59 protein-coding genes and 2 tRNA genes (2 of these 61 running past the window's edge) are annotated in these 57,671 nt (G+C 42.3%); 43 read left to right on the plus strand and 18 right to left on the minus strand.

Features of this window, described 5'->3' with window-relative positions:
• The 5 genes in view from M3P07_RS16790 to M3P07_RS16810 are tightly spaced (at most 3 nt apart) and all read left to right on the plus strand, a layout consistent with a single transcriptional unit that may run on beyond the window.
• Positions 1–761, plus strand: the 3' portion of a protein-coding gene (locus M3P07_RS16790) for an ABC transporter substrate-binding protein (protein ID WP_249971087.1). The gene continues 232 nt to the left of window position 1, outside the view; only the last 761 of its 993 coding nucleotides appear in the window; the start codon falls outside the window, past its left edge; the stop codon is at positions 759–761.
• A 3-nt stretch (positions 762–764) separates the two neighbouring features.
• Positions 765–1,520 (plus strand): ABC transporter permease, encoded by a 756-nt coding sequence (locus M3P07_RS16795; RefSeq protein WP_249971088.1) that lies wholly within the window; start codon positions 765–767, stop codon positions 1,518–1,520.
• A complete protein-coding gene (locus tag M3P07_RS16800; RefSeq protein ID WP_249971089.1) occupies positions 1,520–2,248 on the plus strand; it encodes an ABC transporter ATP-binding protein in 729 nt (242 codons plus the stop codon). Before M3P07_RS16795 ends, M3P07_RS16800 begins: the two co-directional genes overlap by 1 nt.
• On the plus strand, positions 2,245–2,976 hold the full coding sequence (locus tag M3P07_RS16805) for a hypothetical protein (RefSeq protein ID WP_249971090.1): 732 nt from the start codon (positions 2,245–2,247) through the stop codon (positions 2,974–2,976). Before M3P07_RS16800 ends, M3P07_RS16805 begins: the two co-directional genes overlap by 4 nt.
• A complete protein-coding gene (locus tag M3P07_RS16810) occupies positions 2,976–3,725 on the plus strand; it encodes a DUF3865 domain-containing protein (protein ID WP_249971091.1) in 750 nt (249 codons plus the stop codon). The genes M3P07_RS16805 and M3P07_RS16810 overlap by 1 nt, the downstream gene beginning before the upstream one ends.
• A 94-nt stretch (positions 3,726–3,819) precedes the next feature.
• Here the strand turns inward: M3P07_RS16810 and M3P07_RS16815 are convergent, their stop codons facing one another.
• Positions 3,820–4,092 (minus strand): hypothetical protein, encoded by a 273-nt coding sequence (locus tag M3P07_RS16815; protein ID WP_249971092.1) that lies wholly within the window; start codon positions 4,090–4,092, stop codon positions 3,820–3,822.
• A 125-nt stretch (positions 4,093–4,217) separates the two neighbouring features.
• Here M3P07_RS16815 and M3P07_RS16820 point away from each other — a divergent pair, with 125 nt between their 5' ends.
• The 12 genes from M3P07_RS16820 to M3P07_RS16875 all read left to right on the plus strand — a co-directional run bounded on the left by M3P07_RS16820 (position 4,218) and on the right by M3P07_RS16875 (position 13,816).
• Complete coding sequence (locus tag M3P07_RS16820; RefSeq protein ID WP_249971093.1) at positions 4,218–4,781, plus strand: Crp/Fnr family transcriptional regulator; 564 nt, start codon at positions 4,218–4,220, stop codon at positions 4,779–4,781.
• A 65-nt stretch (positions 4,782–4,846) separates the two neighbouring features.
• Positions 4,847–5,356: a hypothetical protein gene (locus tag M3P07_RS16825; protein WP_249971094.1), complete on the plus strand. Its 510-nt coding sequence runs from the start codon at positions 4,847–4,849 to the stop codon at positions 5,354–5,356.
• Positions 5,357–5,358: 2 nt separating this feature from the next.
• On the plus strand, positions 5,359–6,240 hold the full coding sequence (locus M3P07_RS16830; RefSeq protein ID WP_249971095.1) for a sterol desaturase family protein: 882 nt from the start codon (positions 5,359–5,361) through the stop codon (positions 6,238–6,240).
• Positions 6,241–6,254: 14 nt separating this feature from the next.
• Positions 6,255–6,971 carry a VOC family protein gene (locus tag M3P07_RS16835; protein WP_249971096.1) on the plus strand — a complete coding sequence of 239 codons (717 nt, stop codon included), beginning with the start codon at positions 6,255–6,257 and terminating at the stop codon, positions 6,969–6,971.
• A 69-nt stretch (positions 6,972–7,040) separates the two neighbouring features.
• A complete protein-coding gene (locus M3P07_RS16840; protein ID WP_249971097.1) occupies positions 7,041–7,703 on the plus strand; it encodes a DMP19 family protein in 663 nt (220 codons plus the stop codon).
• A gap of 11 nt (positions 7,704–7,714) precedes the next feature.
• The gene (locus tag M3P07_RS16845; RefSeq protein WP_249971098.1) at positions 7,715–7,978 is read left to right on the plus strand and encodes a hypothetical protein; all 264 of its coding nucleotides are present in this window, start codon (positions 7,715–7,717) and stop codon (positions 7,976–7,978) included.
• Positions 7,979–8,276: 298 nt separating this feature from the next.
• Positions 8,277–9,074 carry a helix-turn-helix domain-containing protein gene (locus M3P07_RS16850; protein ID WP_249971099.1) on the plus strand — a complete coding sequence of 266 codons (798 nt, stop codon included), beginning with the start codon at positions 8,277–8,279 and terminating at the stop codon, positions 9,072–9,074.
• Between the two features lie 62 nt (positions 9,075–9,136).
• Positions 9,137–10,210 (plus strand): hypothetical protein, encoded by a 1,074-nt coding sequence (locus tag M3P07_RS16855; protein ID WP_249971100.1) that lies wholly within the window; start codon positions 9,137–9,139, stop codon positions 10,208–10,210.
• 74 nt (positions 10,211–10,284) lie between these two features.
• On the plus strand, positions 10,285–11,094 hold the full coding sequence (locus M3P07_RS16860; RefSeq protein ID WP_249971101.1) for a phytanoyl-CoA dioxygenase family protein: 810 nt from the start codon (positions 10,285–10,287) through the stop codon (positions 11,092–11,094).
• A 90-nt stretch (positions 11,095–11,184) separates the two neighbouring features.
• Positions 11,185–11,469, plus strand: coding sequence for a helix-turn-helix domain-containing protein (locus M3P07_RS16865; RefSeq protein WP_249971102.1), 285 nt, complete (start codon positions 11,185–11,187; stop codon positions 11,467–11,469).
• Positions 11,470–11,504: 35 nt separating this feature from the next.
• Complete coding sequence (locus M3P07_RS16870; RefSeq protein WP_249971103.1) at positions 11,505–12,383, plus strand: FAD:protein FMN transferase; 879 nt, start codon at positions 11,505–11,507, stop codon at positions 12,381–12,383.
• Between the two features lie 74 nt (positions 12,384–12,457).
• Entirely contained in the window at positions 12,458–13,816 is a 1,359-nt protein-coding gene (locus tag M3P07_RS16875; RefSeq protein ID WP_249971104.1) for a Gfo/Idh/MocA family protein, read from the plus strand.
• Positions 13,817–13,930: 114 nt separating this feature from the next.
• On the opposite strand, the gene M3P07_RS16880 is transcribed toward M3P07_RS16875, so the two are convergent.
• Complete coding sequence (locus M3P07_RS16880; RefSeq protein ID WP_249971105.1) at positions 13,931–15,670, minus strand: hypothetical protein; 1,740 nt, start codon at positions 15,668–15,670, stop codon at positions 13,931–13,933.
• A gap of 224 nt (positions 15,671–15,894) precedes the next feature.
• Between M3P07_RS16880 and M3P07_RS16885 the strand changes: the two genes are divergently transcribed.
• Genes M3P07_RS16885 through M3P07_RS16905 form a run of 5 tightly spaced genes read left to right on the plus strand, consistent with a single transcriptional unit; the run spans position 15,895 to position 20,584 of the window.
• The gene (locus M3P07_RS16885; RefSeq protein WP_249971106.1) at positions 15,895–16,620 is read left to right on the plus strand and encodes a response regulator transcription factor; all 726 of its coding nucleotides are present in this window, start codon (positions 15,895–15,897) and stop codon (positions 16,618–16,620) included.
• 2 nt (positions 16,621–16,622) lie between these two features.
• Positions 16,623–18,116 (plus strand): sensor histidine kinase, encoded by a 1,494-nt coding sequence (locus M3P07_RS16890; RefSeq protein WP_249971107.1) that lies wholly within the window; start codon positions 16,623–16,625, stop codon positions 18,114–18,116.
• A gap of 36 nt (positions 18,117–18,152) precedes the next feature.
• Positions 18,153–19,313, plus strand: a complete 1,161-nt coding sequence (egtB, locus tag M3P07_RS16895) for an ergothioneine biosynthesis protein EgtB (RefSeq protein WP_249971108.1) — start codon at positions 18,153–18,155, stop codon at positions 19,311–19,313.
• A 16-nt stretch (positions 19,314–19,329) separates the two neighbouring features.
• Positions 19,330–20,298, plus strand: a complete 969-nt coding sequence (locus M3P07_RS16900; protein WP_249971109.1) for an L-histidine N(alpha)-methyltransferase — start codon at positions 19,330–19,332, stop codon at positions 20,296–20,298.
• A 4-nt stretch (positions 20,299–20,302) separates the two neighbouring features.
• Positions 20,303–20,584 (plus strand): DUF427 domain-containing protein, encoded by a 282-nt coding sequence (locus M3P07_RS16905; RefSeq protein WP_249971110.1) that lies wholly within the window; start codon positions 20,303–20,305, stop codon positions 20,582–20,584.
• Positions 20,585–20,656: 72 nt separating this feature from the next.
• On the opposite strand, the gene M3P07_RS16910 is transcribed toward M3P07_RS16905, so the two are convergent.
• Both M3P07_RS16910 and M3P07_RS16915 read right to left on the minus strand, forming a co-directional pair.
• Positions 20,657–20,953 carry an isoamylase early set domain-containing protein gene (locus M3P07_RS16910; protein WP_249971111.1) on the minus strand — a complete coding sequence of 99 codons (297 nt, stop codon included), beginning with the start codon at positions 20,951–20,953 and terminating at the stop codon, positions 20,657–20,659.
• 163 nt (positions 20,954–21,116) lie between these two features.
• Positions 21,117–22,196, minus strand: a complete 1,080-nt coding sequence (locus M3P07_RS16915; RefSeq protein WP_249971112.1) for an aminotransferase class V-fold PLP-dependent enzyme — start codon at positions 22,194–22,196, stop codon at positions 21,117–21,119.
• Positions 22,197–22,250: 54 nt separating this feature from the next.
• On the opposite strand from M3P07_RS16915, the gene M3P07_RS16920 reads away from it, so the two are divergent.
• Together M3P07_RS16920 and M3P07_RS16925 are read left to right on the plus strand one after the other, a co-directional pair.
• Entirely contained in the window at positions 22,251–22,640 is a 390-nt protein-coding gene (locus M3P07_RS16920; protein WP_249971113.1) for a 2TM domain-containing protein, read from the plus strand.
• Entirely contained in the window at positions 22,637–23,128 is a 492-nt protein-coding gene (locus tag M3P07_RS16925; protein ID WP_249971114.1) for a dihydrofolate reductase, read from the plus strand. The genes M3P07_RS16920 and M3P07_RS16925 overlap by 4 nt, the downstream gene beginning before the upstream one ends.
• A gap of 3 nt (positions 23,129–23,131) precedes the next feature.
• Here the strand turns inward: M3P07_RS16925 and murI are convergent, their stop codons facing one another.
• From murI to M3P07_RS16965, 8 genes are all read right to left on the minus strand, one after another.
• The gene (murI, locus tag M3P07_RS16930; protein WP_249971115.1) at positions 23,132–23,911 is read right to left on the minus strand and encodes a glutamate racemase; all 780 of its coding nucleotides are present in this window, start codon (positions 23,909–23,911) and stop codon (positions 23,132–23,134) included.
• A gap of 90 nt (positions 23,912–24,001) precedes the next feature.
• A complete protein-coding gene (locus M3P07_RS16935) occupies positions 24,002–24,514 on the minus strand; it encodes an OmpH/Skp family outer membrane protein (RefSeq protein ID WP_249971116.1) in 513 nt (170 codons plus the stop codon).
• Positions 24,515–24,562: 48 nt separating this feature from the next.
• Positions 24,563–25,399, minus strand: coding sequence for an OmpH/Skp family outer membrane protein (locus M3P07_RS16940; RefSeq protein WP_249971117.1), 837 nt, complete (start codon positions 25,397–25,399; stop codon positions 24,563–24,565).
• A 99-nt stretch (positions 25,400–25,498) separates the two neighbouring features.
• The gene (locus tag M3P07_RS16945) at positions 25,499–28,168 is read right to left on the minus strand and encodes a BamA/OMP85 family outer membrane protein (protein ID WP_249971118.1); all 2,670 of its coding nucleotides are present in this window, start codon (positions 28,166–28,168) and stop codon (positions 25,499–25,501) included.
• On the minus strand, positions 28,140–28,880 hold the full coding sequence (locus tag M3P07_RS16950) for an isoprenyl transferase (RefSeq protein WP_249971119.1): 741 nt from the start codon (positions 28,878–28,880) through the stop codon (positions 28,140–28,142). Before M3P07_RS16950 ends, M3P07_RS16945 begins: the two co-directional genes overlap by 29 nt.
• Complete coding sequence (gene porG, locus M3P07_RS16955; protein ID WP_249971120.1) at positions 28,880–29,566, minus strand: type IX secretion system protein PorG; 687 nt, start codon at positions 29,564–29,566, stop codon at positions 28,880–28,882. Before porG ends, M3P07_RS16950 begins: the two co-directional genes overlap by 1 nt.
• A 112-nt stretch (positions 29,567–29,678) precedes the next feature.
• Positions 29,679–30,560 (minus strand): NAD kinase, encoded by an 882-nt coding sequence (locus M3P07_RS16960; RefSeq protein WP_249971121.1) that lies wholly within the window; start codon positions 30,558–30,560, stop codon positions 29,679–29,681.
• 1 nt (position 30,561) lies between these two features.
• Positions 30,562–31,218 carry a CBS domain-containing protein gene (locus tag M3P07_RS16965; RefSeq protein WP_249971122.1) on the minus strand — a complete coding sequence of 219 codons (657 nt, stop codon included), beginning with the start codon at positions 31,216–31,218 and terminating at the stop codon, positions 30,562–30,564.
• Positions 31,219–31,304: 86 nt separating this feature from the next.
• Here M3P07_RS16965 and M3P07_RS16970 point away from each other — a divergent pair, with 86 nt between their 5' ends.
• From M3P07_RS16970 to clpX, 7 genes are all read left to right on the plus strand, one after another.
• Positions 31,305–32,021, plus strand: coding sequence for a pyridoxine 5'-phosphate synthase (locus tag M3P07_RS16970; protein ID WP_249971123.1), 717 nt, complete (start codon positions 31,305–31,307; stop codon positions 32,019–32,021).
• The gene (locus M3P07_RS16975; RefSeq protein ID WP_249971124.1) at positions 32,021–32,791 is read left to right on the plus strand and encodes an alpha/beta fold hydrolase; all 771 of its coding nucleotides are present in this window, start codon (positions 32,021–32,023) and stop codon (positions 32,789–32,791) included. The genes M3P07_RS16970 and M3P07_RS16975 overlap by 1 nt, the downstream gene beginning before the upstream one ends.
• A gap of 132 nt (positions 32,792–32,923) precedes the next feature.
• Entirely contained in the window at positions 32,924–34,504 is a 1,581-nt protein-coding gene (locus tag M3P07_RS16980; protein ID WP_249971125.1) for an SGNH/GDSL hydrolase family protein, read from the plus strand.
• Between the two features lie 72 nt (positions 34,505–34,576).
• Complete coding sequence (locus tag M3P07_RS16985; RefSeq protein ID WP_249971126.1) at positions 34,577–34,918, plus strand: phage holin family protein; 342 nt, start codon at positions 34,577–34,579, stop codon at positions 34,916–34,918.
• A 103-nt stretch (positions 34,919–35,021) separates the two neighbouring features.
• Entirely contained in the window at positions 35,022–36,344 is a 1,323-nt protein-coding gene (gene tig, locus M3P07_RS16990; RefSeq protein ID WP_249971127.1) for a trigger factor, read from the plus strand.
• Positions 36,345–36,433: 89 nt separating this feature from the next.
• A complete protein-coding gene (gene clpP, locus M3P07_RS16995; protein ID WP_249971128.1) occupies positions 36,434–37,114 on the plus strand; it encodes an ATP-dependent Clp endopeptidase proteolytic subunit ClpP in 681 nt (226 codons plus the stop codon).
• A 92-nt stretch (positions 37,115–37,206) separates the two neighbouring features.
• On the plus strand, positions 37,207–38,442 hold the full coding sequence (clpX, locus tag M3P07_RS17000) for an ATP-dependent Clp protease ATP-binding subunit ClpX (protein WP_249971129.1): 1,236 nt from the start codon (positions 37,207–37,209) through the stop codon (positions 38,440–38,442).
• Here the strand turns inward: clpX and M3P07_RS17005 are convergent.
• Together M3P07_RS17005 and M3P07_RS17010 are read right to left on the minus strand one after the other, a co-directional pair.
• Positions 38,439–38,978: an alpha/beta fold hydrolase gene (locus M3P07_RS17005; RefSeq protein WP_249971130.1), complete on the minus strand. Its 540-nt coding sequence runs from the start codon at positions 38,976–38,978 to the stop codon at positions 38,439–38,441. The genes clpX and M3P07_RS17005 overlap by 4 nt on opposite strands.
• Positions 38,979–39,144: 166 nt before the next feature.
• Positions 39,145–40,665: a GH3 auxin-responsive promoter family protein gene (locus M3P07_RS17010; RefSeq protein ID WP_249971131.1), complete on the minus strand. Its 1,521-nt coding sequence runs from the start codon at positions 40,663–40,665 to the stop codon at positions 39,145–39,147.
• 98 nt (positions 40,666–40,763) lie between these two features.
• On the opposite strand from M3P07_RS17010, the gene M3P07_RS17015 reads away from it, so the two are divergent.
• The 3 genes from M3P07_RS17015 to M3P07_RS17025 are packed head-to-tail and all read left to right on the plus strand — an operon-like array spanning position 40,764 to position 43,634.
• On the plus strand, positions 40,764–41,558 hold the full coding sequence (locus M3P07_RS17015) for a DUF2797 domain-containing protein (RefSeq protein ID WP_249971132.1): 795 nt from the start codon (positions 40,764–40,766) through the stop codon (positions 41,556–41,558).
• Positions 41,559–41,582: 24 nt separating this feature from the next.
• The gene (locus M3P07_RS17020) at positions 41,583–42,407 is read left to right on the plus strand and encodes an endonuclease/exonuclease/phosphatase family protein (RefSeq protein ID WP_249971133.1); all 825 of its coding nucleotides are present in this window, start codon (positions 41,583–41,585) and stop codon (positions 42,405–42,407) included.
• A 3-nt stretch (positions 42,408–42,410) separates the two neighbouring features.
• Complete coding sequence (locus M3P07_RS17025) at positions 42,411–43,634, plus strand: MFS transporter (protein ID WP_249971134.1); 1,224 nt, start codon at positions 42,411–42,413, stop codon at positions 43,632–43,634.
• A 2-nt stretch (positions 43,635–43,636) separates the two neighbouring features.
• Here the strand turns inward: M3P07_RS17025 and M3P07_RS17030 are convergent, their stop codons facing one another.
• From M3P07_RS17030 to sppA, 3 genes are read right to left on the minus strand one after another with little or no spacing between them, the layout of a single operon-like run.
• Positions 43,637–46,315 (minus strand): AsmA-like C-terminal region-containing protein, encoded by a 2,679-nt coding sequence (locus M3P07_RS17030; protein WP_249971135.1) that lies wholly within the window; start codon positions 46,313–46,315, stop codon positions 43,637–43,639.
• A gap of 36 nt (positions 46,316–46,351) precedes the next feature.
• The gene (locus M3P07_RS17035; RefSeq protein WP_249971136.1) at positions 46,352–47,059 is read right to left on the minus strand and encodes a queuosine precursor transporter; all 708 of its coding nucleotides are present in this window, start codon (positions 47,057–47,059) and stop codon (positions 46,352–46,354) included.
• A 3-nt stretch (positions 47,060–47,062) separates the two neighbouring features.
• The gene (gene sppA / locus M3P07_RS17040; protein ID WP_249971137.1) at positions 47,063–48,823 is read right to left on the minus strand and encodes a signal peptide peptidase SppA; all 1,761 of its coding nucleotides are present in this window, start codon (positions 48,821–48,823) and stop codon (positions 47,063–47,065) included.
• A 67-nt stretch (positions 48,824–48,890) separates the two neighbouring features.
• Between sppA and folK the strand changes: the two genes are divergently transcribed.
• Entirely contained in the window at positions 48,891–50,036 is a 1,146-nt protein-coding gene (gene folK, locus M3P07_RS17045) for a 2-amino-4-hydroxy-6-hydroxymethyldihydropteridine diphosphokinase (RefSeq protein ID WP_249971138.1), read from the plus strand.
• A 103-nt stretch (positions 50,037–50,139) separates the two neighbouring features.
• On the opposite strand, the gene M3P07_RS17050 is transcribed toward folK, so the two are convergent.
• Positions 50,140–50,691, minus strand: a complete 552-nt coding sequence (locus tag M3P07_RS17050; protein ID WP_249971139.1) for an RNA methyltransferase — start codon at positions 50,689–50,691, stop codon at positions 50,140–50,142.
• A gap of 139 nt (positions 50,692–50,830) precedes the next feature.
• Here M3P07_RS17050 and mutS point away from each other — a divergent pair, with 139 nt between their 5' ends.
• The 8 genes from mutS to M3P07_RS17090 all read left to right on the plus strand — a co-directional run.
• Entirely contained in the window at positions 50,831–53,413 is a 2,583-nt protein-coding gene (gene mutS / locus M3P07_RS17055; RefSeq protein WP_249971171.1) for a DNA mismatch repair protein MutS, read from the plus strand.
• 27 nt (positions 53,414–53,440) lie between these two features.
• Positions 53,441–54,004, plus strand: a complete 564-nt coding sequence (locus tag M3P07_RS17060) for a Crp/Fnr family transcriptional regulator (RefSeq protein ID WP_249971140.1) — start codon at positions 53,441–53,443, stop codon at positions 54,002–54,004.
• A 76-nt stretch (positions 54,005–54,080) separates the two neighbouring features.
• Complete coding sequence (locus M3P07_RS17065) at positions 54,081–54,860, plus strand: sterol desaturase family protein (protein WP_249971141.1); 780 nt, start codon at positions 54,081–54,083, stop codon at positions 54,858–54,860.
• Between the two features lie 124 nt (positions 54,861–54,984).
• The gene (locus tag M3P07_RS17070) at positions 54,985–55,950 is read left to right on the plus strand and encodes a CE1 family esterase (protein ID WP_249971142.1); all 966 of its coding nucleotides are present in this window, start codon (positions 54,985–54,987) and stop codon (positions 55,948–55,950) included.
• A 39-nt stretch (positions 55,951–55,989) separates the two neighbouring features.
• Positions 55,990–56,628 (plus strand): class I SAM-dependent methyltransferase, encoded by a 639-nt coding sequence (locus M3P07_RS17075; RefSeq protein WP_249971143.1) that lies wholly within the window; start codon positions 55,990–55,992, stop codon positions 56,626–56,628.
• 149 nt (positions 56,629–56,777) lie between these two features.
• Positions 56,778–56,850, plus strand: a tRNA-Gly gene (locus M3P07_RS17080).
• 53 nt (positions 56,851–56,903) lie between these two features.
• Positions 56,904–56,988: transfer RNA gene (locus M3P07_RS17085), tRNA-Leu, on the plus strand.
• A 320-nt stretch (positions 56,989–57,308) separates the two neighbouring features.
• Positions 57,309–57,671, plus strand: partial view of a GNAT family N-acetyltransferase gene (locus tag M3P07_RS17090; protein WP_249971144.1) — the 5' portion only. Its footprint extends 72 nt past the window's final position; only the first 363 of its 435 coding nucleotides appear in the window; the start codon lies at positions 57,309–57,311; its stop codon lies off the right edge, out of view.

Raw genomic sequence — 57,671 nt, forward strand, 5'->3', positions numbered from 1 at the left:
TGAATAGCGGCAATATTGATATGTATATCGCTACACCTGACATTTTTCAGTCCACTCAGACTCAAGAACCCCCTGGAACAGGCTTTTTGGCGATTGACGAATCCTTCGGAGCTGATGGAATTGCAGTTACAAAGGATGTTAATTCAATGGCAGATTTAAAAGGTAAAAAGTTAGGTGCAGAGCCAGGATTCCCTCCATACTTTATACTTCAATATATGTTGAACGAGGATGGAATGACTTTATCCGATATTGATTTCAAAGACATTTCTTCACAGGATGCTGGTAACGCATTTGTTGCCAAACAATTGGATGCGGTCGGAACTTATGAGCCTTACCTATCAAAATCGGTGGAGCTAAGGGAAAATTCTAAAATTCTAATCTCAAGTTCAGATTTAAAGGGATTGATAGTAGATATAATATTCGCTAATGATGATTTAGCAAAGAACAAACCTGAAGTCCTAAAGGCGGTTGCTGATGGTTGGTTCAAAGCTGTTGAATACTATGAATCTAATAAGGATGAATCTATGTTAATAATGGCAAATGCTTTCGGTGTTTCAAAGGAAGAAATGATCGAAATAAAATCTGGATTATCTTGGTTGAATCTGGATGAGAACAAAAATTTATTTAAAAAGTCCAATGCCCACAATATCTATACAACATTTAATTTAGTCGGAGACATTCTGGAAAAGAATAATTCTAATGATGCCAGAGTTGATGCTGCAGATAAATTAACAACAAATATTATTAAACTTTACGAATAGTTGATGAAAAGAGTAAACTCGCCTTTTCTTGTTTCCTCAATTTTAATTGTTTTTTTGTGGGTATTATCAAAAAATTTAGGATGGATAAATGATTTGTTTCTTCCGACACCTAAGCAATTATTAACAGCTTTTGTTTCTCTTTTTAGCGAACACGATTTTCTTGATGATATAATCGCTTCTGTTCTAAGAGTTTTTTCTGCATTTTTCTTTTCTGCTATAATTGCAATTCCCTTGGCCCTACTAATGTTCAATAATAAAACACTTCGCCAAATCCTTGCCCCATACATTGATTTTATCCGGTATTTACCCGTTCCAGCATTGATTCCTTTAACGATACTTTTTTTTGGAATAGGTGAAACTGCCAAAATAGTGTTATTGTTTATTGGTACTTTTTTTCAGCTAATACTTCTTATTATTGACGATTTGGACGAAATTCCCAAAGAACATTTTTATCTAACCTATTCTTTAAAATTAAATGGATTTCAGGAAATGTGGTATATGTTTAGAAAAACATTGCCACAGATTTATGATAATTCGAGAATAACAATCGGCTGGTGTTGGACATATGTAATAATTGCAGAATTGGTTGCCTCTTCTAGCGGAATTGGTCACATGATAAAAGAAGCTCAGCGTTTTTCCAATACTCCAAATATGTATGCTGGAATTATTACAATGGGAATTATCGGTTTTGGAACCGACTTTCTATTTAAGAAGTTCTACCCTTCATTCTTTAGGTATAAAATGAAAGCTAAAATGTAATGATGATAGAAATTCAAGGATTAACCAAGCGTTTTGGCCAACTAGTTGTTTTTGAAAACTTCAACCTTTCGATCCGAAAAGGGGAAACAGTTGCCTTGGTTGGTCCAAGCGGGTGCGGAAAAACCACCCTATTAAATTGCGTCACTGGTTTAGACAAGAATTATGACGGTCAAATTCTGATAAATGGTCTAAACTCAAAGGAGTATTTACAGGAAAAAAGAATTTCTATAGTCCTTCAGAGATATTCTAATTTTGAATGGCAAACAATAAACGAAAATATACGCAGTGCCTTTGTTAACAGAAATATTACTAGTGAGGAACAAGAAAAAACTATCAATAATCTAATAGAAAGAACTGGGCTATTAGGATTCGAAAACAGTTACATCAATGAGCTCTCTGGCGGAATGCAACAAAGAGTTGCTGTTGCCAGAGCATTAGCTCAAAGCAATGAAATTCTAGCATTCGACGAACCTTTTGGCTCTTTGGACATCGAAAATAGGAGCTCTTTACAAATCCTGTTCAGAGAACAAATTACCAAAAAAAATCTTACAGCAATTTTCATTACTCACGATATTGAAGAAGCGATATTAGTCTCCGAACGGATTGCAATCCTCAAGAAAATCCCCTCCCTGGTAACTAAAATAATTGAAACAAATAATATTACAGATAAATACTCCCAAGAGTTCAATTCATTGAAAGAGGAGGTAGAAAAAACCTTAAAATTATGAGTACTCTAACTAAATCACTGATAAAAGATCTAAAAGCTAACTCAAAAGGAATTTTCACAATTGTCTTATTGCTATTGGGCCTAATAGTCAATAAGGTCATAAATGAGACCAAAACTGTTGAGGATATCGTTTTTATGGTATTCGCAACAATTGTAACTTTCGGGATCTACATATTGCAAATTTGGGTTCTTGGCGATTCAAAAAACAAAAAAATCGATGAGCTTGTCGGTTTTTATACAAGCAAACTTTCTGAAGCAAAGGATTGGTATTATTCACATGAACGTCTATCCCAAATTGAGAAAGAATACTGTAAAAAGAATATGGAAACAATTTGGGTAGCTTCGTCTAACCTTGATTATGAAACTAAGAAATCACCATTTTACGAAGCGATAAAAGACAACTTAAAAGAGGGAATTTCTTACTACTACATTATCCCTCAACGCAAACTTCCTGAATTAAAAAATAGAGTAAATTCATTGAGAAATTATTGCAAGAATACAAGTGGTAAAATTGAATTTATTGGATTGGAAGAAGATGGATTATTTCTCTTCCTTTCAAACATTGTTATTTATAACGATAAAAAAACAGGAGAACCGGAAGCATTCAAGGAATTACAAATTGATGAGAGGTTGGAAAATAGGGCTTGGGTAAAAATAAATGACAATAATCCAGATTTTAGTAGATTGATTTCAAAATTTGAAGAATCCATTAAAAACAAAATACGCTGATGGATGTAGAAGTTTACATAAAGGAATTAAAAAAATACAATTCAATAAATAGAGATGAAAACCCTTTTCATAAGACACTTAATTCTCTAGGGAAAATTCAATTACAAGCCGTATTGTTACAATATTCATATTTCCCTAAAAATATAGTGGCAATTTTAGTGTCAGCAACATATAACTTAAGTTTCAATGGTTGTTCAGAACTTTCTTCGGAGTTAATAAGAAACATTAACGAAGAACTTGGGGTATATTCAGAGGAAACTGCTTTGGCAATTCCTGAACCACATTATACAATTTTACGGAAGGCCCTTTTAGAAGGTTTAAATATTGAAATTGGTTGCTTACAACCGTCTGTAAGTACAGAAACGTTCATTAATAAGTTATTTGATTTTGTCAATCAAACTAATATAAATATAGCGTTAGGAGCTATTTTTGCTCTTGAAAGTTCAGCAATACCTGAATTGGAAATTGTTTTGGACATTGTTAAGAAACGATTTAGTATGGAAAATAGGGAAACTCCAAAATATCTGCTTGACTTCTTTCTTTTTCATATTAATGAAATAGAAATTGGTCACAGAGATAGGTTTTTTGAACTTTGCTCTATGTATTTGTCAACTAAAAAACAAAAGATTGAGTTTGAGTTAGGGTTTAAGAATGTTCTGAAAGAAATGGATAAATGGTGGTTTAACATGTATGAAGATATTGTTCATTCGAAGACAAATCTTGCCAAGGAGGACAGTATTCATTTTTAATATTAGCTTATATCTAAGTGTAACAATAGCGCTCTTTAAGGGGACAACTTGTAAAAATGGAATAATCGAATAGAGAACTTTGCCATCAAGTTTCTCACCCCCTCAAAACCCCAATAATCCCTCTTAGGGCAGTCACCACTTGCTGAACTTCCCTTTGGGTAAAGGCTTCTTGCTCCACATAAAACAGCATTTCTATCCCGAGATCTAGGACTTTGGCCAATTCGGCGGGGCCGCCATAGCCATCTTTTACCAATTCATTTAGTTGTGCCAACTGTTCTTCCGTCAACTTCATTGCATCATTTTCTTCGTCCAATATCCAAAATCTTTTTTGGTTCTCTAGCCCTATATATCGGCCCAAGTTATCCATACTTTTGGGTTTTAGGGTCATAACAAATTATGACTTTGCTTTTTTTGCACAGAACTTGAACTTAAAGAGCTTTTCAACTTTTAGACTTTCCTACCTTTAACCCCATCACCATTCCACCCATCAACATGCAAAACCTCTTACAGTCCATTTCCACCCGTGCCTATGTAAGCGTGCCGCTAAAAGAGGCCATCCAATCTTGTTTTGAGGTGGTGGAAACCCAAAAGGGCGAGAAAATATTGTTGGAAAACAGTCGCGCCAGTCACCTTTGGTTTATAGAAAAAGGCGCCCTTCACACCTATTACCACCACAACGGCAAACCCATTACCTCATGGTTCTATACCGAAAACCAATTTGTTACCGCCTGGTACAGTTTTTATGCCCAAAAGCCCAGTTTTGAGGAGGTGGAATGTCTGGAGGCCTGCGTGCTGTACCGCATCAGTTACTCCAACTACCAAAAACTTATTGCCGACTTTCCGGCCTTTGGCAACTTTGCCCGTTTGCTGGCCGAAGAAATGCTGGCCTTTTTGGACGAGTTCTCCAAAGGGTGGTCTTTCCTATCCGCCAAAGAAAAGTACCAATTGCTAAAGCAGAGCTTCCCACAGTTGGAGCTTCGGGTAAAATTGGGGCTGATTGCCTCCTTTTTGGGCGTTACCCAAGAGACCTTGAGCCGTATTCGCGCCCAAAAGTGATTTTTTTGATCTAGGTCAAAAGAACCCAAAAAAAGCCCCCCTACTTTTGTCCAAAACAATTAAACATGAAAAATTCGACCTTAGTTTTTAGGAGTTTGGGGATCATCATTTTCCTGGCCGGACTGGCCCATCTGTTCTCCTTTGGAGTGGATGTTAGCGATGACACCCCTACTCTCACCAGCGAAACCCCATCCGAACCCATGGAACAGGGCAAAGTGGCAACTCCTGCGGAGAACACGGAGACCGATTTCCTTACAGACCAATGGAAAGTGGCCTACAATACCGATGATTTTAAAGGGGCCATTATCTACAGTATTAAAAAGGAAGGGAAAGTGTACAACGCCTATACCCATCAATACGAAGATGAAAACGGCTATGCCGAAAAGGCCGAGGGCAGCAAGGCGCTGACCATCACTTCGTTTAACGGCAGCAAGGGCAAGGGCATCTACAACATTGAATATGAAGGGAAGCAATACGAAGTGGACTGCAAGATCGCCCAAGTGGACGAAAACACCTTTACCCTAAGCTACGACTACTACGGTTATGGCGATGTGGAAACCTGGAAAAGACACTAAGCATGATTGATTTTTTAGCTAAAAAACTGGATTGGTTGGATGTGCACCAATTGTTCTACATCTTCAACGACCTGAGTCTGTTTTACATTATTATACCCTTTTTTGTGCTGGAGCTGATTCGCTACGCCTACCTAAAAAGGCTGGACAAGGATTTGGTGCTGGACAGTATTGCCAACGTGATCACCTTTGGTGGCTTCTTTTTGGTGGAGGTTATTTTGGGCATCCTGGCCATTACCAAGGTGTACTATTGGGTCTATAACAACATTAGTCTGCCGCATTTGGAGCTCAATTGGGCCACGGTCATCTGCTGTGTGCTGCTTGCGGATTTTGCCTACTACTGGGAGCACCGCACCATGCACAGGATCGGGATTGGGTGGGCCACCCATACCGTGCACCACAGCTCACCGCATTTTAATATGTCCGTCGCCTACCGTTTTGGCCCGCTGGATGCCATTATGCCCGTTGTGTTTTCGCTTCCGATCGTAATGTTGGGCTTTGATCCCATTCTGGTGCTGTTGTCCGAAGTCTTTGTGCAGGTCTTTCAGACCTTGTTGCACACGGAGATTATTGGCAAGCTCACCAAACCCATTGAGTTTATCTTTAATACGCCATCGCACCACCGCGTGCACCACGGCTCCAACAGGCAGTATTGGGATAAGAACTACGCCGGGATACTGATTATTTGGGATAGGATGCTGGGCACTTTTGAGCCGGAAAAGGAAAAGGTGGTCTATGGTATTTCGCAACCCATAAACAGCGTAAACCCCATTGTGGTGTTCTTCCACGGCATTAGCCGCTTTGTGAAAAAATTGGGGCAGATCAAGGGCTTTTCCAACAAGTTGCTGGCTTTTTTAAAACCCCCGGATTGGATGCCCAAACAATAAGTATTTTTAAGCACATGAAACCGAACAATTTTATATTCGCCGACCTTTCCACTTACACGCCCAAAGAAACCATGGCCTTTTACGAAACTGTTTTTGGGTGGACGTATTACGAAGCTGATGGGTATTATTCGGCCTACAAGGGCAATAAAGAGATTTGCGGCCTATACGAAACCCCGGAAAAGTTTAAACAAATGCGGATGCCCCATTTTTGGATGTCCTACATTCAGGTGAACAGTGTGGAACGGACCGTGGAAAAAGCCCGGGAGTTGGGCGGCATCATCGAAATGGTGGACGAAAGCGAACTGGGCAAGGTAGCTTTGATTCGTGACCCTCAAGGGTCGGGCTTTACCGTTTACGAAGGTGACCAACTCACCCACACCCGCACCCTGAACGAGCCCGGTACTCTTATCTGGAACGAACTCCATGTGTCCAACGCAGCCAAGGTGATTCCTTTGTATAAGGGTATTTTTAATTGGACGTTTGAAGATCAGGTGCATAGCACTTATAACATCCAAAATCACCAAGGCGAACATATTGCCGACCTTATGGAAATGTCCAACGACGATAAGGGCAAGTACGAATATTGGGTCTGTACGTTTGGGGTTGAAAATCTTGATAAGACACGAGATAAAATCCTGAATCTGGGTGGTACTCTGGTTTCGGAAGAGGACTTCCGAATCTTGATGACGGATAATTCTGGGGAGGCGTTTTTTTACATACAGGGAATATAGGTTACTAGTGGTTTTCTTTTTGATCTTATAAAACTGTACTTTTCCTAAAGCAGACTAAGCCTATTCCGCATGGATTACACTACCATCCTGATCATTGTTGCCGTTGCCGTAGTATTAAAAAACTTGGTGCCCAAGCTGGTCAAATTTGGAGAACCAGTGAAATCCCCCAACAAAAGTGAATGGGATTATAAAGTGAAGTTTGCCAAGCTAAACAAAGAATTGTTCAACAAATCAAACCCAGAAGAAAAGGAAGAATTACTTTATTACTACACTCAAAAATTAAGACAAAAGGACAATCATGGTGAGACTTCGTTCCTGGAAATGCCCAAACCCTTACAAGTGGTCTACCTTATAAACGAACTGGAAGCCGAGGTGCAAAACGGAGGTTTTTTGCAGTTCTTCACCAATTCATCGGGGCAATTTGCCCAAGAAACCTTGGATGCGCTGGACCTGATTGGCGATACAGCAGCCAAGCAGCTTTTGGAGGAAGCCGTAGCATTAATAAATGAGCATAGCGGACTGATGCAAATCACCAAAACAAAACTGGAGGCTATGCACCTCCACGCAATTTTTGAGACTTCTGATTTATACGACAATGAGTCTTTAATGGAAGCTATGAATGAGTTGGATAGGAAGTTTTACGACCTTAAATCTAGCTACTCCAAGCTAAAAATGGCCTATTTTGAAAAACACAAAGAGGAGGTTTGGGAAAACAGGAAAAATAAACAATGATAACATTTTAGATGACAAAATATTTCAAGAGAAATTGGACAGAAACACGAGGGGACGAATTTGATTCATGGGGAACCTGTATTTACTACTTTGAAGTGGATGATGAAGGAATTCCAACTAAGCAAATGGAACTTTATGAAAATGGGAATAGACTAAGATACCATATAGAAAGGATATTTGATGACTATGGAAAATTAGGTGACCAACCTTTAGATTTAAAAGAATTTGGGAAATATAAAATTGGAAAAGACGAATTTGAAAGTGAATGGCAATAGGCAAATCCTAAAACAGAACACCAAGAAATAATTAACTTAATTTCTGATTATTTAGCCAACAACTACTCTTTGAGGTTCGGGCAAGCCCTTTTTAATTTGGGGATTAATGAATTCGCGAACAAAACTAATCCGGAAAAGGAGAATTACAGACTCAGAGACATTTATAATGATCAGGATAAAGCAATCTTGGAAAGAATTAAATCACAACTTGAATGGTTCGAGGAACAAAAGAAAAAATGATTACTGTAACAGATGCATAAACTTTGTTACCTATAATTAACTAAAAACTATACGCAGCATGCGCAACCTCAAGGAAGGCACTTATTTTGGAGAGTATCTGGATTCACGGGAGAACGAGCTCTTTAAGCTTAGCTTAACCGCTTATTCCCCGGATAGCGTTTTGGAAGATCATTACCACGACAACAGTTATGTCAGCGTATTGACCTCGGGCTGTTATCTGGAAAACATTAATGGTTCAACCCAATTGGTGCAAGCTTCGGATGTGCTGTTCCGGCCTACTTCTTGGTGCCATCAAAACACCTTTTTGGAAGATTCCGCCACCTGTTTCAATATCGAGTTTAAAAAAGGGTGGCAAGAACGGCTGGACTTGGATGTCGAACTACCGAACACCCATATCCATTTCAATAAAACGGCCTTCCCATCGCTCTATAAACTGCTGTTGAATTTTAAAATCGATTACGATGCCGACCTCAGCACAGAATTGATCTTGGATTGGCTGTATACCATCGGCCCGTACCCCATGAAAAACATCACTAAATCCTGGGTACAAAAAGTGGAGCGGATTATAAAACACGAGCTAACCGAATTCCATTCCTTAAAATCCTTGGCAGAACGTATCCATGTGCATCCGGTTTATATGGCCCGAATCTTTAAGGCAGAAAAGGGAATCACCATTGGGGAATTTCAACTCAAATCCAAATTACATAACGCGGTGTATCTACTATCCAGCACCCAACAGTCCATCTCAGATATCTCGTTTGCCAACGGCTTTTTTGACGATGCTCACTTTATACGATCTTTTAAGATGGCCTACGGGATTTCACCCAACCGTTTCCGGAAAATCCTAAATAGTTAATCTGGTACAATTTCTTAAGCTGATTGCGGTTGATTTTTGTGCTATCAATCAAATCACGAAAAATGTCTACAAGAAATAGAACCCTTAGCACCCTTCTTATGCTCCTGTTTGTTGGAGCAGCGGCGCAACCAAAACAGAAAACCCTCCCTTATGATCAAATCTATGCCTATGGCATGGATGCTGACGTCTCCCCTATTTTCCCTTTGTTGGGAGTAGATGGATTGAATGCCAAAGACCAAAAATTTAAATCGGATTTTGAAGCCCGTTTCAAGGGTGAATCCGATTTGGAAATATCACCACCTGAATCGGAAATGGAAACCTTGATTTCCCACTTCAAAAGCTATTGGAGAAAATCCCTCTTAGACCCTAGTGGCAACTTTGAGCGGGATTTGGGAGGTAACGTGGTTCCCTTCCTAATGAAAAACTATCCACCCGTTCGTGGTAAAAAAGTGACCCGCGACAGTTTGGGCTATTTTCTTCGGGATTACATCCATGCGAAAGGGTTTTATACTACTGATGAAGTCACCTACCAAGGTCGCCTCATAGATCTCATGGTTTGGAAAAAACAAACCCCAAAAGTCTATCAAGTGGATTTGGGCAAAGGTGAAATGCAAGAAGTAACCGTATATTTTTTGGAGGACTTTGCCACCTTGGGTTGGATGGAATATGCCACCCTGGGAGCCCATCATCCAGGGGGCTGGACGGAAGAGGAAGGTATTTATTGTGTGAAAAAAGCCTACGATGTGGAAAGCGAAAATTTCAAGATCAGTTATTTGGGCCATGAAGCCAGACATTTTGCGGACAAGAAAATCTGGCCAGATTTAAAATCCGCCGATTTGGAATACCGGGCAAAACTCACCGAATTGAGCTTGGCCCAAGACACCCTATTTGATTTGATTACCTTTTTCGCGGAAAATGCAAACAAGGATAGCGAGAATGGACACCAGATTGCAAACTATTGTGTGATCAGGGATTTATCACAAAAACTGTTCAAATCGGATTTTGAGGCTTCTCGGAATAAATGGGAAAAGATTGGTCTTAAGAAAATCAATAAGGCTGCAGGGCGGTTGCTGAAGAAAAATAACAAGGAATTAAAATCCATTGGAAAGGAAGCGCAATCACTGATTGAGGTTTAGTATAAATTTCTTAGGACTTTTGGTTAACTTACAATGGTAAAGTCCCTTGACTTTCACCATTTACCAATAGCCAAATGAATCTCAATATTCTAGATCAACCGTACACTCTTAACCAAGACCAACTCGATTTTTACAAGCAAAACGCCTTTATAAAAATCAAAGAGGTTTTACCTCCAGAGGTACTGGCCTATTTCAATACAGTGATTTCTGCCAAGGTGGAAGAACAGAATACCCAGTCCACACCTTTGGAGGATCGCGATACCTATGGCAAGGCTTTTTTGCAAATTTTCAATCTGTGGACCTTGGACGAGGAAATCAAAAAACTGGTTTGTTGTAAACGTCTAGCACAATTGGCGGCTGACCTTATGGAAGTGAACGGGGTTCGCATGTACCATGATCAGGCACTATTTAAAGAAGGTGGCGGTGGGATTACCCCTTGGCATGCCGATCAATATTATTGGCCCTTATCCACGGATAGGGTCATTACGGCCTGGATTCCCTTGCAAGCTGTGCCAGCAGAAATGGGTCCGTTGGAATTTGCCGCAGGTAGTCAGGATATCTTAACAGGACGGGATTTATCCATCAGCGATGAAAGCGAAACCTTGATCGGAGAAAAGCTCCGTTTAACGGATTGTCCTAAAATTTCCGAACCTTTTGATATTGGAGAAGTCAGTTTTCATTCCGGATGGATTTTCCACCGAGCGGGACCCAATACCACCAACCGGACAAGAAAAGTGATGACCTCCATTTATATGGACAAGGACATGCTCCTGAAAAAACCAGAAAACGATGGCCAAATCAACGATTGTGAAACCTGGTGTCCTGGTGTGGAGATTGGTTCAGTCATCGACTCCCAAATAAATCCGATATTGTTTGAACGGTAAAAAAGTTTAGTTTAGAGCAACTTCGTTAAATTTTTCAACCTCATTTATATTTGTTAACCAATTGGTTAACTTTTGGATTAAAATTAAAAAATGTATCAATTTGAAGATGTTCTAATACAGAAATATGGGAAAAAAGGAACTCCTGCCAGAGATCAATTTGATTCGGACTCCCTAGCCTTCCGTTTGGGAGTCATGCTCAAAGAAGCCCGCAAGGAGGCCAAGCTTACCCAAGAGGAATTAGCAGTAAGAACAGGAACCAAAAAAAGCTATATTTCCAGAATTGAACGAGGCCAATCTGACATCCAAATTTCCACATACCATAAACTCATTGAAATTGGATTGGGAAGACCCTTGCATATTTCCATCGGAAGATAACCAACAACCCCACACTAGCTTTTCATACCAAACGCATGCACAACTTCGAACACCAGGCCATGGCCACCCGCTTTCTTCTTACCATTTCCGGAGAAGAAGCAAATTACGCCCAAAATGTAGCCCAACGCTGCTTTCAACGCTTGGATGAGTTGGAGGAAATCCTGAGTCGGTTTGTGGCCGGCAGTGACATCAGTCGCATCAACAAACTAAAGGCCGATGCCCAATTGGCCTTGGAGCACGAGACCTGGGACGTGATCAAACAAGCCATCCAAGTACAGCAATGGACGCAAGGCACCTTTGATATTGGAGTGGCGGAACACATGAACATTTTCCGGGCTGCCAAAGAGGGTATCCTCAACGAGTTTGAAATGACCAATGCCTTGGAAAAGGCCCAAGAGGAAAAATTAAAGGCAAGCCTTTATGTAGACCCGGAAAAACCTTATTTCTACTGTATTCAACCGGGGATGCTTTTTGATCTAGGGGGTATAGGAAAAGGCTATGCCTTAGATCAATTGGCCTTATTACTTCAGGAAATGGAGGTTGAAAATTACAGCATCAGCGCCGGAGACAGTACACTACTCACTCAAGGTTCCCCTGAAGATGCCGAGCACTGGAGTCATTCCATAGCTTCCTCAGAGGAACAAAAAGAACTGCAATTAAAGAATATTGCGGTCAGTGCTTCGGGCACCTTTCATCAAGGCAACCACATTTTTGACCCTAGAACGGGCAAAAACACCGGGGTTTCCGAATTTGACCGTATCTGGGTGGCTTGCAAAAAGGCCGCATATTCCGATGCATTTTCCACCGGACTATATCTGCATTCCGTTAACGAAATTGAAAATATTGTTAAAAATGTGCAAGAAATAGCATGGGTGGTCTATAGCCAAGGTGGAAAGCTCTTTTCCATTGATTGAAAAAATGTACATTTGGACAGCTAGCCACAATCGAACATCAAACTAACATCGGAACTTAACTAACAAAAATTGCAATGAGTACTTCGAACAAAACGGACAGACGGAACTTTATTAAAACCTCTACCCTATTCGGAACCGGGCTAATGCTCGCCAACCCCTTTAGCATTACCGCCAACCCACTTAAGGTTGGGGATAAGGTAAATGTGGGTGTTGTGGGCTGTGGAGGCCGAGGTGGTGGTGTCATCTTCAGGAACATTCCCAAAATACCGAGTGCCAACTTGGTAGCGGTATGCGATATTGTGGAAAGTCGTCGTGAAAATGCCAAAAATAGGTTCAATAGTCAGTATGGAACCAAGGTAAAGGCGTACGAGAATTTTTATGAAATGTTGGAAAAAGAAAATCTGGATGCCGTGGTTTTAACCACCCCTGATTTCTGGCATATGCAACATGCGGTGGACGCCTTGGAAGCGGGTATCCATGTATACTGCGAAAAAGCTATGTCCAACAATATGAAGGACGCCCGAAAAATGGCAGAAGCCATGAAAAGAACGGGCAAATTGCTCCAGATTGGACGTCAACGCAGAAGTGATGACCGTTACCGATTTACCCACCAAATATTGTTGGAAAAAGAGCAAATGTTCGGCAGATTGACCCACGCCGTTGGTCAGTGGAACCGATCCCAAATTTGGACTCAGCAACCGAATAAAAAAGACAACCTTGACCTCAACAAGCTCAAGCAATACGGTTTTGATACAGTAGACCAAGTCTACAACTGGCGTAACTATAAAAAATTGGGTGGCGGGGTTGTATCCGATTTGGGATCACACCAGATAGACATCTTCAACTGGTTCTTTGGTGCTTATCCACATACGGTCTATGCCGCAGGAAACAATTCGTATTTTAATCTTGAGCAGGCCGATACCATGGCCACCATTTTGGAATACGATACCCCAAAAGGACCTGCCATTGGTATTTATGAGAACATCTCCAACTCCAGAGCAATTGGGGTTTATGAACGTTTTATTGGGGATGATGGAGCCTTTATTATTTCGCAAGGTAAAGACAACAAGATTTTCCGAGAATCCCGTGTAGAAGCCAAACAATGGCAAGAATATATAGACGCTGGATATATCACCAACCTTGCCGATATGCAGAAATACAAGGAAAAGGAATCTGGAGATTCCGGCATCAAGGAAACTGCACCGCAGATCAGCTACGATATCAATGAAATGAAGGATATGGACAAGGTGTACAATTTGGCCAGCCATACAGCCCACTTGTACAACTTCATCGAGTCGGTACGGGAAGAGGAAAAATTGAACTATGATGCCATCACCTCATACAAATCTGAAGTTTGTATCTATAAAATCCACGAGGCCATCAATGCCGGTGGGGAGCGCATCAAGATCAAGGCCAAGGAATACGAGGTGTAGGCTTCACTCCTTTGGACCACGGTCCAGAAGCATTTCAAAAAAACAAAAACACCCAGACTTTCGTCTGGGTGCCTTTTTGGAAACAAGTAAAGCAAATAATTTTCTTTTTCTATATCAGTTTCTTGTCACCGTAATGCTGTTGGAAAGGGCATAGAATCCTTCTAAGTCAGCAACATTTTTTCCAGCTTCCAAACCTACAAGTCCATCCTCGAAAGTAGCGTGCCAGATAAGGCAAACCCCAGAACCAGCGGCATCAAAATCAACCCCCTCCACGGCATCCAGAGTTGGGGGAAGTCCCAGAATATTATTTTCATCATCCGTGATCACATAGGTTTGGTTCGTCCCAGTCAATTCCGAGTCATCCAAAGTGATTCCACTTACCATATCAGGGGTACCATCCACATCAAAGGTGAAAGGTCCACCAGATATAGTTCCGGCGTTAAGGCCATTTCGGGTTACGGTAATGGAATTGGAAAGGGCGTAGAATCCTTCCAAATCGGAAACATTGTAACCGGCCTCCAGGTTCATCAAGCCTTCCTCGTAAGTAATATGCCAGATTAGGCAAGTTCCCACACCAGCACCATCAAAATCCACGCCTTCTACCGCATCGATCGTTGGAGGTAAGCCCAAAATGTTGTTTTCATCATCTGTGATTACCCAACGTTGCTTTGAACCAGTCAATTCAGCATCATCCAAGGTAATTCCACTAACCATGTCAGGGTTTCCGTCCACCGTTATGGTAAAGGGTCCACCGCCAATGGTACCTGCGTTTAATCCGTTTCTTGTAACCGTAATGGAATTGGAAAGGGCGTAGAATCCTTCCAAATCGGAAACATTATAACCGGCCTCCAAGTTCATCAAACCGTCTTCGTAAGTGATATGCCAGATCAAGCAAGTTCCAACACCGGCACCATCAAAATCCACACCTTCAACTGCCTCTATTGTTGGAGGCAAGCCCAAAATATTGTTTTCATCATCGGTGATCACCCAACGTTGCTTGGAACCGGTCAATTCAGCATCATCCAAGGTAATTCCACTGACCATGTCAGGAGTTCCGTCCACTAGAATCGTGTAGGGTCCGCCACCGATAGTTCCCGCGTTCAATCCATTTCTGGTAACGGTGATCCTGTTGGAAAGCGCATAGGCCCCGCTAAATCCATCAAGGTTCATCCCAGCTTCCAATCCGGTAAGGCCGTCCTCATAGGTTAAATGATAAACAAAGCATACGCCTACGCCAGCACCATCAAAATTTACCCCTTCAAGGGCTTCAATGGTAGGTGGCAATCCTAAAATATTGCGCTCATCATCTGTAATTACATAGGTTTGGTTGGTACCGTTCAATTCCGAATCGTCCAAACTAACCCCAGAAATCATGTCCGGAGTTCCGTCTACCAATATGGTATAGGGGCCTCCTGAAAGAGTACCTGCATTAAGTCCATTACGGGTAACGACTATTCGATTGGATAAATCGTGATCCCCAACAAGATTGTCCAAGTTTGTCCCTGGCTCCAATCCAGTTAAACCGTCTTCATATACCAAATGGTAAACAAAGCAAGTTCCAACTCCAGCTGCATCGAAATCCACGCCTTCCAAATCGGCAAGGGTGGGCGGCACGCCCAAAATGTTTCTAGAATCGTCTGTTACGACATAGGTACGGTTGCTACCAACCACATCGCTGGCATCCAAAGTTACGCCGGAAATCATATCCGGGATTCCATCAACAGTAATGGTAAAAGGTCCACCCGAAAGCGTTCCCGCTTCAAGTACAATGGGCTCATCGTCGGAATCGTTGCTACATCCCACGGCAAGAATTGCGATACCCAAGAGTATCCATAATGATTTTAAGTTGCTCATTTTACGTGTTTTTTTATTTGCAACACAAATGAAGTGGGAAGTTGTTGCAGAAGTATCACATAAAAATCAAAATTATTTATGCTCTGATTTTCAGGTATTTATAATAAAAAAGCTTGGATTTTGTAAAGATTTCGCCCAAAAACTGACTTTTTAGAGAATATTCCATCAATTTTTTAATGGAAAGGTGAACTTTCCGTGATACTTTACCCTTTAATTCGTATATCATGAAAAAAGTGTTGATTGTAGAGGATGATATCGAAATCATTCGTTTGTTGGAAATCCACCTGAAGGATTTAGGTTGTCAGGTGCTTTCCGCAATTCGGGGAGACATTGGACTGCAAAAAGCGCTAAAGGAAGATCCAGACCTGATTATTTTGGATGTTATGCTTCCTGGGATGGATGGGGTCGAAATCTGTCAAAAAATCCGTGCCGACAATATTACAACACCGATAATGATGCTCACCGCACGTTCCGAAGAAATTGACAAAGTATTGGGACTTGAGGTTGGGGCCGATGACTACCTCACCAAACCCTTTAGTGTACGCGAGTTTATTGCAAGGGTAAAAGCCATTTTCAGGCGTCAAAAAATGGACGTTGTGGAAACATCTGGCGAAAAAAATCCAAAACTGATGCAGTTTGATGTACTGTCCATCGATATTGATATGCGTAAAGTGCTTTTGGACGGGAAAAAGGTGGAGCTTTCCCCTAAAGAATTCGAACTCTTGGTGTTGCTATCCTCTAATCCTGGGAAAAGTTATGATCGGGGCAAGTTGCTCAATATGATATGGGGCTACGATTTTAAAGGTTATGAGCACACGGTGAACTCCCATATTAATCGCCTCCGCTCCAAGATTGAACCCGATATGAGCAATCCCAAATTCATCCTAACCACTTGGGGGGTGGGTTATAAATTCAACGAAGAACTTTTGGAAACCCAAGCCAATCATTGACCATGAAAAACAGTATTCTTTCCGTTCGATTCATTCTAAAATTGACCCTCTCTTTTTTGGCCATTCTCTTGTTGGCGGGGATAGGGTACACTATTACCTCCATCTACCTTTCCAATAAATATTTCTACGAGACCACCCAGCGCTTGCATGCGAATTTGGCCCAAGACCTTATCGAGGAAAAGTTTAGGGATACCCAACCCTTCGACTCCATAGGTAATGTAAACAAGGCTTTGTTTGGGGATATTATGCACGATATGATGGCGGTAAACCGGGCCATCGAGGTGTATTTATTGGATTTGGAAGGAAATGTGCGGTATTCCGTGGTATTGGATCACGATGCTCCTGAAACTAAGGAGAAACAGGTGAACTTAGCCCCTATCCAACAATTTATTACGGAGAGTGGAAGCAATTATGTTTTGGGTGATGACCCCAAGGATTTGACCAAGCAGACCATTTTTTCGGCAGCCCGGTTCAACAAGGATGGGCATGAAGGCTATATCTATATTATTTTGGCCGGGGAAGATTTTTTGGCGACCCGGAGTGATCTTTTCAACAGTTATTTTATGCGGCTTGGACTTGGTGGCTCCCTGCTTACCCTAATTTTCGCCACACTCCTGGGCGTACTGGCAATTTGGTACCTCACCCGCAGCCTCCGGAAAATTATCTATGCGGCCAAACGCTTTCAACAGGGGGATCTGGAATATCGGATAGAAAATGCCGAAAAAACCGATTTGTCCAATGTGGCAACTACCTATAACAGCATGGCGGATACCATTCTATCGGATATTGAAAAAATTAAATCCGTGGAACAGCTGCGCCAAGAACTGATTGCCAATATCTCGCACGACCTTAGAACACCACTTTCCATTATTCAAGGCTATATTGAAACACTGCACATGAAGGATTCCGAGCTTTCTTCCGAAGAACGGGGTGAATATCTGAGCATGGTATCCAAGAGTAGCGAACGACTCTCCAAATTGGTTTCACAGCTCTTTGAGTATTCTAAGTTAGAGGCCAACCAGATACAACCTGAAAAGGAACCTTTCCTGATCAGTGAACTGGCCAACGACATCCACCGAAACTATTCCTTGCTCGCCCAACAGAAAAATATCGATTTAAAATTGTCGATGGCCGATAATGTTCCCCTGGTATTTGCCGATATCTCGTTGGTGGAACGCGCCATCCAAAACTTGATGGACAATGCACTAAAGTTTACACCCGAAGATGGGGAGGTCACCGTAAAATTGGAATCCAAAGAAGATCATGTAGAGGTAACGATAAAAGATTCGGGTCCCGGGATAAAAAAGGACAATCAGGCATTGATTTTTGAACGCTACCGACAAACCAAAGCGGGGCAAGAAAAGGAAGGGGCTGGGCTTGGCCTTGCCATCGTAAAGAAAATCATGGAAATCCACGATAGTAGCATCAAGGTATTCAGCAAACCCAACGAAGGCACTACCTTCAGTTTTAGCTTACCCATTTACGCGGTTGGCTAAACCATTATTCGCTATCTTTAAGTAGAAAAGTCATTTATGCTTCTTATCGATTCCCTTTTGGATTTCTTTTTGGAAACCCGAAAAGCTTCCGAAACCATATGTGAACCCCTGGAAATTGAAGATTATGTGGTACAACCTGTGGTGGATGTAAGTCCCCCCAAATGGCATCTGGGCCATACCACCTGGTTTTTTGAGGAGTTTATCCTTAAACCCCATGCCAAGGGCTACAAGGAGTTTGACGCTGATTTTTCCTTTGTTTTCAATAGTTATTACGAGGCTGTTGGGAAACGGGTTGTGCGTTCGGATCGGGGTAATTTGTCCCGCCCTTCGGTAAATCGGGTGTATGCCTATCGGGAATATGTGACCGAGGGAATCAAAGCCTTGTTTTCCACTTCCCAAGAGGAAAGTTTGAATGCCCTCTTGGAAATGGGCATCCATCACGAAAAACAGCACCAAGAGCTGTTGCTTACCGATATCAAGTACATTCTAGGAAACAACCCGTTGCTTCCCATGTATTCCGATACGTTCATTGATCATCCCGTGGAAACCCATACGCAGGATTGGATAGCCATGGAGGAGGGTATATTCAGTATTGGACACAACTCCGACGCCTTTTGCTATGATAATGAGTTGGGCCAGCACAAGGTGTTTTTGCAACCCTATAAAATTTCTAACAAATTGGTGACCAATGGGGAGTTCATGGATTTTATTGAAGCCGGGGCCTATCAACGCTTTGACCTTTGGCATGCCGAGGGTTGGGATTGGGTAAATCTACAGCACATTAAAGCTCCTTTATATTGGCACCAAATCGAGGGTGAATGGTGGCATTATACCACCAAAGGGCTTCAAAAAGTTGATAACGACAAGCCTATAACACATATTTCGTATTTCGAGGCCTTTGCCTACGCACAATGGAAGGGGATGCGTTTGCCCACTGAATTTGAGTGGGAAGCGGCCCAGGAATTTTTCCCTTGGGGCAAGCGATGGGAGTGGACAGAAAGTGCCTATCTGCCCTACCCCAACTACCAAAAAGCGGAGGGCGCCTTGGGTGAATACAATGGTAAGTTCATGGTAAACCAGAAAGTACTGAGAGGGGGTTCGGTGGCCACGCCAGCTAAACATACCCGACACACTTATCGTAATTTCTTCCATCCACAGTTACGGTGGCAATTCACCGGATTAAGGTTGGCCCAATAACAACGACAAAGGTTTCATGCAAAAAAACCAAACCAAGACTTTTACCTCGGCTTTTGAGCAAGAAGTGTATGAAGGATTGACGAGCTTTCCCAAGCATTTATCGTCCAAATATTTTTACGACGAGATTGGGGATAAGCTCTTTCAAGATATTATGGCAATGCCCGAATATTATCTCACCAATCGGGAGTACGAAATCCTGGAAACCAACAAGACCTCAATTGCGGCACTTTTATCCCAAAATGGGGAGCCCTTTAGTCTGTTTGAACTAGGTGCGGGTGATGGGAAAAAGACCAAAATCTTACTTCGGTATTTGGTCAATAATGACTTTGATTTTGATTACCGACCCATCGATATTAGCCAAAATGCCCTAGATCAGTTAGAACAATCGTTGAAACAGGAGATTCCTCAACTTGAAATCAATACCCTTCAAGGCACCTATTTTGACACATTACGGGATATTGACAAGGTAAACGGCAGAAAAAAAGTGATTTTGTTTTTAGGGTCCAACATTGGAAACCTGCTTCACGAACCGGCCATAGAATTTTTGAAAAATCTAAGGGACTCCATCAATGAGGGGGATTTGATCCTGATGGGCTTTGATCAAAAAAAGAACCCCCAAACCATTTTGGATGCCTATAACGACAAAACGGGAATTACCGAGGCCTTCAATAAAAATATCCTAGCCAGAATAAATCGAGAACTCGATGGAAATTTTGTGCTGGACAACTTTTTACATTGGGAAGTATACGACCCAGAAACCGGAACGGCAAAGAGCTTTTTGGTATCCAAGGAGCACCAGGAGGTCAGTATTGAAAGTTTACAGCTACAAATACGTCTTAAAAAATGGGAAACCATCCACACGGAGATTTCCCAAAAGTATGATGATGCTACTGTAGAATGGCTTGCGGAGCAATCAGGGCTACAGATCGTAACCGAGTTTGCCGATAGCCAGAATCAGTACAAAAACTACGTATTTAAAAAATAAGACAATGAAAGCTATTTGGAACGATACCGTAATTGCGGAAAGTAATGACACCATTGTTATTGAGAACAATCATTATTTCCCAGCCGAAAGTATAAAAAAGGAGTATTTCAAAACCAGTAACACCCATACTACATGTCCTTGGAAGGGTGTGGCGTCGTATTACACCTTAGAGGTCGACGGCAAAGAAAATGTGGATGCAGCTTGGTACTACCCAGAAGTAAGTGAACTGGCCAAGACCATTAAGGGCAGGGTGGCGTTTTGGAAAGGGGTTTCCGTAGTTGAATAATGTGCCTTCCTGACACAAGATATCTAGAGCCAAGAAACAAGACAGAGTTTTGCTTCTTGGCTCTTCTATTTACTAAAGCTCTAGAACAGCGTTCTCTGCTCCTGCGTAATCGTTCCATTGGTAACGATCAGCAGCTTCATCATTGATGTAGGATCCGTCCACCAAGTATCTAAACTCAAAGGTGTTCTCTTGGGGTAGGTCAAAAGTTCCTTTGAACGTTCCGTTTTTCAATTTTTTCAAAGTACTCCCTTTAGGGTTCCAGTTGTTGAAGTCTCCAACAACAGCTACTTTCTTCGCTTCTTCTGCAGGCACGGTAAATGTAACTTTACAAACCGGCTTGCTTTTTAGGTATTGCTTTTTTATTGCCATGATATGCTTAATTTCTTGTTTAAAAACAAGACAAAGCAAACTATAAAACGGTTTACCTACAATAAGTTAGGGTCGATTTATCAAATTGATAAAATGCTCCTAACAATAGAATTACCTTAATAAAATTCAGGGGTGAATTTTCACAAAAAAAGATATGGTACTATCAGGATTTTAAGATATCCACAATCGCATCCACCTCATTTTCTGTGTTATAAAAGTGAAAACTTAATCGAATCCCGCTACCACGCTGTACACATACCACATTTTCCCTAGATAATTTTTGAAACACCTTGCTATCGCCTTCTATGTTAAAAATGGTACTGTGGTCTTCCCGCAATTGCACACCCTTATCCAAAAGACCCATGGAAGAAAATTGGAGCTTGGCGTTTTGGGATAACTTTTTTAGCTGGGCTTGCACGTTCTCCATCCCGATGTTATCCAAAAAATTCAGGGAAAATTGTAAGCTCCCAAAATTTAGGGAATCCAGATGGCCAGGTTGGAGCAATTTATGAAGTTCTATAGTTGAGGTTCTGTCACCTGCCCTATCCACCGACCAGTTGCCGATTACCTTAAGATCGATGTTCTCCTTGATACTTTCGTTCATCAGAAAAAATCCATTTCCATAGCCGGCCAACATCCATTTATATGCACTCGCACCTAGTATATCAATTCCCGAAGTTTCAAAATTGAACGGCTGTGTTCCACAAAATTGGGTCCCATCGGCAATGATCATCAGGTCAGGGAAATCTTGTTTTAGGGTCTTCAGAAATTCCATGTCAATTTTTATACCATTCACCCATTGCACCAAACTAAGGGCCAACACATCAAAATTCCCCTTTTTTAATTGTTCATATAGTGCAGATTCCAAATTCTCATTTTGCGCTACATACTCCCGTTGAAAGTCCCGTGTCTCAAAAGGCCAGTTTAAGGAGGGATAATCATCCTTGACCAACAAAACCTTTGCATCCATTCGTAAGCCCTCCAAAATAAGGTTCAAACCCACTGTGAAGTTGGGCACCAATGCCACAGCAGCGGTGTTACATCCAAAAAAACGACCTACATCCTCCCTTACTTCTTCTATTTTACCGTACCACTTTTGTTTCATGTCACTGCCCCCGATCAAAAAATCCAAGTCATGTTCTTGCCGCCATTCCATCAAATCTTCATACATCAAACCGGTAGCTGCGGTATTGGCATAGATGCACTGTTGGAGTACGGGGAACTTTTTTCTCAGGTTCTGCATTGTGGTTATTTTGGATTGAATTCAGCTATATTTGTTGTTAAAGATAGCCATTCAATGTTTTCCAAAAAGAAACCTCAAAATACTGTTGACATTGAACAACACGAGTTGTTGGAATCTGCCCAGAAACGCATCCGGCAGAAAAAAAGGCTGTTTTCCCATTTCGTGATTTTTTTGATCGGTAGTGTATTTCTGGTCCTGATCAATAAGATTCTGAAATATGGGGAAGCCTACGATTGGTTCGTGTGGGGCATTCTTGTTTGGGCTTTTTTATTCGTTTTCCATGCCTTTAATGTATTTGTGACCCATCGCTTTATGGGCAAGGGTTGGGAGCGCGTGCAACGGGAAAAACTGGTTGCCTTGCAAAAAAAGCGCATTGCGGAGATCCAAAAGGAAATCGACACCGAGTTTCCTTTGTCCAACATCAATAAAAAAAAAGATCAGTGAAGCAATTGATCATGATTGCCGCAGCCGCGGAGAACAATGCCCTTGGTATAGACAACGACCTTCCGTGGCACTTACCGGACGATTTTAAACGTTTTAAACAGCTCACCTCGGGGCATAAGATCATTATGGGTCGCAAAACCTTGGAAAGCTTTCCGAAGGCCTTGCCCAATAGGGAACATATTGCGATAACACGGGATCTAAACTACCAACCCATATTTCCCTGCCAAATTGTGCATTCTTTGGAAGGCGCATTGGAACTTGTCGGGCCCGAGGAAACCGCATTTATTATCGGAGGAGGTGAAATCTACCGACAGGCAATGGATTTTGCCACCCATATTGAGCTCACTCGGGTACATGCCGAACTGAATGCCGATACTTTTTTTCCAGAAATTGATGAAACCCAATGGGATTTGGTGAAGGAAGAATTTCATCCTGCGGATGAGAGGCACAAACACAGTTATACCTACCTTACCTATATTAGAAAATAGTCATTAAAAGTCGAGATATTCTACGGATACGCTGGGCCCGGATACCAAGGAGGCAAGTATGTCGCTTTTTGTATTTGAATAAAACCAATGGTCAATTGAACTTTTTGGCTCTTCTTCCAAATTGTGTTTTTCAAGAACGGCCCGTGTTTGTCTTGCCACTGCTTCGCCGGAATCTATCACTCGAACCGCTGGGGGAACCAACTCTTTGATCAGGGGAACTAAATAGGGATAATGGGTACACCCCAAAACCAAGCAATCTATTTGTTGCTCCAACATCGGGTCCAGATATCTTTTAAGAAGAGCCCTGGTCTCCGCTGCATGCATTTGGCCGCCTTCAATCAACTCCACCAGGCCTGTACCTTCTTGTTCCAGTACGGTAATGCCCTCTGTAAACATTTTGGAAGTACTATGGAACAAGGTACTTGCTAGTGTTCCTTTGGTGGCCAGCACCCCAACCTTTTTGGTCTTGGTCTGGAGGGCCGCCGGTTTTATTGCTGGTTCAATGCCGATAAAAGGCACATCATAATTGGTTCGTAGATAATCGACGGCGTTGGTCGTCGCTGTGTTGCAAGCCACTACAATAAGTTTGCAGTTCTTTTGCAACAATAGCTCCGTGTTCTTGATGCAGAGTCGAAGAATTTCTTCATTTGATTTGGCACCATAGGGAGCATTGGCACTATCTGCAAGATATACGGTATCCTCATGGGGAAGCAATTTTACTATCTCCTTCCAAATGGAGGTACCTCCAATTCCTGAATCAAAAATACCAATGGGTTTGCCCATGCTTAAAAGTAAGTACTATAGTTAAATTAGGGTATAAAAAAAACCGCTTTTCCAAAGAAGAAGCGGTTTTTGAATATTGTAAAGAGTAGCTTAGAAGCCCAATTCCTGTTTTACAGCAGGCAACAAATCTTTTCCTTTGGCAACGATCAAGGTCAAACCAGGACTAGCGTCCATTACGTAATCAAATCCTTGAGCGGCCGCAACTTTTTCGATGGCAGCTTTAGCCTTGTCGGAAATAGGTGCGAACAGTTCTTGCTGTTTTTGCTGCAACTGTTGCATAGCTGCTTGCTCCGCGTTTTGGATGTTTTGTTGAATCTCCTGAAGCTCTAGAGCTCTTTTCTCGTTTTCCTCACGAGTCTTTGAGGTAGATTCATTTCTATATTGGGTTGCCTTATTTTGAAACTCTGTCATAGAGCCCTTGATATCGGCAGTATATGTTTCTTCCAATTTTTTTAACTCTGACTGGGCAGCTTTCATCTCAGGCATTTCCGCCAACAATTGCTGTACATTGATATGCGCAACCTTGCTTTGTTGTGCGTTAACAAAACCCGTAGCTGCAACAAATAAAACTAGGGCTACAGCAATCTTCTTTACATTTCTCATGATTCTCTAAGTTATACTATTTTGAATGTTACTATTAGTGTTTCAATACTATTTTTGTATTGAATCCTGTTCTTGTTCTTGCGCTTTCTTTCGCTCTTCCAATTTGGCCTTTCGCTTGGCGTCGCGCTCCTCCAGTAATTTTTTTCTTCGGGCCTCATAGGCCTTTTTCCGTTCCTCCCGCAGACGCAATTGTTCTGCTCTACGATCTTCCGCTGCCTTGATCTTGGCTGCTTGGTTTTCCTCTGCCTTGGCTTGACGCTCCTTTAAGGCTTCGCTAATTTCCTTCTCCTCTTCTGCCTGCTCTTCCTTGAACTGATCCAACCTGTTTTTCTCTTGGGCCTTTTTATTGGATTTGCTCACCTTTCGGGTCCTACCTATCTCCCTTAAAACCAAGTCACTGATATCGTGTCTTTTTTCGGAGTACAACATTACGACATCTGCGGATTTATCAAAAATAAAATCGTATCTTTTATTTCCGCCGATTTTTTGCACTTCGTTGAACACTTGGTCCTGGATGGGCTGTATCAGCAACTGTTTTTGAAGCACCAAATCCCCTTGGGGGCCAAAACGGTCTTGTTGGTAATCCAACATTTCGGTTTCCAATATTTGGATTTCCTCTTCACGTTCGGCAATAAGCTCGTCCGTTAGCAACACTTTTTCGGCCATTAAATCCTTCTTCATCTGATCGATCACGCTTTGCTTGAGCTCAATTTCCTGCTTCCACTTAACAGCCTTTGCGTTTAATTGCTCTGTTGCGTCCCGGTATTCTTCCACATTTTCCAGGATGTATTCCATATCCACGTATCCAATACGTACACCTCTTTGGGAAAATCCATACAAGGACAACATCAAAACAGTTAATGTCAAAAGAACTTTGGTCTTCATTTTTTGATTCCGCTTTTTACTAAGAAAATATCGTGCCAAAATAACTAATTAATTTATAATGAGTCATTTATGCCAAATTATTACACGATTTTCTTTTGGTTAAAACTGCTGCCCGATAATGAAGTGCGTTTGCCAGCCACTTGGTCCGCTTGAGGAAGGATTTGCATCTGTATCAAATCCATAACCAAAATCGATACCCAACAGACCGAATGCCGGCATAAAAATACGAAGCCCCACTCCGGCAGATCTCTTTAACTCAAACGGATTATACTCATTAAAATTGTTAAAGGCATTACCTGCTTCTAAAAATGAAAGGGCATATATGGATGCGGATGGTTTCAAGGTCAGTGGATAACGCAATTCCATAGAGAATTTGTTATAAATGGTTCCCCCATCCCTTTCCTGGTTTCCGGTAACCGGATTTGTACTAAAGGGTGTCAGGGAACTATTTTCATATCCCCTAAGCTGGATTACATCCCTACCATCCAAGGTAAAGTTTCCAAGGCCGTCACCCCCTACGAAGAATCGCTCAAAAGGCACCGCACCAATATCGTTATTATAACTTCCGAGGAATCCAAATTCGGCATTGGTCCGAAGCACCAATTTATCCACCAAGTTGGTGTACCAGTCTCCCTTGAATTTTATCTTGTAGAATTCCAAAAGCTTAAAGCGCTCTTCTTCCAAACGCTCCAGTTGGTCACTCTTTTCGGCAAATTCAATTTGCTCATCGATGTTCGCCGGATTTGGGCCAATTTCAAACAAGCGTTCCGTTATTTCATCGATATCGGTTCTGATCTGCTTATAATCCTTGTTGCCGAACAGCGAATAGGGAGGTGTGAATTTGGCGGAAAGCTCAAAATTGGAACCTGTCAATGGGAAAATCCTACTTGGACCTTGGGAGCTACGGGAGATTCCCAAAGTATAGCTCAAGGAATTGGAACTACCATTACCAAAATTGAAAAGCCCATTATTAAAGTCGTTAAAATCGTAAAGTTGGTAGCTCAAGGAGTGGGAAATGGTAAAGAAATCATCTGGCCATTGTACCCGTTTGGCCAAACCTGCAGAGATTCCCGTAATGGCAAACCCCCGGTCCTTATCCACATCCAGTCTTCCCCTATTGGTAAAACTGGTGGCAAATTGTTGGGTCCTGGACAGGGATAGGTTAAAACGTACCGGCTTTTTACCGCCCAACCAAGGTTCGGCAAAATTTAGACTGTATACCCTAAACGTCCTACTGGCCTGCAAACGGAGGGCAAAGGTCTGCCCATCCCCCATGGGAACAGGTTTATAGGCTTCCCCATTAAAAATGTTCTTTAGGGAGAAATTACTGAATGAAAGTCCCAAGGTACCGATGAAACCACCGCCGCCGAATCCCCCTTGCAATTCTATTTGGCTGGAACCCGACTCCACCAAGCTATATTGGATATCCACTGTTCCCGCATTGGGGTCTGGATTCTGGATATCTGGCGCAATCTGTTCGGCATCGAAGAATCCTAACTGACCCAATTCCCGGATACTACGCACAATGTTGTCCTTGCTGTACTTTTGGCCCGGACGCGTACGCAATTCCCTAAAAATTACGTGGTCGTTGGTCTTATCGTTTCCAACTACAGTAACATGATTCAAAAAGGTCTCCTTTCCTTCAATGATCCTGATTTCGAAATCGATGGTATCGTTCACCGCAGAAACCTCCACAGGATTGATACTGGAAAATAAGTATCCGTTGTTTTGATAAAGGTTGGTCAAGTCTTGCCCATCCGGCTTGGAGTCATCTGCCACACGTTTTTTCAGCAAAACGCCATTGTAGGTAGATCCTTTTCTAATTCCCAATACCTGACTCAATTGTCGGTCGGTGTACACGGAGTTCCCAACAAAATTGATATCCCCAAAATAATATTTGTCCCCTTCTTCGACCTTAATTTTTAAATCGATATGGTTTTCATCCACCTTAACAAAAGTGTCCGAAAGCACCCGGGCATCCCGGTACCCTCTTTCTGCGTAGGTATCTATCAAATTGGAAAGGTCCTCTTTATAGTCGGCCTCTATATACTTTGATTTTTTCCAAAAACGGTAGATTTTCTTTTTCTTGGTTTTCTTAAGGGCCTTACGCAATCTTTTACCGGTAAGTTTGCTATTGCCCTCAAATGCAATCTCCCTAATTTTTACCTTATCTCCCTTTTTTACATTGATGACCATGTTTTCGGTATGGGCCCCAGTAGTATCGGAAGCGGTGACTATGTGCACCTGGGTGTTAAGGTACCCTTGCTTTCTGTATTTGTTCTGAAGGTAGTTCTTGGTGTTGGCAATTAAACTCTCGGTAATCTTTTTACCTTTTTTGAGGTCCGTATCATTTATAATGTCTTCGACCTTCCGTTTTTTAACGCCATATACCGTTACATTGGACAGGGTGGGACGCTCCAAAATATTAAGCTCCAGGAAAATCTTGTCCCCCTCAATTTTTGTGTAGTAAAAGTTTACATCGCTGAACAACTCCAAACTCCACAGTTTTTTGATCACTGCGCTGAGTTGGTCCCCAGGAACGGTGATGGGTTGTCCAACCCTTAGACCCGTATAGGTTTTTACGGTCTGCTCGTTATAGCTTTGGAGTCCGGTTACGGTAAGCCCACCTAAAATATAATCCTTCCCGTCCTCAATGGAGGTTTCCTGTGCGAAGCTTTGGGCGGCGAAAAGAAAAAGAAGGAGTAGTTTAAGGTATGGTCCGGTGGTATGTTTTATTTGCTTAATTGAGTTGTTCGCTAGTTTTTCCAAATCGTCGTTCTCTATTTTGGTAACTTAATATTGCCTCTACCAAATGATGCTCACTAAAATCGGGCCAAAATACGTCAATAAAATATAATTCGGCGTATGCAATTTGCCAAAGTAAAAAATTGCTGATCCTTTGTTCCCCACTGGTACGGATAAGCAGGTCTACATCCGGCAAAAAATGCGTGTAAAGATGAGTATTTATAACGGCTTCGTCAATATTTTCGGGTGAAATTATATTATTTTTAACTTTGGAAGCTATGTCCTTAACAGCAGATTTTATCTCCTCCCGAGAACCATAACTTAGGGCCAGGGTAAGGGTCATTCCAGAGTTCTGAGCCGTTTTGGATATAACTTCAGCCAGCTCCTTTTGTGCCTTGGAGGGCAGGGATTCAATGTTCCCTATGGTGTTTAATCTGATATTGTTTTTGTTGAGGGTCTTCAATTCCTTACGCAAAGATGCGACAAGAAGTTTCATCAAAGTCTCCACTTCGAGCTTTGGCCGATTCCAGTTTTCGGTGGAAAAGGCATATAGCGTTAGAAATTCTATCTGTAAGCGTGCACAGTTTTCAACGGTCCTTCGTACGGCCTTAACTCCATTCTCGTGGCCAAAAACCCTAAGTTTCCCCCGTTGTTTGGCCCATCGGCCATTGCCGTCCATAATCACGGCAACATGTTTGGGAAGATTTTTTTTATCTACGTCCTCTAAAGTATGCATTATTCAAAACAATCCTGGCAAGGTTTCCGCCCAAAGGTATAGGTCAATGTAATACCTGAAAAGACGTACCAGTCATCGCTTAAAATATTTCCGAACCTAAAGGGTTCAAAATTGGAACCTACGGGATTGCTACCATCCAGATTGTCCGTAAAGGTATATCTGGCCCCAATCTCCGCACCCAGAATCAGAAACTGATTTAAGCGATACTTCGCCCCCACCGTCATTGGAATTGCAAAACTACCTTCTTTTTGGTTAATATCCTGCACCACAAGGGCATCAAAATAATTAAAATCGTACCTAAAATAAGTAAGACCTGTATAAAGATAGGGTGTAAAGGCAGGACCCAGTCGGTGCAGATTATATTCAACAAAGTTGAATTCCAGCCCCAAAGAGGCTTCCAGTACAGAATTATCTATGGTATACCGGCGTTGAACGCGCGAACCTTTGCTCGATTTTAGGTCGTCAAAAGTGAAGGTGCCGTAGATTGCACTTGCCCGCCATGCATACCGCTTGCTTTTGTTCCATTTGAAGATACCCCCAAATGCCGGACCTGTTGGGGAAATATAACTGGTGCTCCCCACATCGCCGATACCGTTCGCCCCACCGGCAAATACTCCTATTTCATAGGTCTGGGAAGTGACCTTGAACGCACTACACAAAAAAATAGCAAACAAAACTATTCGCATACAATCCCGAAAATTATACATATTAGAGGTAGAGGAAGGTCAATAGAATACTGGGTTATAAACGTTCTCCTTTGTTAAACAGTTTTTGGCTTCTTTTATTGTTTCAATCGGCTTAATTGCGTTTATCCTGGCCCCAAAGCAGTTTGTTTCTAAGGGTCTTTAAGAAGCTTTCCGACTTATATTCTATCATTTTTATATTAAAATTCGATTTTTTTATCCTGATTTCCTTGCCGTTTGGGATACTGGCTATCCGGGAATCCAAGGAAACCAAATGGTTTTCCTCGCGACCTGAAACTTTTAACCTGATCTCGATATCGTCCGATATCACCAACGGCCTTGCATTAAGATTATGTGGTGCAATTGGGGTCAATACCAAGGATTTGGCCGAAGGAGCGATTACAGGCCCCCCGCAGCTCAACGAATACCCGGTAGAACCGGTCGGGGTGGCAACAATTAGCCCATCTGCCCAATAGGAGGTTAAATATTCATCATTTAAATAGGTTTCCACGGTGATCATGGAGGTCGTATCCTTTCGGCTTACCGTAATTTCGTTCAGCGCAAAGTTCAACGCGCCAAAATCTTCCAAATCCGGGCCCAACATTACCTCCACAAGACTTCGTTCCTCTATGGTATATTCCCCGGCCACAAATTCCGTGACCACCTTTCTTACATCTTCTTTTTTAAAGGTTGAAAGAAATCCTAATCGGCCCGTGTTCACCCCAACAATGGGGATTCCCATATCCTTGACATAAGTTACTGCCCTGAGCATGGTACCGTCCCCACCAAAGCTGACAAACATATCGAAAGAACCATCCAGCCCGTAACTTTGGGAAAAAGTCCCGTATGAAAATTGGGATAGACAACCATCTATACGCTTGCAAAAATCCTCCTCGACAAAGACGGACGCACTGATTCCCTGAAGCTCTTCCAATAGCTCCAATACGCAGGTTCTATCCTGTTCCTGGAAAGTTTGACCGTAAATTGCGACCTTCATGTTAAACGTTAAGGTATTTCTCCAAATAGTCGGACCGCTGCTTTAGGTCCTCCAGAAATTGGTCCTCACTGTTCCCAAAGACAATGGTGTAGTTGTATCGTCTAAAGGTTTGCGCCACTTCATTTAAATCCGGGGTTCCTATTTTCAGGGTAATTTGGACCACATCGTTCTGCGAATCGGTGATAAATGCGCCCAACAAACGGGCGTTGTTACCCTCCACAATCTGGGCTATTTCACTAAAGGAATAATCCTTGATCCCCGTAGCAATGACCAAAATACCACCTGGTTCCTTAAAAAAAGGGGTGTCAATAAAATCCGCCACTACATCTTCCAGATCATAATAACCCGTGATTACATGATCATTGTCCAATACCGGAAGAATATTCGCTTGGTTTCTGGAAAATGCCTCCAAAACATCCAACCACAAAGTCTCTTTGGTCACTGAGAAAGTCTCGAGATCTATTCGGAACTCCTCAATGGACTTTCCAGGCTCAAAACAAGCCAAGTCATTTTCAGAAAGAGAGCCAATGTAAATCCCATCCTCGGTAACCGCTACATGAGAAAATGTGGTTTCCTCAAAAAAACGAATCACTTCATCCAAGGTTTCGGAAACCTCGAAAATGGGGACAGTCGTTATAATTCTGTTCTGGATTTGCATAACAATTTTATTAAGCGCAAAATACTAATTTTAAATCGCAAAAGGCGTGCCTAATTCTTATTTTTGGCTTTCCAAAAATGAACTTCATGACAAAATTGAGTGTCAATATCAACAAGTTGGCTACCCTTAGAAACTCACGCGGAGGAAATGTTCCAGACCTTGTCAAGTCTGCCAAGGACATTGAGGCATTCGGAGCCCAGGGAATCACCATACATCCCAGACCCGACGAACGTCATATTCGTTATCAGGATGCCCGTGATCTAAAGAAGGTGGTGTCTACCGAATTCAATATCGAAGGGAACCCCGTTCCCAAATTTGTGGATTTGGTCCTGGAAGTGCAGCCTACCCAGGTAACCTTGGTCCCAGATGCCGAAGACGCCATTACCTCCAATGCCGGTTGGGACACACGCAAGCACAAGGATTTTCTTGTTGATGTTATTAAAACATTCAAGGATAAGGGTATTCGTACCTCAATTTTTGTGGACCCCTCCATTGAGATGGTCGCTGGTGCTGCGGAAACCGGAACGGACAGGATAGAACTTTATACGGAACGTTTTGCCCAAATGTATGCCGAAGGAAATAAGGGCCAAGGCATAAAACCCTTTGTGGATGCTGCCAAAAAAGCCCACGAATTGGGACTCGGGATCAATGCGGGCCATGACCTTAGCTTGGACAACATCAAGTTTTTTAAGGAGAATATTCCCCATTTGTTAGAGGTTTCCATTGGTCATGCGCTTATTTGCGAATCCATTTATCTTGGAATTGAAAATGTGGTGAACATGTATTTACATCGTCTTACCTAATGGAATTACTGCACTCTAAAATACTCGGCGAAGGCAATCCATTGGTTATCCTACATGGTTTTTTGGGAATGTCCGATAATTGGAAAACCTTGGGCAACCAATATCTTGCGAATGGGCTTCAAGTGCATTTGGTGGACCAACGCAACCATGGAAAAAGTTTTCATTCCCCCGATTTTGATTATGAGGTGATGGCTCAGGATGTCCTTAATTATCTTGATTACCATCAAATTGAAAAGACTTCCATAATTGGACATTCCATGGGTGGAAAAACGGCAATGCAATTGGCTACTTCGAATCCGGAACGGATTTCAAAACTAATTGTAGCCGATATATCCCCTAAATTCTATCCTCCACACCATCAATATATATTGGATGCCCTGGGACATTTGGATTTTAGCCAGATCAACTCCAGAAAGGAAGCGGACGAGGTACTTTCCAAACAGCTTTCCGAATTCGGGATTCGGCAGTTCTTGCTTAAAAACCTGTACTGGGTGGAGCCAGGTCAACTCGGATTGAGGTTCAACTACTCTATTTTAAAGGATAGGATGGACGAGATTGGGGAAAACATAAGTTCCACGGCAGTATATGGTGGGCCAACCCTCTTTCTTAGGGGTGACCGCTCCGAATACATCCTTCCCAACGACTTTCCGGGCATAAAACGACACTTCCCCAATGCCGATATCCAAACCGTGGAAAATGCGGGCCATTGGTTGCATGCCGAAAATCCCAAACAGTTTTTTGAGATGTCCATCGCATTTTTGAATCCTTAATATTTGGGGCGTTTTATTATGCATGCATAATTTTTTTGCCCATTTTATTGTCTGGAACGCAAATTTGACATAGTTTTGGTCAAATGGGTTTGTTGTTTAAATCGCCCAGTACTAACTCAAATAGCTATAAATATGAAAAAGTTTTATGCCCTACTTCTCCCCCTTTTAGGGTTGATGATTGCATGTGAGGATGATGAAGCTCCAATTGTTCCCGACCCTGATTCAGATCCCGTTGTGTATACCTCAGGGACTGCCAACTTTGCAAACTTTGTTGCCCTAGGTAGTTCGCTTACGGCAGGTTTTTCAGATAATGCCCTGTTTGCTGCCGGGCAAGAAGCTTCATTTCCCAATATGTTGGCCGGGCAATTTGCCCTGGCAGGTGGTGGTGCCTTTAACCAGCCCTTGATGGCAGACAACCTTGGAGGAGCCACCTTGGGAGGGAATCCCATTCTTGGTAACCGATTAATCTTGCTATTTACTCCAGATGGTCCGGCACCTACACCTAAAAGTGGAACCGGAACCACGGAGATTTCAACGAAACTTTCAGGTTCTTTCAATAATATGGGAATTCCAGGGTCAAAAAGTTACGAACTATTGGCTCCTGGATACGGTAGCGTTGCCGGGGTTGCCCTAGGGACTGCGAACCCTTATTTTGCCAGATTCTCTTCTGCGGAGGATGCCACAGTAATTGGAGATGCCGCCGCGCAAGGCGCTACTTTCTTTTCTGCATGGATAGGAGCCAACGACGTATTGCTGTATGCAACAAGTGGTGGCGCAGGAACGGATCAAACCGGGAATTTAGATCCGACCTCCTATGAAAGAACGGATATTACCGATCCTTTGGTTTTTGGCAATGTGCTCACGGGAATTTTACAGACCATGACCGCCGGCGGTGCGGATGGTGTTATTGCCAATATTCCGAATATTCTTGATGCACCCTTTTTCCATACGGTTCCCTTTGCACCTCTAGATCCAACCAATCCCGCTTTTGGACCACAAATTCCTGTTTTAAACGCCCAATTTGCCGGATTGAATCTTGTGTTCCAAGCACTAGGGGTACCAGAGCGACAATTCGTGTTTTCAGAATCGGCTGCTAGTTCCATAATTATTAAGGATGAGGATTTGCTGGACTTGTCCGCTGAAATAACTCAAGCCCTGATCCTTAACGGGGTGGATGCACCCACCGCAGGTGTTACTGGCTTGCTATACGGTCAAGCGCGACAATCCAATGCTGATGACATGATTACACTACCTTCAAGCACAGTAATTGCCACCTTGAACGAGGAAGCTTTTGCCATGCTTCAGAATCTTGGTCTCCCGGCAGAAACCGCAGGACAGCTTGCAGTGAATGGGATTACTTATCCCATGGAAGACCAATGGGTCTTAACCCCCCAAGAACAAGAGGCTGTAGCTACAGCACGAGACGCTTATAATCAAACTATTGAAGCCTTGGCGGCACAGTTTAACCTTCCCATGGTTGACATAGACGCGCTCCTAGAGCAAGTAAGTGATACTGGATTTCCCCTTGCAGACGGAAGTAGCGTTACCAGCACTTTTGCTACTGGTGGCGGTTTCTCTTTGGATGGAGTGCACCCCACACCACGAGGCTATGCCTTAATTGCAAATAGCTTTATAAAAGTTATTAATGACACCTATGGTTCCAACTTGCCCGATGTTAATCCATTGGGTTATACTGGTCTGTACATCGATTGATCTACACGTAATTTCACTATATTAAGAGCACCGTTTTAAACGGTGTTTTTTTATGGACCAAATTCAAACCTTATGAAACTGCTGATTCGACTTCTTTTAAATGCCCTTGCCGTGGTCATCCTGAGCTATGTATTGCCGGGCGTGGGCGTAGATTCGTACCAAACCGCCATTATCGTGGCCTTGGTATTGAGTGTACTCAACTTTTTGGTGAAACCCATATTGGTCATCCTCACTTTGCCAATAACCATTTTAACCCTGGGGCTATTCCTCCTTATCATCAATGCCGTCATCATTTTAACGGTCGCACACTTTATCTCCGGATTTGAGGTTTCCAGCGTATTATGGGCGATTATTTTCAGCTTATTGCTCTCGTTCCTACAATCCATTTTACATTCCATTTTAAAGGAGGATTAGCGGAAAAGCTTTTGTTTGAAATTCAACACTTTAAAAAGTTGTCCTACTGGGGAAAATGCATTACTTTTGCCACCCATTTTTGAATAGCAAATTTAGGTAGGAGATGAATATCACAAAAGAGCAGATTGACGAGCTAAATGCCGTGGTAAAAGTTGCCATAAGCAAGGACGATTATCAAGAAAAAGTTGATAAAATCCTTAAGGATTATAGAAAACAAGCCAATATCCCTGGTTTCCGCAAGGGGCAGGTTCCCATGGGCTTGATTAAAAAACAATATGGTAAAGCGGTATTGGTGGATGAAGTGAACAAATTGCTTCAGGACAACCTCAACAAATACCTTACGGAAGAAAAGTTGGATGTGTTGGGCAATCCCCTTCCCAAACAACAAGACAATTTTGATTGGGACAGCGACAACCTCGATTTCGAATTTGAATTGGGTCTTGCCCCAAATTTCGATGTTAAGGTAAAAACCAAAAAAGCCGTTACCCAGTACAAGATTGTTGCCGATAAAAAGATGATTGATGAGCAAGTGGAGCGCATTCAAAAACAATATGGCAAGTTGGTTTCAAAATCAGAGGTTGGGAAAGCCGATGAGGTAACCGGAACATTTGTGAATGAAGCTGAGGAAATTGAGCACAAGACTACCATAGAGCTCGATAAAATTAAGAGCAAGAAGGCTGCTGATGCACTTGTCGGTAAAAAGGTGGGTGAAAGTATTTCCCTAAAGACCAAAGGCCTTTTTAAAGAAGATTATTTGCTTTCCAGTGCTTTGGGCATCGATCGTGAGAAAGCAGAAAAGCTGAACATCGAGGTTACTTTCAATATTGAGGAGATCAACGAGCGCGAAGCAGCTGTGATGGACCAAGAATTGTTCGACAAATTGTTCGGAAAGGATGCTGTGAAATCAGAAAAGGAACTTAGAGATCGTATCAAAGAGGATTCTGAAAAGCAATTCGAGCAACAATCCGATCAAAAACTATTGAACGACATCACAGAAAAGTTGATCGACGATACCAAGTTTGATCTTCCATCGGAGTTTTTGAAAAAGTGGATCCAGGTTAGCGGTGAAAATCCATTGACCGATGATGAGGCCAGCGAGGAGTTTGAAAAATCAGAAAAAGGACTTCGTTATCAACTTATAGAAGGTAAAATCATTAAGGAGAACGACCTTCAGGTGCAATTTGATGAATTGAAGGAATTCGCCAAAGGCTTTATCAAGTCACAGATGGCGCAATACGGTCATTTGGACCCCCAAGAAGAAGAGCTCGATAACATTGCGAACAGGATTATGGGTAATCAAGACGAGGTTAAAAGACTCTCAGAACAATTGATGAGCCAAAAACTGTTGGATTTCTATAAGAAAAATGCCAACCTTAAGGTGAAGGAAGTAACCTATGAGGACTTTGTTAAGGAAGCCTATAGCTAGGATTGGCCTAAAAGAAAAATAAGTATCTTTACGGTGCCGAAAAGTTATTTTTCGGCACCTTTTTTTTAAGCTAAATCGAAAGAAATCCTATGGATTACGGAAAAGAATTCAAAAAATACGCCACCCAACACCACGGAATCAACAGCATGTATTATGACAAGATCATGAGTAGCATGTATCCTGTGGGCATGACCCCAAATATTATTGAGGAAAGACAGTTGAATGCCATTGCCATGGATGTCTTTTCCCGTTTGATGATGGACCGTATCATCTTTTTGGGTACGGGAATCAACGATCAGGTGGCCAATATTGTCCAAGCCCAGTTGCTTTTTTTGGAAAGTGCGGACGCCTCCAAGGACATTCAGATTTACATTAACTCACCGGGAGGCAGTGTTTATGCCGGTTTGGGCATATACGACACCATGCAGTTCATTAAGCCCGATGTGGCCACGATCTGTACCGGAATTGCTGCTTCAATGGCCGCAGTACTCCTTTGTGCCGGGCACGAGGGCAAGCGAAGCGGACTTACACATTCGCGTGTTATGATCCACCAGCCCATGGGAGGTGCGCAAGGACAAGCCAGTGATATTGAAATCACGGCAAGGGAAATATTGAAACTCAAAGAAGAGCTCTACCATGTGATCGCCAAACATTCCGGACAGAAGTTTGAAAAGGTAAGTGAGGACAGTGACCGGGATTACTGGATGAAGGCTGATGAGGCAAAAAAATATGGTATGATTGATGAAATTTTGGTAAGGGATAAGTCCTAAAACCGAACAAAACGGTTAAAAACAGGCGGTTGAAGCAAACCAAATCGAGTTTTTTTCCGTTATTGTGGTTGAACTTTACGCGATAGTCCATTATGGCAAAGGAAAATTTGGAGTGTTCATTTTGTGGAAGAAAGAAGCCGGAGACCAATCTTTTGATTGCCGGACTGGACGCGCATATCTGTGATAGATGCATAGAACAAGCGCATAGTATTGTAGCGGAGGAATCCAAACAATCCAAAAACCAAGACCTTTCTTCAGAATTGGTGTTGAAGAAGCCTATGGAAATCCGGGATTTTCTCGACACCTTCGTTATAGGGCAGGAGCGCACCAAAAAGGTGATGTCCGTTGCCGTATACAACCATTACAAAAGACTACTTCAGCCCAAGGGCAAGGAAGAGGATGTGGAAATCCAAAAAAGTAACATCGTAATGGTTGGGCAGACCGGGACGGGAAAAACGCTAATTGCAAAGACCATAGCCCGAATGCTCAATGTACCATTGGCCATTGTTGATGCTACGGTACTAACCGAGGCCGGTTATGTTGGCGAAGATGTGGAAAGTATCCTCACCCGATTGCTTCAAGCTGCGGATTACAATCTGGAAAAAGCGGAAAGAGGAATTGTCTTTATTGACGAAATTGACAAAATTGCCCGTAAAAGTGATAACCCCTCCATAACCCGGGATGTTTCTGGTGAGGGTGTGCAACAGGGCTTACTGAAATTACTCGAAGGGACCGTGGTCAACGTCCCCCCAAAAGGAGGACGCAAACACCCAGACCAGAAATTCATTGAGGTAAATACCGAAAATATACTCTTTGTGGCAGGTGGTGCTTTTGATGGTATTGAACGCATTATCACCAAGCGCCTGAATATGCAGGCCGTGGGTTATAGTGCCTCCAAGGCAGAAGACCGTTTGGACAATGAGAACATCCTTCAATACATCATCCCAAAAGATTTAAAGGAATTTGGTTTGATACCGGAAATCATTGGACGACTTCCCGTACTTACCCACATGAATCCTCTGGATTCCAAGACTTTGAGGGCGATACTTACGGAGCCTAAAAATGCCATCATCAAGCAGTACGAGAAATTGTTTGCCATGGATGGGATTAGCTTTAGCATTACCGAACAGGCATTAACCTATATGGTCGATAAGGCTGTGGAGTACAAATTGGGTGCTAGGGGACTCCGTTCCCTTTGTGAAGCTGTGTTCACCGATGCGATGTTCGAACTTCCAAGTACGGATGAAAAGGAATTCAAGGTCACTAAGGCCTATGCCGAGGAAAAACTTTCCCATGAGACCATCAAAAAATTAAAGGCGGTTTCCTAGATTGCCTTTTTGGTCACCTTTTCCAAAAGACCCAAACAGACTTCGGAGATAATTTTTTCGTCGGAATATAATTGATGCCCAAAACTCGGGACAACATTTAGGTCTACCCCAACTTCATTGGCCCATTTCATTTCGGGCTTGAATTTGTCGCATTCCCCAAAAATTAGGTTCATGGGAACATTCGGACGTTCACTCTCCAGGCGGACCCTCGTTGGGGAAATGGCCGTCAAGGATTTCATGGGTAGTCCTTTAAGAGCAGCTTTCCAAGCTACAGTGCCTCCCATGCTAAAAGCCAAGTAGTGGCTAGGTTCGGATTCTTTTTTCAACAAATGCGCAACTGCGGTTTCAATGCCACCTTCAACAAAGGCTTTATGGATATTCTCCTCAGTTAAAACAGGAATATCAATGTCCGCAAGTTGTTGAATATCATAAAATTGAATATTGTAGTATTGTTGTAGGTACCCAAAGTATGAAGTGATCCAGAGTCCTTTTTTTACCCCCCACATATCGGAGATAACTACCAATTTTTCAGCCATGCCGGTTACTTTTTAGTTTAGTTATTAAGATGAGGGAACATTTTTTCTCATCCAAACTTCAACCTAAAACGATAAAATTCCATATTTATTTGTCCAAAAGGAAAGATTGTTCGATGAATGGGATTGATTTACGAAAACGTTTTCGTAAATATTACATGTTTGCGAATTATCGCTCCTGAAGGTTCATTTGGAGGAGTTCTTCCAAATAACCCCGTTCGTTGGACAACCTAGGGATTTTGTGCTGTCCGCCCAATTTATTCTTGGATTTGAGCCAGTCATGAAATAGGTTTTGCCGAGCCATGTGCACTTTGGGCATTTTCAGGGTAATGTTATTGTAACGTTTGGCCTCGTAGTCAGAATTCAGCGACTTTAGGGCGTTGTCCAAAAACTCTGTAAAATAATCAACGTCCTTGGGCGGTTTCCGAAATTCAATGATCCATTCGTGTGCACCCTTTTCACTACCGTTCATAAAAATCGGTGCTGCGGTGTAGTCCATGATCTCAGCATCGGTCTTTTGACAAATTTGCTTTAGGGCTTCTTCCGCATTTTCTATAATAAGTTCCTCCCCAAAAGCATTGATATGGTGCTTTGTCCTACCCGTAATCCGGATTCGATATGGGTTTTTGGAAGTAAATCGCACCGTATCCCCAATTTTATATCGCCACAATCCAGCATTGGTAGTGATGACGACTGCGTAATTAACTCCTGTTTCTACCTCCCAAAGGGGTACGGCCTTTTCTTCCTTGCCATAGGTATCCATAGGAATGAATTCATAAAAAATTCCATAGTCCAGCATCAACAACAGATCATCCGCATTGTTGCGATCCTGAATGCCAAAAAATCCTTCGGAAGCATTATAGGTTTCGTAGTAGTTAAAACTCTTTCTGGGCAACAACTTTTTGTACTGGTCACGATAAGGCGCAAAGCTGACCCCGCCGTGAAAATAGACCTCAAGGTTTTCCCAAACCTCGAACAGATGGTTCTTCCCTGTTTTCTCTAGCACATCATTCAGTAATACCAGCATCCATGATGGTACTCCTGCCAAACTTGTCACATTTTCCTGGATGCTTTCCTCAATTATGGCCTCCAATTTGGACTCCCATTCACTCATTAGGGAAACCTTGCTACTAGGGGTGCTACTATATTCGGCCCAAAGAGGCATGTTGTCAATTAAAATGGCCGAAAGGTCACCGAAAAATGTCCCGTTGTCCTCATAAAGTTCCTTGCTCCCCCCCAACCGCAGACTTTTGCCCCGGAACAATTGCGAATTCTCGTTGTTGTTCAAATAGAGGCACAGCAAATCCTTGCTCGACTTGTAATGGCAATCCTCCAAAGCCTCGGTGCTTACCGGGATAAACTTGCTTTTGGCATTGGTGGTCCCGCTGCTTTTGGCAAACCATTTGATAGTTGTGGGCCAGAAAATGTTCTGCTCCCCCCTGCGGGATTTCTCGATCATGTCGGCTACACCTTCATAATTTTTTATGGGTACCCTTTCCGCAAACTGTTCATATTTGGAGATATCGCTAAAACCGTAATGTCTCCCTATTTGGGTGTCTTTGGAATATTCCACCAAATGTTGCAGCACCTCTTCTTGTACATCAAAGGGATACTTTAAAAAAAGCTCTATTTGGTGGTAGCGCTTTTTAAGCAGCCAAGATGCTATGGAATTGAATAAAGGTATTGGCATTTTTGGGTATCTTTAGCCGAGTTAGGGGTTAGGTACGTTAGCTAAAATAGGGTATCTCCCCCTGATTTTCAAATACGCTTAAAAACAGCCTTTTTACCATGCTTTACCAAGGAGTACTTCGAAAAATGCAGACCGATAATGGAAATCCCATCCAATACTTTCTGGTTTTTGAGAACGATTTTATCAATATGAACCAACTTTTGAATCGGGAAATCCAAATTGATTTCATCAAGTACCAATGCTTGAATTGTGGCAGGGAAAGACCCATTTATAGACAAGGTTTCTGTAGGTCCTGTTTTTTCGATAGCCCTGCAGCTGGGGATTGGATCATGAAACCAGAACTGAGCACTGCCCATTTGGACAAGGAAGACCGCGACTTGGCCTATGAAAAAAAGGTGCAATTGCAACCGCATATTGTTTATTTGGCCAACAGCAGCAACGTTAAGGTCGGGGTAACCCGTAAAACCCAGGTACCCACCAGATGGATTGATCAAGGGGCGCATGAGGCCATCGAAATTGTGGAGGTGCCCAATCGTTATTTGGCCGGTATTACCGAGGTTGCACTTAAAGCCCATGTAAGCGATAAGACCAGTTGGCAGAAAATGCTCAAAAATGATATCGAGGATATTGACCTGGTGGAATGGCGCGAAAAATTAAAGGCACATATTCCCGAAGAAGCGCGGGAGTATTTTATTGATTCCAATTCCGAGACCCATCTGGAATTCCCTGTTCTACAATATCCTGAAAAGGTAAAAAGTCTTAACCTGACCAAAACGCCAAGCTATTCCGGGGTGTTGAAGGGGATCAAGGGCCAATACCTCATTTTCGAGGACCAAACCGTACTTAACGTCCGAGGTAATGAAGGACATTATGTGGGTATTGGAATCAACTAAATAGGCTAATTATCCAATAGTTTAATGAAACAAATCGCTCTAATTTCTCTTTGTGTAGGATTTGCGTTGAGCATGAATGCCCAGCAATCCATAATGACTTTTAATATACGATACAACAATCCCAATGATGGTGAAAATTGGTGGGAAAACAGGAAGTCGGATGTAGGCGCCTTGATCAACCATTACGGTCCTGATATTCTTGGTATTCAAGAAGGTTTGCACGAACAGGTCGCTTTTTTGGATAAGTATTTGACCCGCTACGATTTTGTGGGTGTGGGCAGGGACGATGGCAAGGAAAAGGGGGAATATGCTGCAATCTTCTACAAAAAAGAAAGGCTGGAACTCCTAAGTTTCAAAACGTATTGGCTTTCGGAAACCCCCGATATTGTTTCTGTGGGATGGGATGCCAGCATGGAACGTGTGGTGACCTATGCCGCTTTTAAGGATAATGTCACGCAAAAGAATATCCATGTGTTCAATGCCCATTATGATCATATTGGTCAACAGGCTAGGGAAAACTCATCCCAGTTGATTCACAATTTGATAGGAGAACTTGGAATTGCCAATGAACGGATTGCTGTAATTGGCGATTTAAATGCACTACCAGAGTCCAAGTCCATTCAAATCCTTAAACAGGCATTGGATGATTCTTTTGATGTGAGCAAAACCACCCCCTATGGTCCCATTGGCACTTTCAACAGCTTTAAATCCATGGATAACATCCAATCAAGGATAGACTATATTCTGGTTAAAAACCTGCTTGTGAATAGCTATATGACCATTGATGATAAAAGAAAAAATGGGTTTTTTGTTTCGGACCATTTGCCCATATTAGTTTCCCTTGACTAACGCATGAAAAAAATCAAAAACCTATCTCATAACAAGTTTGCTTTTTCTCTCGCAGGCTCGAGGCTCATAGAACGAATTTCATTTTATGGTGTTCGCTCCCTACTTGTTCTATACATGCTCAGTGAGGGAATCCAAATGGAAGCAGATAAGGCAATCGTTCTCTACAGTTGGTTTGCTGGATCCATCATGCTAACTCAGATTATAGGCGCCTTATTCGGCGATCTTTTGGTTGGAAACAGAAAAGCAATAATCTTTGGAGGTTTGATTCAGGCAGGCGGGGTGTTCTGTTTAATTGTACCCTCTGTGTACTTCCTCTACATTGGATTATTCCTTATTGCAATTGGTGGAGGGTTATTTACTCCAAACCTTATTGCCAATTTTGGGAAGTATTACCTCGCTAGAAAAAAACTGCTGGATTCTGGCTATGCATTTTTGCATTTCGCGATGAACATTGGAGGGCTAATTGGTCCTTTGCTTATAGGGGCCATTGGGTACAACTATGGTTGGAGCTTTGGATTTGGAGTTTCCGGAATTCTATTGTTGGTTGCCATCGCCCCTCCACTTTTAATCCCTGAGCCACAATTGGGCTCCAATACATTTCCAAATAAGGTTGAAATAAGAGTGGTTAAAATTTTTATGGCGATTCTAATTGCAGGCCTTTTTTGGGCAGTTTATGAAATTGCTTCGACAGGGATTTTCGAATTACAAGAACGTGTAATGGATCAAGTCAATTTCCAATTACCAGATAATCCATGGTCTACCTTAAGCATCTTTTTAATTATTCCGTTTGGCATTGTTGCCGTGGTATTTTGGTCTTTCTACTACTCCAAACAATTCACTAAACTTACCATTGGGTTACTCTTTGGCGCGCTTTCTTTCGGGTTGTTATTTCTGATTAACATTAATCCCGCTTGGCCACAGTCTTTAATATTCTTGATTTCCATAGTTCTTATATCAGTTGCTGAAATTTTTATAGCGCCTGTGGTCTATTCTGTTGTAACCGAGTTTACCTCACCTAAATATCTTGCAATTATTATAAGTCTAACATTTATTCCTCCCAAAGCATTCACGGCAATTGTAGGCATTTTGGATTTTAGCACTGCTGAAGGTTCGTCGGTGTTTTTGGGAATAGGAGTTGTTGTAACCACCTTGGTTACTATCGGAATGGCAATCTTTCTATTTATCTATAGAAAGTTTATCGTTACGGAGACTATTCAGGGTTCTTAACACTAATTATCAACCGAATCCTTTTTCTTTTTACCCAACAAACCGCCCAAAATGGATTTGGCCGTATTTTTCACTGGGTCTTCCTTAGTTGCCGTGGAATCTGTAGCTTCCTCTGTTTTGCCCCCCAATAAATTGCCAAGAGCTTCCTTTACCCCATCGGATTCGGTTGCCGTGGAGTCCTGCCCCTCTTTTTTAAAGACATCGGCTATGAGGTCTTTGGCCTTGTCCTTGCCTTGGTTGACCAGTTTTTGTTTCTGGATTTCCACCAACTGGTTTGTCAATTTGGAAACACCTGAGGTCAAATCCGTTTTCACACTTGGGTTTGTATAACTTCCTCCAATGTTTGCAGTTACTGGAATTGTCAAGTTCTCCAAATCGGAATCGTCCAATTTTGCGATTAGGTTGTTCACCTCATCACCCAGATATTTCGCGGGCACATCCAGGGTGGCATTATATTGCATTTGCTGATCAAAGGTGTGACTTCCGTCTACGTTCGCCGCAATGTCCTTATAGGTAAGGCTAAAAGGCTTCACTGTAACCGCCCCATTTTCAAAACTCAAGGCGGTCTTTAAATCGCTTAAGTCCAAATCCTCAGTGTTTAAAAAATTGAGCTGTCCATTTAGAGCTGAAAACAAAGGGGCTTTTTGGGCGTCAACTTTGGTTGCCAACAGTTGGGCCAATAAATCCCCAGAAATTGTGGTCAAATTAGGGGTGAAATCCTCGTTCAGCTTCCCACCTATTTCAATATCCGAATTAAAAGAGCCTTGCAGGGCATTTGCCAAAGGCGCCAACACCTTGAACAATTCCATGGAAGCAAAGGACTCCCCAATATTCAGATTGCTCATCCCCAATTTCATGTCGAAAGTTGCCTGCTCCTCTTTGGTCGATACCGACCCGTTAACGCCCAGGATACCTCCAAACAAATTGGATTGCAATCCCTGAACCGTGGCCGTTTCATCTTTAATGATCAATTTTCCCTTGACATTTTTTAAACTCAGGTTATCATACAGGACAGTATTTGCAACGGCATCGATGGTACAATCCAAAAAGGATGGAATTTTAATGCGCTCCTCAACGGTCTCCGAACCATCTTCAGAGGTACTCTCCGTGTCCTCTACCATAAAATCGTTCAAAGCGAAAGTATTGGAACTCAAGCTAAAGTTTCCTTCCACATTTTCGTTGTTGAACATAAAACCCAATAGGTTGGCAAGGGTTCCTGAAGCGCTAAAATCCGTGGTCCCTGTTTTTCCTTCAAAGGAGTTGAGCACCACCTTATCGGGTGTGAAATTGATAGCTGCAGAATTGATTGCGACCGGGTGTTTCAATTCTTCCGATTCGTATTCAAAACCTTCAAGTGCCAAATCTCCTTGGGTCTTGGTGTTGCCATATTGCTTGTTCTCCAAGGAAGCCATATCAAAAGCCGTGGTCACATCTGCTGTCAACATTCCTTTCAGCCCATAATCTTCGGGCATCGGATAGGCCTGTGAAATATGGGCCAGGTTTACCTTTCCATCCATATGGGCGTTTACCTTGGTATTGCCCATCAAATCCCGAATCTTGGCGTTTAGGTTAAACTTGTCCTGATCAATGATAAAGGACAGTTTATGGATATCCACATAGGTATCCTCGGTAATACCTGTTTTGTTGCTGATTTCCGTATCAATGTGTACGTTCCGGACAGATTTAGGTAAATCCGGATATTTAAAAGAGGCGTTCTCTGAATTGATCTTGATATCGAAAGCTGGGATGTGATCATTGTCCACTATCCCCCTGAATTGGCCCTCGACCTCAAAATTACCTGTGGTTTGTACATCTTCAATATTGGCGGCGTAAGCCTCAGGGATCACGTCCAAAAAGTTTTTAAAGTCGGATGAAGGTGTCTTAAAACTAACATCCACTTCTTGATTTGCTTCGTTCACCTTTACAAATCCATCAAAGACCAAGGGCAACTGGTTCACCATGGCCTTGTTGTCCAAAAAAGTGTATTTGTTTTCATTCAGGTCGATACCGATCAAGGCATCCAAGTAAATTTTATTGTTGTTCAGGTATTTTGTGCTATCCATTTCAAACGAAACCAATGCGTCGGTTAAGGTTTTCAACTCGGAATTCTCCAGGGATAAATCCCCGGTGCCTGAATGATTCATTTCTGAAATGGCCAAGCGCATGCCACTGGCCAGGTCGTGATACACAATTTCGGTGTCCGTGATGGAGTACCCGTCAAGTGCCAAAGTGAAATTACTCGATGCCTCTCCAGCGTCGGAGGGTGCACCCTCTTCCTCTAGGGCAATGTCGTAATTGGCATTTTCATCGGCATCTATCGTTATATGGAGTTTGGCCTGATCAATATCCAGACTTTTAATTCCAATGGGTTCCTCGGCCGATTTAAAAAGTTCTGAAATACCCATTTTCAATGCGATTTGATCTGCGGCAAACAGGGTATCCCCTTCAAAGGGGGCCTTGTTTACCAAAGAAATTCCTTGGAGTTCCACATGGGCATTGGGAAAACTTTTGATGAGACTTAGGCTTGCATCATCAAAATTCAAAGTGGCATTGACATTCTGGTTCACTTTATTTTTAATTATTTCGGCAATCTTACCTTCCAGAAGCAGCGGAAGGGCCATAATCAATGCGATAAGAACAAGTAGGGTTATTCCAGCAATTTTAAGGAGCTTTCGTTTCATAATTTGGGATTTTGTAACAAAGTAAAAAAGAAGTGCTTAATCCAAGCTAATCTCTTCCCCTATTTTTAAGTTAAATCTTTTCCGTAGTAGATATACGAAAAGATAGAGCAAAGGGGTGTCCAACAGCGCAATAAAAATTTTAAAGAGAAAACCACTGATGACCAAACCATAGAAAAGTTCCCATGGAATCTCTCCAAAAATGCAGAGGAGCAATACCACGGTAAAGGTGTCTATAAACTGGGAGGAAAAGGTGGAAAAGTTGTTCCGCAACCAAAGATATTTGCCTTTGGTGATCCTTTTCCAGAAATGATAGAGCTGAATGTCGATAAACTGCGCCAGAAGATAGGCCATCATGGAAGCGAAAACCGCAACTGCGGTATTTCCAAAAACCGAACTGAACATATCGTTACCCACGGGAGACCAATCTGTAGCAGGTGCCACATTGGCCGTCGTCACTATAAGCAGTGAGAAAAAGGAAGCAAAGATTCCTGCGATGACCACTTGGTTTGCTCTTTTCTTTCCAAATATTTCAGATATCAAATCCGTTATCAAAAAGGTGATTGGATAGGGTAGAATTCCCACCGAAACTTCAAAAAGTGGAGCGCCAAACACCTCAATGTCCCCGAAGGGATTCCAATAAAAAAACTTCTGAAAAATAAGGTTGGACACCACCAAGGAGGTGATGAAAAGGGCACCTAGGTAAAGGTATATGGAAAAGGCAACTTTTCTGTCCTTTTGCGTCATCCCTTATTTAATATTTAGACTAAACGGCATTCTTGCCTGGATTCCTTTTTGGCTTCCGATGTTTTTAAACTCCTTTAAAATACGATACGCTTCGTCCCCGATTTCTTCCTGGATAATAGCTTCACCCAATTTGGATTTGGCTCCGGCCATATCGTCCATAAATCGTTCAAAATCCGATTTGTATTTGGGATATTTTCGAATACCGTAGTCCTCCACCTCTGCCATCTCGGCTGCGGCTGTAATGGCATCATCCAAACTTCCAAGTTCATCCACCAAACCATTTTCAACGGCATCCGCCCCACTCCATACCCTACCCTGGGCCAAGGAATCCACTTGGGACAAACTCATATTTCTACCTGCTGCCACACGCTCCAAAAAAGTCTCGTATGTATGTTCTATCCCTTCTTGCACTACATCGCGGAACGAATCGGTCATGGGTTCAAACAGGGAATAATCCACCGAGTTCTTATTGGTTCCCACTTGCTCCGCATTGATGCCCATGTCACCAGCGAGCCTATGCACATTTGGAATGGTTCCAAAAACCCCAATGGAGCCGGTTATCGTAGTGGGCTCGGCAAAAATTTTGTTCCCGGCCACACCTATATAATATCCACCGGACGCGGCCACATTTCCAAAGGAGACCACTACGGGTTTTTCCTTTTTGGCCAATTCCACTTCCCGCCAAATAATATCTGAAACCAAGGCGCTTCCTCCCGGGGAATCTACCCGAAGTACGATGGCCTTGACACTCTCGCTACGGGCTGCCTTTTGTAGGGCGCGGGTCACGATTCCTTGACCAATGAATTCTTTGCCTCCCTCGCCATAATAGATTTCACCTTGGGCATAGATTACAGCGATTTTATTCGCCCCGGTTTTAAGCCTCTTACCCCCTGAAATGGTCAGGTAATCATCGAAATCAACATAGTTTAGGGCTTCGTCGGCTTCCAAGCCCAGTTCATCTTTAAGGAAAAGCTCATACTCATCAAAATGTACCGTGCCATCAATCAAATTGGATACCACCGCAAACTCAGGGGTCCTACCCCCCAAGGTATCGGCGATGATGTTCAGGTCTTCGGTGCTCACTTTCCTCGAGCTACCAATATCGGTCAACATTTGGTCCCAAAGCGAACTAATCAGTTCTTGGATCTGCTCTCGATTTTCCTTACTCATGGTATCCGACAAATAGGGTTCAACAGCACTTTTGTACTTTCCATGGCGAATTACCTCCATCTTAATCCCTGTTTTCTCCTGCAAGTCCTTAAAATAAAGTACTTCAGTGGCCAATCCCTTAAAGTCCAAGGCACCCACCGGGTTCAGGTATATTTCATCGGCCACACTGGCCAAATAGTAGTCTTTCTGGGTAAAGAAATCGGAATGCGCATAGATAAACTTGCCTGCCTCTTTAAAATCAATAAGTGCCTTTCGAATTTCCTGTGCCTGGGCCAATCCTGCTTGCAAGAAACTGGTCTTCAAACTGATCCCCTTTATTCTGTCATCATCGGCTGCAACCCGGATTCCGTGGACAATATCATCCAATCCTACCTCTTGGCTCCAAAGACCGGCAAAGGGGTCGGTTTCATTCCTTCCCACATAATCCCGGATAGGTTCTGTGAAACTCAATTCCAAAACTGCGTTTTGTCCAACTGCGACTCCCTCATCCGAATTTCCCACCAAAAAAAGAAAAAAGAAAAACATGGCCATCAAAATTCCAAACGCCATCAAACAGCCCAATATAGCGGCCAGCAGATTTCTTAAAAACTTCATGCAACAAAATTTATTCCTGGCCAAAGATAACCATTGTTGATTGTTTTGTTATTTTGTTTCCCTGATTATGGGTGGAACACAACTTGCATATCTCTCACTGGGCAGCAACATGGGCAACCGTGCGCAGACCCTCCAAAAAGCAGTACTCAAGATCGCTGAAAATGTGGGCGACGTCAAGGCGGTCTCCTCCGTCTATGAGAATGCTGCTGTCGGATTTGAAGGGGAGGATTTTTTAAATGCTTGTTTAACCGTTGAAACCTCATTGTCTCCTTCAAATTTACTTGCTAGCCTGTTACGAATTGAACAGGATTTTGGGCGGGAACGTTCCGAATCGGCTGGTTACGCTTCGCGTACCTTGGACATCGACATTGTTCTTTTTGGGGATGAAATCGTTCAGGATGAAAACCTGGTGATACCCCATCCCAGCATGCATGAGCGTAATTTTGTTTTAAAACCTCTGGCGGATATCGCGCCGCAGCTGTACCACCCCATATTGAACAAGGATGTGCGCAATCTGCTGCAGCAATGCAAGGACCGAAATGCGTTGACCAAAACTGCATATCGATTGTTCAAAAGTAGGTCTGATGTATTTTCCCAATTGCAATTTGTAGCTATCGAAGGAAACATTGGGGCGGGCAAGACCACACTCTGCAAAATGATCGCTGAAGAGTTTAACGCCAAATTGGTACTGGAGCGGTTTGCGGACAACCCTTTCCTTCCCAAATTTTATGAGGATCAATCCCGCTACGCATTTCCTTTAGAAATGTCTTTTTTGGCCGATAGATACCAACAATTCACGGACGACACCTCCCAATTTGACCTTTTTAAGAGCTTTATGGTAAGTGATTATGATATTTTCAAATCCCTGATCTTTGCAAAAATCACCTTGCAGGAGGAGGAGTTTAACCTTTACCGGAAGGTTTTTAATTTCATGTACCGGGAGGTCAAAAAACCGGATATTTACGTCTACCTCTACCAAAACACCAACCGCTTATTGTCCAATATCAAGAAAAGAGGGAGGGAATACGAACAAAAAATTCCTTCGGATTACTTGGAGAAAATCAATCAAGGATATCTGGATTTCATAAAGGGCCACCCCAACCAAAGCAGCCTAATTTTGGATATGAGCGATCTGGATTTTGTGAACAATCCGGATGATTATGAATCGGTTTTAAAGGCCTTGGAGAGCCGTATTCTGGAGCTATTTTTTTAAGAGAATTTTTAGAAAATGTTTGGATATAACGAATGGTTTTATTTTATTAGACCCCTCTAAACGAGAAACTAACTAACTCAAACTATATGTTTAGCCCTGATTTTCAGGGCTTTTTTGTTTTCTGAACTTGTTGTTTGTTCCAAATATCCCACACCACTACTCCTGCACTTACCGATATATTTAGTGAATGTTTGGTCCCAAACTGTGGAATTTCCAAAACGGTGTCGCAGGCTGATACCACCTGCTGGGAAACCCCTTTTACCTCGTGCCCGAACACAAGGGCCAAAGTCTCACCAGAATTCGGCTCAAAAGCGTTGAGCATTACGGCATCCTCTGCCTGTTCCACAGCAACCGTGTGAACTCCTTTGCTCTTGAGTTCCCCAATCAAATCCAAGGTTTCCTTTTTGTATTCCCAATCCACACTCTCCGTGGCCCCTAGGGCGGTCTTTCGGATGTCTTTATGTGGTGGGGTGGCGGTAATGCCGCACAGGTAGATTTTCTGGACCAAAAATGCATCGGCCGTCCGAAATACGGAGCCAATGTTGTTGAGGCTTCTGATGTTATCCAGAATTAGGATGATGGGCGATTTTTCCGCCTGCTTGAATGTTTCAACGTCCAATCGGCCCAATTCGCTGTTTTCCAGTTTTCGCTTCATATTTTTCAACTATCACGGCAAAAATATCAACAATTATATTGGAAAATGCCGGAAAAGGCTACATTCGTTTCAACCTCTTCATTAAAACCTGTAAAATACTTTGGCAGCTTCATCCAAATCCAAGAAGGTAACCCCTTTGATGCAACAATACAACACCATCAAGACCAAACATCCTGATGCCCTGTTGTTGTTCCGCGTGGGGGATTTTTATGAAACCTTTGGGGAGGATGCCATTAAGGCGTCTAAGATTTTGGGTATTATCCTTACCCACAGGAACAATGGAGGGGACAAGACTGAATTGGCAGGTTTTCCACACCATTCGCTCAACACTTATCTCCCAAAATTGGTAAAAGCAGGGCAGCGAGTTGCCATATGCGACCAATTGGAAGACCCAAAAATGACCAAGAGCATCGTAAAAAGGGGGGTTACGGAATTGGTGACTCCAGGGGTAGCGCTCAATGACGATATTCTTTCTGCCAAAAGCAATAATTTTTTGTGTGCGGTACATTTTGGACGGGGCAAATTGGGGGTTTCCTTTGTGGATATTTCCACCGGGGAGTTTCTTACTTCCGAGGGATCGGCGGAGCAAGTGGACAAGTTGTTGCAAAATTTTTCCCCTAATGAGGTTTTGGTTTCCAAAAACCACAAAAAGGACTTTCTGGATGCCTTTGGCAACCAGTTCCACCTGTTTTTTATGGAAGATTGGATTTTCCAGGACGACTATGCCCATGAAAGTCTTAATGCCCATTTCAAGACCAAAACGCTCCAAGGGTTTGGTATAGATCATTTAGCGCATGGCATTGTGGCTTCAGGTGCCGTATTGCACTATTTGTCCGAAACCCAACACAAACGCTTACAACACCTTAATAGGATCCAGCGAATTGCGGAGGAGGAATACGTTTGGATGGACCGCTTTACCATCCGAAACCTGGAACTGTACCATTCCACCAATCTGAATGCGATAACCCTCTTGGATATCATCGATAAAACCTTGTCCCCAATGGGCGGACGCTTGCTGAAACGTTGGTTGGCCCTTCCTTTAAAAAATCTGGAAAAAGTCCGCAAACGACATCAAGTGGTGTCCCATTTGAAGACTGAGGAAACGGTATTGCAGAAAATGCAACATTGGATCAAACAAATGGGCGACCTGGAGCGATTGATCTCCAAATTGGCCACTGGGAAAATCAACCCCAAGGAAGTGGTGCAGTTAAAAAACTCCTTGGAGGCCCTGGTTCCCATCAAGCAGTTGGCTCAAGAAAGCCCCAATGCATCCCTTCAACAGCTTGGACAACAGATGGATGCCTGTGAAGGTCTTCGAAATAAAATAAAGGAGGTATTGCACGAGGAGGCGCCTATTAATCTTGCCAAAGGGAACACCATTGCTGTGGGCTATTCCGATGAACTGGATGAGCTTCGGAACCTGGCTTTTTCCAGTAAGGACTACTTGGATAAAATGTTGGAGCGGGAAACGGAAAACACGGGAATTACCTCCCTTAAGATTGCTTCCAACAACGTTTTTGGTTACTATATCGAGGTCCGAAATACCCATAAAGACAAAGTTCCCGAAGGATGGATCCGTAAACAGACCTTGGTCAATGCGGAGCGCTATATCACGGAAGAGCTCAAGGAATACGAAGCCAAAATCCTTGGAGCTGAAGAACGTATTTACCAGTTGGAACAGCAGTTGTTCGAGCAATTGTTGGTATGGATGCAGGAGTACATAAGCCCGGTGCAGCAAAATGCCCATTTGGTGGCCCAGCTGGATTGTCTTTGTGGGTTTGCCCAATTGGCCAGTGAAAATGACTATGTGGAGCCGAACATGGACGATTCCACCTCTTTGGATATCAAAGATGGCAGGCATCCGGTCATTGAAAAGCAGCTACCCTTGGGCGAGAGCTATGTAGCCAATAATGTTCTTTTAAATCGGGAAGAGCAACAAATCATCATGATCACAGGGCCCAATATGAGTGGTAAATCTGCCATATTGCGGCAAACGGCACTTATTGTGCTCTTGGCCCAAATGGGAAGTTTTGTACCCGCTTCCGAAGCTAATATTGGGATTGTGGACAAAATTTTTACTCGGGTCGGCGCCAGTGACAATATTTCCATGGGGGAATCCACTTTTATGGTGGAAATGAACGAGACAGCCTCCATCCTCAACAATTTATCGGAACGAAGTTTGGTGCTTTTGGATGAAATTGGTCGGGGAACCAGTACCTACGATGGAATTTCCATAGCTTGGGCCATTTCGGAATATTTACACGAGCACCCATCCAAGGCCAAGACGCTGTTTGCCACACATTACCACGAACTCAACGAAATGACCAACACCTTTGTCCGAATCAAAAACTACAATGTTTCGGTGAAGGAATTGAAAGACAATGTGCTATTCCTACGGAAGCTGGTTCCTGGCGGAAGCGAACATAGCTTTGGGATCCATGTGGCCAAAATGGCGGGAATGCCACAGCAGGTCATTCTTAAGGCCAACAAGATTCTAAAGAAACTGGAAAAATCCCATTCCAGTGAAGAAATGGCAGATACCCTACAAGCCAGTCAAAATGAGATGCAGCTGAGTTTTTTCAATTTGGACGACCCATTGCTTGAAGAGATCAAGGATGAAATCCTGCATTTGGACATTGATACCTTGACTCCTGTGGAGGCCCTGATGAAACTCAATGAAATAAAGAGGCTACTGAGCAAGAAGAAAAAGGCAAGTTCGTAATTCAAATATTTACAATGAACCGGCAACATGCAATTCATAGATTTTTATAACACAGTTTTACATACTACATTTTCTTATAGCGACCTACCCTTTCCAGTAGAAAGAAAAAGAGTAGAAAAAGGGACAATCTTAACCCCTTATGGAAAGGTTGAAGATTCTTTGTACTTCATGAACAAGGGTATTGTTGAAATGACCATCAAAAGTTATATGACCGAGAAAATAATTGACTTTTTTTTTGAGGCAGAGCTATTTTGTGCGTTCACTTCATTTTTAGACCAACATCCTACCGACGTTCAAATTACCACATTGATGGACTGTGAAATCGAGGTGTTAAAAAGGGATCGTCTTCTACCGGCCTACGCATATTCCTTGGAAGCAAATAAATTTGGAAGAATTGCTACAGAACACGGCTATATTAGAAAATCCAATAGGGAAAAAGATCTTTTGACCAAAACCGCGGAAGAAAGATATCAGGAAATGTTCCAGACCCATTCCGCCTATATTACGTTAATTCCAGTAAACAAAGTAGCCAAATATTTGGGCATTCATCCTGAAAGTTTAAGCAGAATAAGAAAGAAAATAAATTCCTAACATAGGTCAAGGCCGATTTTTAGTTTAAGCTCTAAACCGCATATACATTTGCGTCCGAATGTTTAAACTAAAAATCATGAACGAAATATTTTCACAGTTACCCAATCCTCTAGAAATTTTATTGGATCCTATTTCCTTACTGGTTTATGCCATTTTTGGAAGCCTATACCTTTGGGAATTTTTATTTCCGGCAAGGCAACTTCCCAAAGTGAAATTCTGGAAACTAAGGGGCCTACTATTCTTTCTTGCCTATATGCTATTAACTACCTATATCCCTTTATTATGGGATAATTTTTTTGTGTCTTACCAATTAATGGACTTGAGTACCCTTCATCCTATTGTTCAAGTTGTACTAGGGATCTTGGTTTTTCAAATCGTTCAATATGGTTGGCATATAAGTATGCATAAATCAGATTTCCTATTCCGGGTTTCGCATCAATTACACCATAGTTCGGAACGATTGGATGTTCCCAGTGCTTTTATGCTCAGCGTTAATGACATGATAGGACTTTCCTTGGTCGGTTCTGTAAGCTTTGCCCTAATCATGGGGCTCTCTCCGCAAGCAATAACCATAATTGTTTTATCCCTGACCTTCTTTGGCGTTTTTCAACATTCCAACATTAATACACCGAGATGGATCGGTTACATCATCCAGCGTCCTGAAAGTCACAATCTTCATCACGCTAAAGGAATCCATAAATATAATTATACCGATTTGGCCATTATAGATATGATGTTCGGAACATTCAAAAACCCCAGGACCTTTAAGCATGAGACTGGATATTATTTGGGTGCTTCCAATCGGATTTTGGAAATGCTAAGCTTTAAGGATGTCAGCTCAAAACGGGATGCATGAAAAAACCAAAAATACGTTGGTTTGGCTGGGGCAATAGCAGTAAGAAGACGCCACAATTTACAATTGTTACCTCACTCAACATTTCAAAATTCTCCCCACCTAAACCCAAAAAAACTTCTGAGATATGAAACATCAAATTAAACATAAACTTTGCTTAATCTTTGGCCTAGTTGTAAACCTAATTCAATTGAATGCACAATTGGATCATGAAAGAGTATACATCCAGGATTCCTTGCTGATCAACGACATTTGGAGAACTTTTGAGTACCACATTCCCCAATTTCCAGGTAACTCTTGCCGGTTGGTGTTCGTTCTACATGATGCGGAAATGAATTCTAGGGCCATTCAAGAACTTACGGGATTCGAATTCAATCGACTAGCTGATAAAACGGCAGGAACTATAGTGGTTTACCCCCAAGGGCACAATAATGATTGGAACATTGCAGATAAAACTCATTTAGACGGAATTGATGATTTACAATTTATAAAATCAATTGTTCGAAGAATGGAGAGAAGATACGATATTGATCGCTCTAACGTCTTTGCTGTTGGCTACTTCAAGGGTGGCAATCTGTGCTACACCCTTGCCGAGGAAATTCCAGAATTCTTTAAAGGATTTGCAATTATTGGAGCTAACATGCCCTCGATTTCTCACAGGACTAATACTCACGTCGTCAAACCTACCTCCATCATGGTCATAAATGATATGAGGGATAGCTATAATTTGTTCAACGGCCATAAACATATTCCATTGGAAAAAAGGGAGTATAACATTGAAAAATCCACAAATGAATCGTTTGAACATTGGCTCCAACATCTTGATCAGGGTAAAAGGTTGTCCGCACCTATTGAGTACATAATAAAAAAGTCCAATTCACTAGCTTATCGATTCGATTATTTTAATCGGGAGAACAGCAAGTTGGTTTCCCTTATAAAGATTGAAAACGGTGGGTATTCCTTTCCCAATCCCAATGCTATGAAATGGCCACAAGCTGGACAGAATAGCAATAAGCAAATCAATATTCCAGAATTGGTTATGGACTATTTCTATCGGCTTCAGTATGAAGTCAATATGAATATGGGCAAATAAGTGAAGTGTTCCAACCATTGTGAATCAATCTCAAATACAATGAGCAACGAATTTAAAAACAACGCAATTCTAGGTCCCATTAATTCTTGGATGTTCCGAATGCTGTCGGGCTACATGAATTGCCTTTTTGGTAAAACAAAGCGAGAACTTTTCAATAATCATCCAGAAACCATTGTGGAAATAGGTTCGGGCGCCGGTGCCAATATGCGTTATCTAAGAAAGGGAACAAAGGTAATTGCAATAGAACCGAATGTACACATGCATGAAAACCTGACATTAAGCGCCCAGAAATATGGTATCCATCTAGAGATAAAGACCCTAATGGGTGAATCGATAGATTTGCCAGACAGTTCTGTGGATTTTGTGGCCTGTACCCTTGTTTTATGTTCTGTTTCAAAACCCTCACAGTGTTTATCGCAAATAAAGCGCATATTAAAACCCAATGGTGTATTTGTATTCATTGAGCATGTAAAGGCCAAGGAAAATACAATATTGGGATTGATACAGAAATTGGCGCACAAACCATGGCACTGGTTTTTTGAGGGCTGCCATACCAATAGGGACACTAAATTATTATTGGAAAAAGCAGGATTTAGTTCCTTAAAATTAGAGCAATACCATTCCTACTCCCCGTTTATTCCAATTATACCTCAAATTAAAGGAAAAGCAATTAAATAAATATGGGTAGATTATAGACCAAAGGTTTCTATATCCATTCCTACTGAAACCAACATTTGCCATTCCTTTTACCCAAAAATGCTTTTAGATTTAAAGAAATATATTAAATTTGCATCCGCACCTGAAAAAGGGCACTTGTTCTTTAAAATGCGAAAATAGCTCAGTTGGTAGAGCATCACCTTGCCAAGGTGGAGGTCGCGGGTTCGAATCCCGTTTTTCGCTCGACTTCGACTCCGCTCAGTCATCAAGGGTGGAGTTTTTTTTTGCAGTCCAATGCTCGAGTGGTGGAATTGGTAGACACGTTGGACTTAAAATCCAATGGCCATTGTGGCCGTGCGGGTTCAAGTCCCGCCTCGAGTACGTTTAAGAAGCTCTTACTTTGTAAGGGCTTTTTTTATGGAGAAATGCAAGGTAAATGGATTATTTACTTACTCATATTCCGGAGATTGAAGTTAGCATGCCCCTAAATTCACATAACATTTTTACATATCGAGAATTATAGATATATTTGACCCAGGTAACTAAATCTCTCTGCTAAGATGCATAACTATGGTCTAGGTGTTGTAAAAAGGGTACAAACAGTTACAATCTTAAGAGAAATATAAAGTCAATGACAGACCATATTCAAATTTTCGAAAAAAAATTTAACAGTTCATATCGACAAATATCAAAGTATAGAAATGAATAATATCGATTTTAAGTTTATCAATCCATTTGAATACAAAGACAGGGTGCTTGAATTGTTAAAGCAATTAAATCCGGACAAAAGTGTAACCCACATTGAAAGCTTATTGAAGGAAATGGTTGAAATTCCCACATATCGATGTTTTGCCCTTTTCAAAAACGACGATTTGATTGGAATTTCCTCCGGATGGACAACTATAAGGGTGTACTGTGGCAAACATTTGGAATTGGACAATGTGGTCATCGATTCCAACATTCAATCCAAAGGGTTTGGCAACTACTTCCTCAATGCAATAAAACAGTGGGCGTGCTCCAATGCATATCAAACCATTGGACTAAACACCTATGTTGAAAACACC

Source organism: Flagellimonas myxillae, assembly GCF_023502235.1.
Classification (GTDB): Bacteria; Bacteroidota; Bacteroidia; order Flavobacteriales; family Flavobacteriaceae; genus Flagellimonas; species Flagellimonas myxillae.

Bases quoted from the DNA above. Each gene is read 5' to 3' on its own strand.
- M3P07_RS16795 (WP_249971088.1), top strand. From the start codon at position 765: ATGAAAAGAGTAAACTCGCCTTTTCTTGTTTCCTCAATTTTAATTGTT.
- M3P07_RS16800 (WP_249971089.1), top strand. From the start codon at position 1,520: ATGATGATAGAAATTCAAGGATTAACCAAGCGTTTTGGCCAACTAGTT.
- M3P07_RS16805 (WP_249971090.1), top strand. From the start codon at position 2,245: ATGAGTACTCTAACTAAATCACTGATAAAAGATCTAAAAGCTAACTCA.
- M3P07_RS16810 (WP_249971091.1), top strand. From the start codon at position 2,976: ATGGATGTAGAAGTTTACATAAAGGAATTAAAAAAATACAATTCAATA.
- M3P07_RS16815 (WP_249971092.1), bottom strand. From the start codon at position 4,092: ATGGATAACTTGGGCCGATATATAGGGCTAGAGAACCAAAAAAGATTT.
- M3P07_RS16820 (WP_249971093.1), top strand. From the start codon at position 4,218: ATGCAAAACCTCTTACAGTCCATTTCCACCCGTGCCTATGTAAGCGTG.
- M3P07_RS16825 (WP_249971094.1), top strand. From the start codon at position 4,847: ATGAAAAATTCGACCTTAGTTTTTAGGAGTTTGGGGATCATCATTTTC.
- M3P07_RS16830 (WP_249971095.1), top strand. From the start codon at position 5,359: ATGATTGATTTTTTAGCTAAAAAACTGGATTGGTTGGATGTGCACCAA.
- M3P07_RS16835 (WP_249971096.1), top strand. From the start codon at position 6,255: ATGAAACCGAACAATTTTATATTCGCCGACCTTTCCACTTACACGCCC.
- M3P07_RS16840 (WP_249971097.1), top strand. From the start codon at position 7,041: ATGGATTACACTACCATCCTGATCATTGTTGCCGTTGCCGTAGTATTA.
- M3P07_RS16845 (WP_249971098.1), top strand. From the start codon at position 7,715: ATGACAAAATATTTCAAGAGAAATTGGACAGAAACACGAGGGGACGAA.
- M3P07_RS16850 (WP_249971099.1), top strand. From the start codon at position 8,277: ATGCGCAACCTCAAGGAAGGCACTTATTTTGGAGAGTATCTGGATTCA.
- M3P07_RS16855 (WP_249971100.1), top strand. From the start codon at position 9,137: ATGTCTACAAGAAATAGAACCCTTAGCACCCTTCTTATGCTCCTGTTT.
- M3P07_RS16860 (WP_249971101.1), top strand. From the start codon at position 10,285: ATGAATCTCAATATTCTAGATCAACCGTACACTCTTAACCAAGACCAA.
- M3P07_RS16865 (WP_249971102.1), top strand. From the start codon at position 11,185: ATGTATCAATTTGAAGATGTTCTAATACAGAAATATGGGAAAAAAGGA.
- M3P07_RS16870 (WP_249971103.1), top strand. From the start codon at position 11,505: ATGCACAACTTCGAACACCAGGCCATGGCCACCCGCTTTCTTCTTACC.
- M3P07_RS16875 (WP_249971104.1), top strand. From the start codon at position 12,458: ATGAGTACTTCGAACAAAACGGACAGACGGAACTTTATTAAAACCTCT.
- M3P07_RS16880 (WP_249971105.1), bottom strand. From the start codon at position 15,670: ATGAGCAACTTAAAATCATTATGGATACTCTTGGGTATCGCAATTCTT.
- M3P07_RS16885 (WP_249971106.1), top strand. From the start codon at position 15,895: ATGAAAAAAGTGTTGATTGTAGAGGATGATATCGAAATCATTCGTTTG.
- M3P07_RS16890 (WP_249971107.1), top strand. From the start codon at position 16,623: ATGAAAAACAGTATTCTTTCCGTTCGATTCATTCTAAAATTGACCCTC.
- egtB (WP_249971108.1), top strand. From the start codon at position 18,153: ATGCTTCTTATCGATTCCCTTTTGGATTTCTTTTTGGAAACCCGAAAA.
- M3P07_RS16900 (WP_249971109.1), top strand. From the start codon at position 19,330: ATGCAAAAAAACCAAACCAAGACTTTTACCTCGGCTTTTGAGCAAGAA.
- M3P07_RS16905 (WP_249971110.1), top strand. From the start codon at position 20,303: ATGAAAGCTATTTGGAACGATACCGTAATTGCGGAAAGTAATGACACC.
- M3P07_RS16910 (WP_249971111.1), bottom strand. From the start codon at position 20,953: ATGGCAATAAAAAAGCAATACCTAAAAAGCAAGCCGGTTTGTAAAGTT.
- M3P07_RS16915 (WP_249971112.1), bottom strand. From the start codon at position 22,196: ATGCAGAACCTGAGAAAAAAGTTCCCCGTACTCCAACAGTGCATCTAT.
- M3P07_RS16920 (WP_249971113.1), top strand. From the start codon at position 22,251: ATGTTTTCCAAAAAGAAACCTCAAAATACTGTTGACATTGAACAACAC.
- murI (WP_249971115.1), bottom strand. From the start codon at position 23,911: ATGGGCAAACCCATTGGTATTTTTGATTCAGGAATTGGAGGTACCTCC.
- M3P07_RS16935 (WP_249971116.1), bottom strand. From the start codon at position 24,514: ATGAGAAATGTAAAGAAGATTGCTGTAGCCCTAGTTTTATTTGTTGCA.
- M3P07_RS16940 (WP_249971117.1), bottom strand. From the start codon at position 25,399: ATGAAGACCAAAGTTCTTTTGACATTAACTGTTTTGATGTTGTCCTTG.
- M3P07_RS16950 (WP_249971119.1), bottom strand. From the start codon at position 28,880: ATGCATACTTTAGAGGACGTAGATAAAAAAAATCTTCCCAAACATGTT.
- porG (WP_249971120.1), bottom strand. From the start codon at position 29,566: ATGCGAATAGTTTTGTTTGCTATTTTTTTGTGTAGTGCGTTCAAGGTC.
- M3P07_RS16960 (WP_249971121.1), bottom strand. From the start codon at position 30,560: ATGAAGGTCGCAATTTACGGTCAAACTTTCCAGGAACAGGATAGAACC.
- M3P07_RS16965 (WP_249971122.1), bottom strand. From the start codon at position 31,218: ATGCAAATCCAGAACAGAATTATAACGACTGTCCCCATTTTCGAGGTT.
- M3P07_RS16970 (WP_249971123.1), top strand. From the start codon at position 31,305: ATGACAAAATTGAGTGTCAATATCAACAAGTTGGCTACCCTTAGAAAC.
- M3P07_RS16975 (WP_249971124.1), top strand. From the start codon at position 32,021: ATGGAATTACTGCACTCTAAAATACTCGGCGAAGGCAATCCATTGGTT.
- M3P07_RS16980 (WP_249971125.1), top strand. From the start codon at position 32,924: ATGAAAAAGTTTTATGCCCTACTTCTCCCCCTTTTAGGGTTGATGATT.
- M3P07_RS16985 (WP_249971126.1), top strand. From the start codon at position 34,577: ATGAAACTGCTGATTCGACTTCTTTTAAATGCCCTTGCCGTGGTCATC.
- tig (WP_249971127.1), top strand. From the start codon at position 35,022: ATGAATATCACAAAAGAGCAGATTGACGAGCTAAATGCCGTGGTAAAA.
- clpP (WP_249971128.1), top strand. From the start codon at position 36,434: ATGGATTACGGAAAAGAATTCAAAAAATACGCCACCCAACACCACGGA.
- clpX (WP_249971129.1), top strand. From the start codon at position 37,207: ATGGCAAAGGAAAATTTGGAGTGTTCATTTTGTGGAAGAAAGAAGCCG.
- M3P07_RS17005 (WP_249971130.1), bottom strand. From the start codon at position 38,978: ATGGCTGAAAAATTGGTAGTTATCTCCGATATGTGGGGGGTAAAAAAA.
- M3P07_RS17010 (WP_249971131.1), bottom strand. From the start codon at position 40,665: ATGCCAATACCTTTATTCAATTCCATAGCATCTTGGCTGCTTAAAAAG.
- M3P07_RS17015 (WP_249971132.1), top strand. From the start codon at position 40,764: ATGCTTTACCAAGGAGTACTTCGAAAAATGCAGACCGATAATGGAAAT.
- M3P07_RS17020 (WP_249971133.1), top strand. From the start codon at position 41,583: ATGAAACAAATCGCTCTAATTTCTCTTTGTGTAGGATTTGCGTTGAGC.
- M3P07_RS17025 (WP_249971134.1), top strand. From the start codon at position 42,411: ATGAAAAAAATCAAAAACCTATCTCATAACAAGTTTGCTTTTTCTCTC.
- M3P07_RS17030 (WP_249971135.1), bottom strand. From the start codon at position 46,315: ATGAAACGAAAGCTCCTTAAAATTGCTGGAATAACCCTACTTGTTCTT.
- M3P07_RS17035 (WP_249971136.1), bottom strand. From the start codon at position 47,059: ATGACGCAAAAGGACAGAAAAGTTGCCTTTTCCATATACCTTTACCTA.
- sppA (WP_249971137.1), bottom strand. From the start codon at position 48,823: ATGAAGTTTTTAAGAAATCTGCTGGCCGCTATATTGGGCTGTTTGATG.
- folK (WP_249971138.1), top strand. From the start codon at position 48,891: ATGGGTGGAACACAACTTGCATATCTCTCACTGGGCAGCAACATGGGC.
- M3P07_RS17050 (WP_249971139.1), bottom strand. From the start codon at position 50,691: ATGAAGCGAAAACTGGAAAACAGCGAATTGGGCCGATTGGACGTTGAA.
- mutS (WP_249971171.1), top strand. From the start codon at position 50,831: ATGCAACAATACAACACCATCAAGACCAAACATCCTGATGCCCTGTTG.
- M3P07_RS17060 (WP_249971140.1), top strand. From the start codon at position 53,441: ATGCAATTCATAGATTTTTATAACACAGTTTTACATACTACATTTTCT.
- M3P07_RS17065 (WP_249971141.1), top strand. From the start codon at position 54,081: ATGAACGAAATATTTTCACAGTTACCCAATCCTCTAGAAATTTTATTG.
- M3P07_RS17070 (WP_249971142.1), top strand. From the start codon at position 54,985: ATGAAACATCAAATTAAACATAAACTTTGCTTAATCTTTGGCCTAGTT.
- M3P07_RS17075 (WP_249971143.1), top strand. From the start codon at position 55,990: ATGAGCAACGAATTTAAAAACAACGCAATTCTAGGTCCCATTAATTCT.